Source organism: Marivita sp. (assembly GCF_022763305.1).
Lineage (GTDB): Bacteria > Pseudomonadota > Alphaproteobacteria > Rhodobacterales > Rhodobacteraceae > Marivita.
In genome coordinates this window covers 1-56,430 of sequence record NZ_JALEGT010000093.1, presented here as the reverse complement: position 1 = coordinate 56,430, position 56,430 = coordinate 1, and the positions used below count along the sequence as shown (strand labels likewise).

Below are 56,430 nucleotides of genomic sequence, written 5' to 3'. Positions count from 1 at the left end.
CAACTCTCTCTTCATGGCCCTCGGCATCGCCATCGGCAAGATCGCGATCTCGCTGCTCTCGGCCTTTGCGATCGTCTACTTCAAGTTTCCGGGGAAAAAGCTGTTCTTCTGGCTGATCTTCCTCACCCTCATGCTGCCCGTCGAAGTGCGCATCGTGCCGACCTACGAGGTGATCGCGAATTTCGGGATGCTCAACAGCTATCAGGGCCTGATCCTGCCACTGATCGCGTCTGCAACCGCGACGTTTCTGTTCCGTCAGTTCTTCATGACCGTGCCGGACGAGCTGGCCGAGGCGGCGCGGGTCGACGGGGCAGGGCCAATGCGGTTCTTCTTCGACATCCTGCTCCCGATGAGCCGCACCAATATCGCCGCACTCTTCGTCATCCTGTTTATCTACGGCTGGAACCAGTATCTCTGGCCGCTGCTGATCACCACCGATCCGTCGATGAACACCATCGTCATGGGCATCAAGCAGATGTTCCCCTCGGGGGACGACATTGCCGACTGGCCGGTGATCATGGCGACCTCGATCCTTGCAATGGTGCCGCCGGTGCTGGTGGTCGTGGGCATGCAGAAACTTTTCATTCGCGGGCTTGTGGAAAGCGAGAAATAAGAACATGGCAACGCTGACCCTCAACAACGTCAAGAAATCCTTCGGCAAGACCGATGTCATCCATGGTGTGTCCATCGACATCGAAGACGGCGAATTCATCGTCATCGTCGGCCCGTCCGGCTGCGGCAAATCCACCTTGCTGCGCATGGTGGCGGGGCTTGAAACCATCACCGATGGCGAGGTCCAGATCGGCGGGCGACGCGTCAACGAAGAGGAACCGATGGCGCGCGACATCGCCATGGTGTTCCAGAACTACGCGCTTTACCCGCATATGTCGGTCTTCGACAACATGGCCTACGGGCTCAAGATCGCCAAGGTGCCCCGGTCCGAGATCGAAACCCGCGTGGCACAGGCTGCCAAGCTGCTGCAGCTTGAACCCTACCTGACCCGCAAACCGCGCGAGCTGTCCGGCGGCCAGCGCCAGCGCGTTGCCATGGGCCGTGCCATCGTGCGCAAACCGGCGGTGTTCCTCTTTGACGAGCCGCTCTCGAACCTCGACGCGAAACTGCGCGTGCAGATGCGGCTCGAGATCCGCGCCCTGCAGCGCGAACTCGGCGTGACATCGCTCTACGTGACCCATGATCAGGTCGAGGCGATGACGATGGCCGACCGCATGATCGTGATGAATGGTGGGGTGGCCGACCAGATCGGCAAGCCGCTCGAGGTCTATGCCAACCCGGCCACCGAATTCGTCGCGGGCTTCATCGGATCACCGCCGACGAATTTCCTCTCCGGTGCGCTGCTAGGCCGCGCGTCGGGCATCAAACTGGGCGTGCGCCCCGAACACATGCGCCTCTTCGACACCGGCCCCCTGCGCGCCCGCACCACCTATTGCGAGGCGCTGGGCGCGGAAACGCTGGTCCACCTCACCTGCGCCGACGGCACGCAAGTCACCGTCCGCCAGGATGCCGCCGCGCCCTTCCCGCAAGAGGGGGCAGAGGTCGGTCTGGGCTGGAGTTCCGAACACGAGATGACGTTTGATGCATCCGGGCCCCGCATCTGATCCTGATCACCGCCAGCCGTTCCTTTTGTCGCGCGGCTGGCACAAAATGCGCCCGTGATCGGGGCTTACATTTGGTCGGCGCAGTATTTCGGTGGCAGACCAAGCAGACTTCCGGTTAACGTCCACGTCAAAGGACTGGACAATGGAAATATCGGCAGCACAGGGAACCTCTCCGGATATCGCAGAGGCAATCGCTGAAATTGCGTCACAGCTCGAGATCGACCGTCGCGGTGCGCCACATTTCGTGGCGCTGCATTTCGGCGTGGAGCGCGATGTCGCACAGGTGCACCGCGAGGCAATCTCGGTTCTGGGGGCACATGCCCTGCATGGCGGCTCATCCTGTCTCGGGGTGATGGGACCGTCGGGTGTCGATATTACGGGTAACGGTCTGGGGGCCTTTGCGATTTGGGATTCGGCGGGCAGCTATGGCACCTGTTCTGCCGATCTGGGTGAGGATGCCCGAACCGCTGCTCATGATGCCGTGATGATCGCGTTGGAGCGGGCTGGCCGACCCGGGGAAATCCCCGAACTGGTCTGGCTCACCGTGGCGCCCGGGCGCGAGGAAGACGTGCTGGCCGGTTTGCGGGATGCCGTCGGGTCTGAAACGCTGATCGTTGGTGGCAGTTCTGCGGACAATGATGTGTCGGGGCGCTGGTCTCAATTCAGCACGGAGGCGGTGCATGGGGATGGGCTTGTGGTGACGGTGCTGTTCCCGTCACGCCAGGTCGCGTCGTCGTATCAGAGCGGCTATGCCCCGACAGGCGCGAACGGCGTGGTCACGCGGGTCTCGGGGCGGCGTGTTTACGAGATTGACGATCGCAAGGCGGTCGAGGTGCTCAACGAATGGAGTTCCGGGGCGATTGCCATGGCCGGAGATGGGCCGCGATCCATTCTTGCCGAGGCCACGCTTTGGCCGCTGGGCCGTGTCACCCGGCAAGTGGCGGGCGTTCCGTTTCATCTCCTGGCGCATCCCGCCATCGCCCATCCCGATGGTGCGGTCGATCTGTTTGCAGCCGTCGCGGAAGGCGATCAGCTTTGGCAGATGCAGGGAACGGCGGACAGTCTGGTTGCACGGGCGGGCCGTGTCGCGGCGCGGGCCAAGACGGATGTGGGTGGTGCTGTCGCAGGCGCGCTCGTTGTCTATTGCGGTGGCTGCATGCTGGCGGTACGTGACCGCATGGACGAAGTGTCCGCGGGCATTCAGGCCGAGCTTGGGAATCTCCCCTGGCTTGGGCTCTTCAGTTTCGGAGAGCAGGGTGTGCCGGATGGCGACGGTCCGAAACATGGAAATCTGATGATCTCGTGCACGATGTTCAGTGCGGACGAGGTGTGATAGGCTAAGTTTGGGGCCCACAGTGAGCGGGTGGGTTTCCCGAAAGTGACATTCGAATCGTATCGCAGGTGCGGCCGGTTCGGGTGGTTCGAGTATCGTGGGGCAATTGTTTGAGAATGTACTGGAAGTGGTGGCAAGTGGACCCGACGAATGAATGGCGATACTCGAGACCTGATGATCTCACGGAGCCTGTATGAGCGTGAAAAACAGGCGCGGCTGGATGCCGAGGCGCAACTCGAAGCGAAAAACCGTGAAATCCAGGAGATAAACCGTCGGCTTCTTGCCGAAACGGAGGCCGTGCGCGCGGCGCTTGCAGACACCGAAACGATCCGTCTCCGTGAAGCCAAGGCGCTCAAGGAGCGGTTGATCCTGTCCGAAGCGTTGAAGGCGTTGACCGGCAAATCCGGCGCCGATGAAGCCATGCAGGCCCTGCTTGACGTGCTCAAGCGCGAAATCGGCGGACGCGACTGCTTTTTCGTTCAGGCCGAAGGGGATCATACGGTAGTGTCGGTCTGCGCCGACAAGACGCATCAGGGTCAGCGATTGCCGCTTCCGGCGGCCTTGATCACGCGGCCAAGACGCATTGCGAAATTGACGGGTCTGATCGAGGGTCTGCCTTGGCCGGGCGGGAGCAATGTGCCCGCGTCCGGCATGATCGTGCCGCTTGAAATGCCGGACGAGACCGCCGGCGCCTTTTTCATCGGCTGCAAGCTGGCCAAGCGATATACTGCGGGCGATCTGCGCAGCCTTGAACATGTCTCCCGACTGGCAACGCAGGCGTTGCTGGCGCTGCGCGAAGCACGTCGCAATGCCTTGCTGCTGGCGCTTGTCGAAGGCAAGCCGCTGGAACGGTCCGACGCGGTTCTGGATGCGCCGCTTGAAACGGTGCAGAATGCCTTTGCGCGCCTGACCGAAATGCAGGGGCACGTCATCGGCATTCTGGATGCCTTGCTGAGCGCGTCGCTGCAGGACACCGATGCTGCGATCGACACCGCCCTGGCGCGTATGGGCGAAGTGACCGGTATGGACCGCGTCTATGTGTTCCGTCTTCGCTCGGACGGCGCCTTTATCGACAACACGCACGAATGGTGCGCGCCGGGCATCACCCCTGTCCGCGACCTTCTACAGGGCATGCCCGCCGAGACGATTGACCATTGGCGCACGCAATTCGCGTCGGGTGAAGACGTCCTGATCCCGGATGTCGCGGCCTTGCCGGATGATGCGCCGGACAAGGACGGGCTGCTGGAGCAGGACATCCAATCGCTCCTGACCGTGCCGATGATGGAAAACGGGGCGTTTCGCGGGTTCGTGGGTTTTGACGCGGTCCGCGAGTTGCGCAATTTCCTGCCCGGCGAGGTGTATCTGATCCGCTCGGTGGCCAAGGTCATCATGTCGGTTCTGGCACGTCGCGACGCCGAAGAGCGGCTGGTGTCCGCCCATGCCGAGACCCTGTCGCAGCGCACCCGGCTCGAGGCGGTCTTGTCCGCAATGCCGGATCTCATCGTCGAGTTGGACCGGGAAGGACGGTTTACGTCCTGGCACTCGGGCACGATCGAAATCCCCGATGCGGTTTTTGATGCCTTCTTCAACCGCCTGCCCGAAGAAAAGCTCAACCCCGAGATGGTGCGGACGTTGCGTGCCAAGATGGCCGAACTGGACGCCGGAGCACCGGTCGTCCGACACACCTTCGAGATGACACTCCTGCCGCCTTTGTCCGGATGGTGGCAGTTGACGGGGTCTGCGATCGGCGATCAGGGCTATCTGATCGCGCTGCGGGACATCTCGGAGGCACGCAAGAAAGCGACGGAACTTGAACGGCTGTCGGAAATTGCCCGCCGCACCACCAACCTCGTCGTCATCACGGATGCAAAACGTCGTATCGAATGGGTCAACGACGCGTTCGAGCAGACAACCGGCTGGACGCTTGACGAGGTCAGGGGGCAGAACCCGGGCAAGCTTCTCCAGTCCGACAAGACGGATCCCGAAACCGTGGGCAAGATGCGCGACGCGCTTGACCGCGGTCAGGCGGTGCAGGTCGAATTGCTGAACAAGGCACGTAACGGCATCGAATACTGGCTCTCGATCGACATCCAGCCGATGCACAATGACGAAGGTGGTCTTGCGGGCTTTCTTGCCGTCGAGGTCGACATCACCGAACAACGCGCACAGGCGGAATCGCTGCGTCGCGCGGCCGGTGAGGCGGCCCTGGCGCGCGCCAATCTCGAGCAGGCCGTCGAGGCGCTGCAGGATGGTTTCGTGCTGTATGATGCAGAGGATCGGCTGGTGATCTGCAACAGCCGGTTCCGCCAAATCCATGCCCTGTCCGAACCGGCCATCGTCATCGGTGCCGAGTTCGAAAGCATCATGCGCTACGGCGTGCAGGTGGGCCAGTATCCCGAAGCGATTGGCCGCGAGGAAGAGTGGCTGGCCGAAAGACTGGCGCAGCATTCCGAGCCGGACCGGGAATTCGAAGAGATGCTGCCCGACGGGACGTGGCTGCGCGTTTTCGAAAAGGCCATGCCCGCAGGCGGCCGTGTTGAATTGCGCGTCGACATCACGGACCTCAAGCTTGCCGAGCAACGCGCCTTGGCCGATCGGGCCGCTGCGATGGAAGCAAGCCTTGACGGGATCGCCATCACCGACGCCGAAGGGCGCTTTGTCTATATGAACCGAGCGCATCTGGAGATGTTCGGATACACGCGTGAAGAGGAGGTTCTTGGCCAGTCCTATGCCATGCTCTATGGGCCCGAAGAGGTTGCATGGATCGAAAAGCACGTCTTCCCGGCGTTGATGCGGGATGGCGGCTGGTCAGGCGAGACAGTCGGCCTTGCGCGCGACGGCAGCCCCGTCGAACAGGATGTCTCTCTCACGGTGAACGCTGATGGTGGCCTGCTCTGCATCACGCGCGACATCTCCGTCCGCCGCCGCGAACGGGCCGAACGCGAACGCCTTCTCAATGAACTGCAACTGGCACAACGCCGCGAGATGATCGGCCAGATGGCGGCGGGGCTTGCCCATGATTTCAACAATCTGCTGGCGATCATTTCCGGCGGGGCGTCGCTGATCATGGAAACCGCCGACAAGGACGCATCGACCGCCTCGGGCGCGTCCCGCATTCTGGCGGCGTCGGATCAGGCGGCCGGATTGGTGAAACGTCTGCTCACGCTCGGAGCGCGAAAGTCGGCCCGTGTCAATCTCGACCTGCGGCAGCCGGTCAAGGAGGCGGCCGAGCTTGTGCGGTCCAGCCTGCGCGCGCCGACCCGCCTGTCCCTGACCCTGCCCGAAACCGCGGTCGAGGCCTTGGCCGACCCGACCGATGTTCTGCAGCTTTTGCTCAATCTCGCGATCAATGCGCGCGATGCGCTTGCCGGTGCGCCGGGAACGGTCACGATCCGACTGGCCGCGCCGCAGCAGGTTGGAGACATGGGGCCGATGTCTGTCGGGCGCGTTGATCCGGCGCGGCGATACGCCTGCCTGACCGTCGAAGACACAGGGCCGGGCATGTCCGAGGACGTCGCCTCGCAGATTCTCATGCCCTACTTCACCACGAAAGGTGATCTGGGCACCGGTCTGGGACTGGCCGTCGTGTCGTCGGTGATCGAGGACAATGGCGGTGCGCTGCGTCTGACGACTGCCCCCGGCGAAGGAGCACGGTTCGACGTGTTCTGGCCGGTGGACGCCGTTCAGTCGCTCCCGTCGGTTCCTGTTTCCACTGATGCCGCAACGGGCCGTCTCGATGGTCGGATGATCATCGTGGTTGATGACCATCCCGAAGTGCTGGATGTGATCACCGCCTATCTCGAAGCGGCCGGGGCCGAAGTCGCGTCCACAACCAATCCCGAGGACGTGATCGACGCACTCAGGGATGATCCCGGCAGCTGGGACCTCGTGGTCACGGATTTCGACATGCCGCACATGACCGGTGCGCAACTGGCCGATGAGGCGCGACGTCTCGTGCCCGGATTGCCGATGCTTCTTGTGACCGCCCTTGCCGGTGAAGCCGGTCGGACCGGTGTGCATTTTTCCGCCGTCCTGCCAAAGCCCATTGACCGACGATCACTGGTGCTTCAGGCGGAATTGGCCTTGCTGGCCGCAGCGGAACAGACTGGCTGAACCATGCGGGTATTGATTGCCGATGATCAGGAGATGTTGCGCGAACTCTTCGACGCGATGCTGTCGCGTCAAGAGATCGGTGTGACATTGGCCGAAGATCTGGACAGTGTCCTGCGCCAGGTCGCAGAGCATCCGCCGTTCGACCTGATCCTGCTGGATTACCACATGCCCGGTATGGACGGGCTCGACGGTCTGCGCCGCGCCCTGACCGAGGGCAGGGGAGCGCCGGTCGCGCTCATGTCCGGCAATCTCGCCCAGCATATCGTGGACGAGGCGTTACGCCTTGGCGCGGCGGGGTTTCTGCCCAAGAAGCTGCCGGCGAAAAGCTATGTTCAGGCCATCCGTGCCATGGCCGAGGGGCAGGTCGTCAACATGCTCGAAAGCGACGCCGAGCCTGCGCCGCAATCCCGCGTCGCCGATCTGACGACGCGCGAAGTGCAGGTTCTGACAGGCCTCGATCAGGGGCAATCCGTGCCCGAGATCGCTGCGGCGTTGGGTTTGAAAGAGGTGACGGTCGCATTCGTCGTCAAGACCCTCTGCCGAAAATTCGACGCGCTTGATACGAAAGGCGCCGTCGCCCGCGCCCGGCAATCTGGTCTGATCTGAGCGTTCTGCCCCCGATTCTTCCTGCAATCCCCCAGCTTCTCTGACGCAGGCACTTTCCCGTGTGCCCGTTTTTTGACCATTCGCCGCTGTGCCGGCGTAGGGAATGGGCAGCGTCGTCCAACGTGAAGACTGGACCGAGGCCGAACTTGCCCGGCAAGCGACAGTTCGCTTGGGTGAAGGTGCAGGATGTCTAGGGTTCCGCGTCGCACACACGGTCTGGTCCGAGAGATATCGCTGTCCGGTCAATCCCGGGCAGTACACGGCGGGGCAAAATCCCGGGAGGCTACTGCGCTGGTTTGACCCGCGCTCCGATGATGCCCTCCACGCGGTCATTCCATTGTGAAAACCTGATGGGGACCGAAGATGAAAAAGCTTGTAACCACCACCGCCCTTGCTCTTTGCCTTGCGACCGGCGCTGTCGCGCAAGAGAAGACCGAATTCCGTGTCGCCTGGTCGATCTATGTCGGCTGGATGCCCTGGGGCTATCTCGAAGACAGCGGCATCATGGACAAATGGGCCGAAAAATACGGCATCGATGTCGAGATCGTGCAGATCAACGATTATATCGAGTCGATCAACCAATACACCGCCGGTCAATTCGATGGTGTGTCCGCCACCAACATGGACACGCTTTCGATCCCCTCGGGTGGCGGTGTCGACACCACGGCGTTGATCGTGGGTGACTATTCCAACGGCAATGACGCGGTGATCCTCAAGGGCGAGGGCGATCTGACGAGTCTGGCGGGCAAGCCGGTGAACCTCGTGGAACTGTCGGTTTCGCACTATCTGCTGGCGCGGGGGCTCGACAGTGTGGGCCTGTCCGAGGCGGATTTGGGTGGGGTGATCAACACGTCGGACGCCGACATGATCGCGGCCTTTGCCACTGACGATGTCGAAGCGGTGGTCACATGGAACCCGCTGGTGTCCTCGATCCTCGAAACACCGGGGGCCAACAGCATTTTCGACAGCTCCGACATCCCCGGCGAAATCATCGACCTGATGGTGGTGAACACCGAAACGCTCGACGCGAACCCGGATTTCGGCAAGGCGCTGGTGGGGGCGTGGTACGAGGTGATGAGCCTGATGGCGGCAGGCGACGAAGACGTCCTGACCGCGATGGCCGACGCCTCGGGCACCGATCTGACCGGATACAAGGCCCAGCTTGCCTCGACCGAGATGTTCTACGATCCCGCCGCCGCGGTGGCCTTCACCGAAAGCGCAGAGCTGCCGCAGACGATGGTCAATGTTGCCGAATTCCTGTTCGACAAGGGCATTCTGGGTGAAGGTGCACCCTCGGCGGATTTCGTCGGTGTGGCCTATCCGGACGGCTCGATCACGGGTGATGCGAACAACGTCATGTTCCGCTTCGACACGACCTACATGCAGATGGCTGCCGACGGCAGCCTCTAAGGACCCGCCGTCACGCGTGCGCGTGGCGGCATCTTCCCGATGCGTCTGATCAACATAAAACCCGGCCCCGCGCTCGCGCTGTTTCTCGTGCTGCTGCCCTTTGCAGCGGTGATGATCGCCTATGCGATGGGGTCGGATATCCGGCTCACGGAAAACCCGTCGGACAAGCTGTTGCCCGCGCCTGGAACGATTGGCGATACGATGATGCGCCTGCTCACCGAAGGCGACAGACGCACGGGGCGCATCCTCTTTTGGCATGACACATGGGCCAGCCTGCAACGGCTGTGGCTGGGCATCGCCATCTCGGCCAGCGTCGGGCTGGTCTTCGGCCTGCTTATTGGTCTGTTCCCGCTTGTGCGCAACCTGCTGTCGCAATTCGTGGCCGTGCTGTCGATGATCCCACCACTGGCGCTGTTGCCGATCCTCTTCATCGTGTTCGGGCTGGGTGAGCTCTCCAAGGTGGTGCTGATCGTCGTCGGCACCTTGCCCTTCATCATCCGCGATCTGAGTCAGCGCACGCTCGAAATTCCGCAGGAACTTCTGGTCAAGGCGCAGACACTGGGCGCGTCAAGCTGGGTCATTGCGATCCGCGTGGCGCTGCCGCAGGTCATGCCGCGCCTCATACAGGCGGTGCGCCTGTCGCTTGGCCCCGCATGGCTTTTCCTGATCGCGGCCGAGGCCATCGCCGCGGATCTGGGCCTCGGCTACCGCATTTTCCTGGTGCGCCGCTATCTCGCGATGGACGTCATCCTGACCTACGTGATCTGGATCACCCTGCTTGCCTTCGCGATGGACTGGCTTCTGCGCTGGGCCTCGCGCCGTGTCTACCCGTGGGCGGAGGAGGGGCTATGAGCTTTGTCACCGTCCGCGACCTGTTCCAAACCTATGACAACCGCCCGATCATCGAACGCGTGAATTTGGACGTGGACGAGGGAGAGTTCATCTCCATCGTCGGAGCGTCCGGCTGTGGCAAGTCCACCTTCCTGCGGCTTCTGCTGGCTCAGGAGCGTCCGTCGCGTGGCGAGATCCGCATCGACGGGGCAGAGCCTGCGCGCGAACCGGGTTTGGACCGGGGCATCGTGTTTCAGCGCTATTCGGTCTTTCCGCATATGACGGTGCGGGACAACATCGTGGCTGGTGAAAGCTTCCGCAGCGGGTGGGGCCGATTTTTCGGAGAAAAATCAAGGGCCGCCCGCGAGCGCGCCGACCGGACGCTCGCGCGTATCGGCCTGGATCACGTCGCCGACAACTACCCGGCCACGCTGTCGGGCGGCATGCAGCAGCGCCTTGCCATCGCTCAGGCACTGGCCGCGAAACCGCGTGTCCTTCTGCTCGATGAACCCTTCGGCGCGCTCGATCCCGGAACGCGCGTGTCCATGCATGATTTCCTGCAGGACCTGCGCGCCGAAACCGGCATGACCGTGTTCATGGTCACCCATGACCTCGAAGAAGCGTTCAAGCTGGGTGACCGCGTTCTCGTCTTCGATAAGCCCCGTTGGGACCCGCACGACCCGTCCCGCTATGGCGCGACCATCACCTACGATTTCGATGCCCGCAATGGCGGCATCCCGTACCAGACCCTGAAGGAGGCTTCCCATGTTCCACAGCCCGCGTGACCGGACCCGGTCGCACCACCCTGCGGATCACCCCCGCACCGAGGCGCGCCATCACCATCCCGACCTGACCAAGCTGCGCGGCTGGAAGGCGATGCATGACGAGGCGGGCATCCCCGGCAGCGGCTGGGAGCAGGAGCGCAAATGGGCGCTGCGCATGGGCCTGACCGGGGCCGACAGCATCGAGGACAAGTCCATCCCCACCTTCGCCCGTGGGGAGCTGCCGCATTACGCCGGGATCAACACCTTTCTCAAGGCCCCCTATGCCGAGGACGTGACCGAGGTGGGGGACTATGACGCCACCGTTCTGGGCATTCCCTTTGACGGCGGCACGACCTATCGCGCAGGCACTCGGTTCGGCCCGCAGGGTGTGCGCAAGATCAGTGCGCTCTACACGCCCTACAATTACGAAATGGCCGTCGATCTGCGTGAACAGATGACGCTCTGTGATGCGGGCGACGTGTTCACGATCCCCGCCAATATCGAAAAGACCTTTGACCAGATCAGCCGCGCCGTCAGCCACGTGTTTTCCTCGGGCAGTTTGCCGATCATGATCGGCGGCGACCATTCCATCGGCTTTCCCTGTGTGCGCGGGATTGCGGAATGTACGTCCAAGAAGATCGGCATCGTGCATTTCGACCGCCACGCCGACATTCAGGAGAAGGATCTGGACGAGCGGATGCACACAACCCCGTGGTTCCATTCCACGAACCTGCCCAACGTGCCTGCCAAGAACCTGGTGCAGGTGGGCATCGGCGGCTGGCAGGTCCCCCGCGAGGCGGTGAAGGTCGCGCGCGAACGCGAAACCAACATCATCACCATGGGTGACATGGAAAAGATGGGTGTCGACAAGACCGCCGAGATGGCGCTCGAGATGGCGTGGGATGGGGTCGACATGGTTTACATGTCCTTCGACATCGACAGCATCGACTGCGGGTTTGTGCCCGGCACAGGCTGGCCCGAACCCGGTGGCTTCCTGCCGCGCGAGGCACTGGCCTTGGCCTCCAAGGTCGCAGCCGAAGGCATCTGCGGCATGGAGCTGGTCGAAGTGGCGCCGCCCTATGACCAGTCCGAAATCACCGCACTCATGGGCACCCGCGTGATCGTCGATGTGCTGGGCAGCCTTGTCGCCTCGGGCAATCTTGGCAAACACAAGCGCCATATCGATAAGCCCGTGACGATCCCGCATGGCGCGTTCGAAGGAAAGCGGTGGTCCAATGCCACATGATATCGTGAACGGCCATATCGGCCACAACCACAGCCATGGCGACCACCTGCACAGCCATATGCCTGACGCCGACAAGGCGGAAGAGCTGCAGGTGCTCACCGCGCAGTTCATCGACGGGTTTGTCGCGGCAAAGGACAAGATGTCTTACCTTCGGCTGGCGGGTGTGCCTTTGGAAATCGCGGCCCCCGATGGCGGACCCTCGATGAAACTGGTGGATGTGCAACTGACCACGGAATGGCAGGTCGGCACGGCCTCGCCCTCCTTCGGATCACAGGAACTGTCCTATCTGCCGTATCCCGGCGACATGGTGACGGAGCGGACGAATATGGGCTTTGTCTATGTCTCATTGCGCGCCAAACAGGTGACCGACCTGCGCGCCTTCCTCAAACTCCACCCCGCCGCGCGGGATGTGACATGAGGAGAGCGCTTGCGGTCTTGCTGGCGCTTGTCGCCACCCCGGCAGCGGCCCATCACGAGGTGGTCATGATCGCCTCTACGCTGCCCTTGCTGGGCGGCGTCGCCGCGATCGTTTCGGCCCTGATCCTCGCATGGCGAGGCGGACCCGGGTCGCGAAGGGCCAGGCGCCCGAAGGCGCGCATTGCAAAAACCTAGCCCTGTTGCGCCAACGCGGTGATCCCGGGGCGTCGGTCCATCTCCGTGCGCGGTTTGGCCTCGGGATCATCGTCCAGCACCGCGTGCATCCGCTCCATCACGCGGAAGAACGTTGCCAGATCGTCCGGGCTGACGGCCTCCATCATGCTGCGTTCGATCCGCGTAGCAGCAGGGATGATGTCCGTCAGCACGTCGCGTCCCGCTTCGGTCAGCGAGATGGCGACCAGTCGCCCATCGCCTTCACCTTGCGTTTTCTGCACCAGCCCCTCCGCTTCGAGCCGTGACACGGCCCGGCTGACGCGCGGTTTTTCCAGATTGACGCAATTGTGGATGTCCCGGACCGACACAGCCCCGCACCGCAGCAGATGCACCAGCACACGCCATTCCGCGACGACCAGACCGTGCGTCCGCCCGTATTCCACCGACAGCCGCCGACTGACCCGTTCGGACAGCACGGCAAGGCGGTAGGGCAGGAAAGACGACAGGTGAAAGGTGTCGGGCGTCATGGCGGTTCCAAACTCGTTGCAAATGAAATGATATTGACTTTTGTTGCTTTTGCAACGACCAAGGTCGCGCAGGAGACTGCACCAAACCAATCAGGGAGAGACATGCAACAATGGCCTTTGCATCGCAGGGTGACACCGCAGAAAAGCAGATTTCCTTCACCGAGATTGGTGATGGCCTCTATGCCTTCACCGCCGAGGGAGACCCGAATTCCGGCGTGATCATCGGCGATGACAGTGTGATGATCGTCGAGGCGCAGGCCACACCCCGTCTGGCGCAGAAGGTCATCGACTGTGTGCGCAGCGTGACCGACAAGCCGATTTCCCACGTGGTGCTGACCCATTACCACGCGGTGCGGGTGCTCGGGGCGAGCGCCTTCAACGCCGACCAGATCATCATGTCCGACGCCGCGCGCGGCATGGTGGTCGAACGCGGGCAAGAAGACTGGGACAGCGAATTCCAGCGCTTTCCGCGCCTTTTCGAAGGCCACGAAAGCATCCCCGGCCTGACATGGCCCACCACCACCTTCAGCGACAGCATGACGGTCTATCTGGGCAAGCGGAAGGTCGAGATCAAACAGATCGGGCGCGCGCATACCGCCGGGGACAGCGTGATCTGCGTGCCTGACAGTCAGACCATGTTCACGGGGGACATCGTGGAGTACCACTCGGCCTGCTATTGTGGCGACGGCCATTTCGAGGAGTGGGGCGCGACACTGGATGCGGTCAAAGCCTATGATCCGCAGAGCATCGCGCCCGGTCGCGGTGACGCTCTTGTGGGGCGCGATATGGTGGATGCCGCCCTCGCGAACACGCGGGACTTTGTGGACAGCACCTATAACGCGGTCAAACCGATTGCCGCGAAGGGCGGAAGCCTCAAGGATGCGTGGGATGCGGTACGGGATGCCTGCGATCCCAAGTTCAAGGATTACGCGATCTACGAACACTGCCTGCCGTTCAACGTCGCCCGCGCCTATGACGAGGCGCGCGGGATTGTGCATCCGCGCGTCTGGACGGCGGAACGTGACCTCGAGATGTGGGAACAATTGCAAGGCTAAGGCTGACTGAGGGGGGAGGAGACCCATCATGCCGCTCGATGACCGTTATCAGCTGGCGTTCAAGCTGTACCCCTACGCGCGCAGCACCGATCAGGATGCGGCAGCCCCCGTGCGCCATCCGGTGGTCGTGCTGGGGGGCGGGCCAATTGGTGTGGCCACGGCATTGGACCTGGGCTTGCAAGGCATTCCGGTGGTCCTGCTCGATGATCACGAGGGCGTCGGGCAGGGGTCCCGCGCCATCTGCTTTGCGAAACGGACGCTTGAGATCGCCCATCGGTACGGGTGCGCGCAACCGATGCTGGACAAGGGGGTGGTCTGGAACCTTGGCAAGGTGTTCCATGACGACCGGCAGGTTTACGAGTTCAACCTGCTCCCCGAAGAGGGCCACCGCTTCCCCGCCTTCATCAACCTGCAACAGCCCTATTTCGAACGCTTCCTTGTCGAACGCGTCCGCGAGGCACAGGCGGCGGGCGCGCCGATTGACCTGCGCGGCAAGAACCGAGTGGATGCGGTGGAGGTGCAGGACGATCACGTCATCCTCGACATCACCACGCCGGATGGCCCGTATCGGATCGAAGCGGACTGGCTGATCGGCTGTGACGGTGCCTCCAGCCCACTCCGCAAGATGATGGGGCTCGATTTCGAGGGCCGGGTGTTCGAGGACAATTTCCTGATCGCCGACATCACGATGAAAGCGGATTTCCCGACCGAACGCTGGTTCTGGTTCGAGCCGCATTTCAAATCGGGCGACTCTGCGCTTCTGCACAAGCAGCCCGATGGTGTCTGGCGGATCGACTTCCAACTGGGCTGGGATATCGACCGGAAGGAAGAACTGAAGGAAGAAAACATCCGCCGCCGTCTGGATGCGATGCTTGGGCCTGATGTGGAGTATGAGCTGGTCTGGACCTCGATCTACACCTTCCAGTGCCGCCGGATGAAAAAGTTCCGCCACGGTCGGGTGATCTTTGCCGGGGATGCCGCGCATCAGGTCTCGCCTTTCGGTGCGCGCGGCGCCAATTCCGGCATTCAGGATGTGGACAATCTGGGGTGGAAGCTTGGGCTTGTTCTGAACGAAAAAGCGCCCGAGAGCCTGCTGGACAGCTACGATCTTGAACGTCGATACGGGGCGGACGAGAACATCCTCAACTCCTCGCGCTCGACCGATTTCATCACGCCGAAGTCGAAGATCAGCCATGTGTTCCGCAACGCGGTGCTTGATCTTGCCGAACATCACGCCTTTGCCCGCCCGTTGGTCAATTCCGGTCGGTTGTCGGTGCCTTGTGTCTATGACGGCTTGCCGCTGAACACAGCCGATGCGCTGACGGATGGCCCGGCCCGCACGCGCCCCGGTGCCCCATGCCCGGATGCGCCATTGGGGCAGGGGTTTCTGTTGGATCACCTTGGCGGACACTTTGTACTGCTCGGCATCGGGGGTGATGTGCCCGACACGCTGGAGGTCGAAGGGCTGACCGTCCGTTGTCTGTCCGTGCCTGCCGAGGGGGAGATCAAAGACCGGTATCTGGGCGATGCGCCCGCTGCCGTCTACCTGATCCGCCCCGACCAACACGTCGCGGCCCGCTGGCCTGCCTATGACGAAGCGATTGTCCGCGCCGCCCTGCGCCGCGCCATAGGAAAGGACTGACGCGATGGCTTTGAACACCGCTCCCAACGTCCCTGATCCCGATGGCTTCTACGCCGAATTGCTGGCCACCCATGAGGGGCTGAGCGACGATGACAGTATCGCGCTGAATGCCCGTCTGATCCTGATCCTCGCCAACCATATCGGCGACCGCGCGGTGCTGACCGAAGCGCTGGCCGCTGCATCGAAAGGAGACAAGTCATGAATGCTCCGCACACATCCGGCCTCATTCAGGCCAAAGGCACCCTGACCGAGCCGGGATACATGCCCGGCTGGGCCAACGACTTCGAGACCGAAGCGCTGCCCGACGCCCTGCCGCGCGGCATGAACAGCCCACAGAAGTGCAACTACGGCCTTTATGGTGAACAGCTTTCCGGCACCGCCTTCACCGCCAACCCGCCCGAACGCACTTGGTCCTACCGCATCCGCCCCTCCGTCAAGCACTCGGCGCGGTATACGCGGGTTGACCTGCCATACTGGAAAAGCGCGCCCAATGTGGTTGAGGACGTGACCTCCCTCGGCCAATACCGTTGGGATCCGGTGCCGCACAGCGATGCGCCGCTCACCTGGCTGACGGGCATGCGCACCATGACCACGGCCGGGGATGTGAACACGCAGGTCGGCATGGCAAGCCACATCTACCTTGTCACCGAAAGCATGAAGGACGCCTATTTCTTCAGTGCGGACAGCGAGTTGCTTGTCGTTCCTCAGGAAGGACGCCTGCGCTTTGCGACCGAGCTTGGCATCATCGACATCGAACCCAAGGAGATCGCGATCATCCCGCGCGGGCTGGTTTACCGGGTCGAGGTTCTCGACGGTCCGTGCCGGGGTTTCGTCTGCGAAAACTACGGCCAGAAATTCGAACTTCCGGGGCGTGGCCCCATCGGGGCGAACTGTCTCGCCAACCCGCGCGATTTCAAAGCACCGGTCGCAGCCTTCGAGGACCGCGAGGTTCCGTCGACCCTGACCGTCAAATGGTGCGGGCAGTTCCACGAGACAAAAATCGGCCAAAGCCCGCTCGACGTGGTGGCGTGGCATGGCAACTACGCGCCCTACAAGTATGATTTACGGAACTATTGTCCGGTCGGCGCGATCCTCTTCGACCATCCCGACCCGTCAATCTTCACTGTTCTGACGGCACCCTCCGTGGTTCCCGGAACCGCGAATATCGACTTCGTTCTCTTCCGTGAACGTTGGATGGTGGCGGAGAACACCTTCCGCCCGCCGTGGTATCATAAGAACATCATGTCCGAGCTCATGGGCAACATCTACGGCCAGTACGACGCCAAACCGCAGGGCTTTGTCCCCGGCGGCATGAGCCTGCACAACATGATGCTCCCCCACGGTCCGGATCGGGAGGCATTCGAAAAAGCGTCGAATGCCAACCTTGGCCCTGACAAGCTCGACCGCACCATGTCCTTCATGTTCGAGACGAGGTTTCCGCAGCATCTTACTGAATTTGCTGGAAAAGAGGCGCCCTTGCAGGACGATTACATCGATTGCTGGGACAGCCTGGAGAAAAAGTTCGACGGCACGCCGGGGAAGAAATAGCAGATGGGTTTGCGCAGGTCCTGGCTGGAAAGCGCCAACGCGCCTGAGGGCGAATTCCCGCTGAACAATCTGCCCTATGGCGTATTCTCGGTGGGTGATGGTGATCTACGCTGCGGTGTGGCGATCGGTGACCGGATCGTCGATGCGACCGGGTTGGAAGCAGCAGGGCTTCTGCGCGCCGATCCCGATGCGGACGTGCTGGACGCGCCGTATTGGAACGATTTCATGGAGTTGGGGCGCGCGGCGTGGTCCCGCTACCGCGCCGAACTGACCGCCATGCTGGCCGAAGACGCCGATGAGACGGTGCAGGACCAGATCATCACGCATTCCGTCCCGATGGCCGAGGCGGTGCTGCACATGCCGTTCCGCGTGAGTGAATACACCGATTTCTACTCGAGCCTTCACCACGCGACCAATGTCGGCACCATGTTCCGGGGGGCGGAACACGCGCTGCCGCCGAACTGGCTGCACATCCCCATCGGCTACAATGGCCGCGCGTCCTCGGTTGTGGTCTCCGGCACGCCGGTCACGCGGCCCCATGGTCAGATAAAGGGACCGGACGACGCCATACCGCGCTTTGCGCCCTCCGCCCGGTTCGACATCGAGCTTGAAATGGGCGCAATCGTGGGGCAGGCGTCAGACGGCCCGATCACCGTGGCCGAGGCGTTTGACAACATCTTCGGATACGTGATCCTGAACGACTGGTCGGCGCGGGACATTCAGGCGTGGGAATACCAGCCGCTCGGACCCTTTCAGTCCAAGGCCACCGCCACGACCATCAGCCCGTGGATCGTGACCGCCGAGGCCTTGGCGCCCTTCCGCACCAGCACACCTGCGCGGGAAAAACCGCTGCTGGACTATCTGTTGGAACCCGGTCCGATGCTCTACGACATCGCGCTCGAGGTCGGGCTGACACCGGAAGCGGGAACAGAAACCGTGATCGCGCGCACCAACTACCGTGAAATGTACTATTCCGCCGCCCAGCAACTGGCCCATCACACCAGTTCCGGCTGTCCGATGCGGGTGGGCGATCTGCTTGGGTCAGGCACGATCTCGGGGCCGGAGAGGCACAGTCGCGGCGCATTGCTGGAGCTGAGCTGGGGCGGAAAAAAGCCGATCACGCTGGACACGGGCGAAACGCGGACTTTTGTCGAGGATGGCGATACGCTTTCGCTGCGCGGTCATGCGCAAGGCGACGGCTACCGCATCGGGTTCGGGTCCTGTGTCGGCAAGGTGCTGCCCGCGCGAGGCTGAGACCCGTCAGCCCAGATGCGCGGTGGCCTCGATCTCGACCTTGGCCTCGTCTTCGATCAGCGCGCTGACAACCACCATCGACATCGCAGGGAAGTGCTTTCCGAACACCTCGCGATAGGCGGCACCGACTTCAGCCTGATGCGCCAGATATTCGGCCTTGTCCGTCACGTACCATGTCAGGCGGGTGACATCCTCCACCGTACCGCCCGCCGCCTCGACAATCGCACGGATGTTGGACAGGGCCTGCCGCATCTGGCCGATGAAATCCGAAGCCACAAATACCTTGTCGGCATCCCAGCCGATCTGCCCGCCGATATGCAGCACCCCGTCCTTGGTCAGCATCCCGTTGGCATAGCCCTTGGCGGGCAACCAGCCCTCGGGTTGGATGGTCTTATGCGTCATCTGGGACCTCTTTGCTTTTGAGAAGGGGGACGAGCACCTCGGGCCACGGGCTTGGCCGGCCTGTGTTGTCGACATGCACCAGCGTCGCGCGGGTCTCGAAGCGGACCTCGCCGCCACAGGTTGCTGTCATGCGGTAGGTCAGGGACGCATTGCCCAGCCGCAGCACCCAAAGCGACAGCCGGAGGTGGTCGCCGTGATGGCTGGGCCGCACGAACCGCGTTTCGATCTGGGCTGTGGGGATGCCCTCGGTCTTGAGGATTTGCTCGAACGGGTAGTCGAGAGCTTCGTCGAAGAAGGCTTCGACGAGATCGTTCATCATCTCGAAATAGCGCGGGAAAAAGACGATCCCCGCCGGGTCGCAATGGCGAAAGAGAACCTTCTGGTCCTTGGCAAAGACGGGCTCTGTCATTGGTCTTTCAATCTGAAACGCTGGATCTTGCCGGTTGCGGTCTTGGGCAGGCTGTCGGTGAACACGACTGAGCGTGGGTACTTGTACGGCGCGATGGTTGCCTTCACATGGTCCTGCAAGGCTTTGACCATATCGCCATCCCCGCTGTGGCCGTCCGCCAAGACCACATGGGCCTGAACGATATGTCCGCGTTCCTCGTCCGGTGCGCCGATCACCGCACATTCGGCCACGGCAGGGTGGGCCAGCAAGGCCGCTTCGACCTCGGGTCCGGCGATGTTGTAGCCGGAACTCACGATCATGTCGTCATTGCGCGCGGCGAAGTGGAAATAGCCGTCTTCGTCCCGCCAGAAGCTGTCGCCGGTGATGTTCCAGCCGTCCTGCACATAGGCGCTCTGACGATCCCCCTTGAGATAGCGACACCCGGTCGGACCACGCACCGCCAGCCGCCCGACCTCACCATCCGGCACCACCTCACCCGCGTCATTGATGACCTTGGCCTCGTAGCCTGTCACAGGTTTGCCGGTGCAGGCGGGCTTGTGATCGTCGAAACGGTTGGAAATGAAGATGTGCAGGAGTTCCGTCGCGCCGATCCCGTCGAGCATGGCTTTGCCTGTCTTGGCGATCCACTCGTCATAGACCGGTCCGGGCAGGGTTTCGCCCGCCGAAACGGCAGCCCGCAGGGACGACAGGTCGGCCCCGTCCTCCATCGCGCGCAGCATCACGCGGTACGCGGTGGGGGCGGTGAAACAGACCGTGGCTTTGTATTTCTCGATGATCTCGATCATGTTCGGCGGCGTCGCCTGTTCGAGCAGCGTGGCTGCCGCGCCGAACCGCAGCGGAAAGATCGCCAGCCCGCCCAGCCCGAAGGTGAAGGCCAGCGGGGGCGAGCCGACGAATACGTCGTCCGGTGTGACGCCCAAGACCTCGCGCGCATAGCCATCGGCGATGATCATCAGGTCCCGGTGGAAGTGCATCGTCGCCTTAGGCACCCCGGTTGACCCCGAGGTGAACCCCAGCAGCGCCACGTCGTCCCGCCCCGTGGGCACGCAAGTGAAGCGCACAGGCTTTTCCAGCGCCAACCGGTCCAGTTCTGCGTCGTGGTTGGAGGTGCCATCGAAGCCGACCACCGATGTCAACGTTGCGCTGTCCTTGGCGCAGGCCACCATCTCATCCATCAGCCGTGTGTCGCACAGCGCATGGGTGATCTCGGCCAGTTCCACATAGGTCCGCAACTCGGCCGCGCGCAGCATCGGCATCGTGTTGACCACCACCGCACCCACCTTGGTCGCTGCCAGCCAACAGGCCACCATCGCCGGGTTGTTGGCGGACCGGATCAGCACGCGGTTGCCCGGTTTCACGCCCAGATCCTCGACCAGCACATGCGCCAGCCGGTTGGTCCAGTCGCTCAGCTCCTTGTAGGTGCGCAGCCGCCCGTTGCCGATCAGCGCGGTGTGGTCGCCAAAACCCTTCTCGACCATGCCGTCGGTCAATTCCCACCCGGCGTTCAGCCGTTCGGGATAATCGAACCCCGCCAGATTGAACTCGGGCCAAAGGTCAGGCGGCGGAAGGTTGTCGCGGGCGAATGTGTCGACATGGGCAGAGGGTCCGAGCATCACGTTCCTCCTTCGAAGGCGGCAAGGGTCTGACGGGCGATGATGACTTTCTGAACATCCGACGCGCCTTCGTAGATGCGCAGCGCGCGGATCTCGCGGTAGAGCGTTTCGACAGCCGTGCCCGACCGCACGCCGTCACCGCCGAAAAGCTGAACTGCGGTGTCGATGACCTGTTGCGCCTGATCGGTGGCAAACAGCTTGGCCATCGCTGCCTCGCGGGTGATGCGTGGCGCACCGCTGTCACGGGTCCATGCGGCCCGGTAGACAAGCAGGGCGCTGGCATCGACATCGACGGCCATCTCCGCGATATGGCCTTGGACCATCTGCAAGTCGGCCAGAGGCGATCCGGCGATCTGCCGTGTCGTGACCCGCGCCAAAGCTTCGTCCATGGCGCGGCGGGCAAAGCCAAGTGCAGCGGCCGCTACAGTGGCGCGGAAGACGTCCAGCACCGACATGGCGACCTTGAACCCCTGACCGGTTTCACCCAGCAACGCGCTGGCCGGGATGCGGCAGTCGGTAAAGCGCAACGTGGCCAGCGGATGCGGCGCGATGGTGTCGAGCCGTTCGGCAATCTCGAACCCCGGCAGGCCGGGGGTGATGATGAACGCCGACAGGCCCTTGGCCCCCGGAGCCTCTCCGGTGCGGGCAAAGAGCGTGTAGAGATCCGCGATGCCGCCATTTGAAATCCACGTCTTTTCGCCATTCAGCACGTAGCTGTCGCCATCGCGCGTGGCCGTCATGGTGGAGTTGGCCACATCCGATCCCGACCCCGGTTCGGTCAGCGCAAAGGCGGCAATCGCCTCACCCGCGCGGGTTTTCGGCAGCCAAGTGGCTTTCTGCGCCTCGGTGCCAAACAGCGTAATCGCCCCGGTGCCCAGCCCTTGCATGGCAAAGGCAAAATCGGCCAGCCCGTCGTGCCGCGCCAGAGTTTCCCGCGCGAGGCAGAGCGTGCGCAGGTCGAACCGTCCGTCGTTGCTTGAGGTAGGTTGCAAAAGACCCGCCGCACCCAATTGAGCGACAAGCGCCCGGCACGCCGCATCCGTGTCGCCGTGGTCAATCTCCAACCCCTGCGCCACCTCGTCGACACGCGCCGCCCAATCCCGGTGCGCAGGGTCGAAAAACGGCCAGTGGAGGTAGCTTTGATCTGCCATCAATTGCCCTCGAACACCGGTTTTTCCTTGGCGACGAACGCCTCGTAGGCGCGGCGGAAGTCGTTGCCCTGCATGCAGATCGCCTGCGCCTGAGCCTCGGCTTCGATGGCCTGCTCAAGGCTCATCGACCATTCCTGCGCCAGCATCGTCTTGGTCATGGAATTGGCGAAGGTCGGACCTGCCACGATGCGTTCGGCCAGCTTGATCGCCTCGGCCTCCAATGCGTCAGCCTCCACCACGCGGTTGAAGAACCCCCAGGCCTCACCCTCGGCGGCGCTCATCGCGCGCCCGGTATAAAGCAGGTCCGCCGCGCGGCCCTGTCCGATGATCCGGGGCAGGATGGCGCAGGCACCCATGTCGCAGCCCGCAAGCCCCACACGATTGAACAGGAACGCGGTCTTGGCCTCGGGCGCGGCCAGCCGCAGGTCCGAGGCCATCGCCATGATCGCCCCGGCGCCCGCGCATACGCCATCGACAGCCGCAATCACCGGCTTGCCGCAGCCGATCATCGCCTTGACCAGATCGCCGGTCATCCGCGTGAAGGTCAGCAGGTCTTTCATGCTCATGCGCGTCAGGGGCCCGATGATGTCATGCACATCGCCGCCCGAGGAAAAGTTGCGACCATTGGGCAGGATCACCACGGCATGAATGTCATCGGAATAGACCAGCGCCCGGAACCAGTCGCGCAATTCGGCGTAACTCTCGAAGGTAAAGGGATTTTTCCGCTCGGGCCGGTCATGCGCGATGCGTGCGATACCGCCTGCGATTTCGCAGCGGAAATGCTGCGGCTTACTCAGATCCATTTCTGGCCTCCTGCGTCATGGCCTTTTTGAGCAGGCCCATCAGTGTCTGGGTGTCGGTGTCCGAAAGCGGTGCGAGCAACTCGTCAATCCACGCCTCGTGCTGTGCGGCGAGGTCGGCAAACGCAGCCTCGCCCTTGGGGGTCAACCGGGCCAGATTGGCACGGCGGTCGCCGGGCACGGCCACACGCAGCGCCAGCCCTTCTTCGACCAGACGGTCGACGATGCCTGTCACATTCCCATTCGACACTTTGAGGTAGCGGGACAGGTCGCTCATCTTCAGCCCGTCTTTGTGGCGTGCAAGGGCGGCCATCACGTCGAACCGGGGCAGGGTGGTGTCATGCCTGTCGCGCAACCGGCGGCGCAATTCGCCTTCGATGCCCGAGGACAGTTTCAGAAGTTGCAACCACAGGCGCAGGCGCGCCTTAGACATCGGTTCGGCCTGTACGTTATGTTCGGGTTTCATACCTCGCCCCCTGAAACTGACAAAGCATGTCCGTTGATCCCCGCAGCGGCAGGCGAGGCGAGGAAAAGCGCCGTTCCCGCAATCTCGGACGGGGTGATCAACCGTCCCTGCGGATTGCCTGCGGCGACCTTTGCGGTCGCGGCCTCCCGGTCCAAATCGAACCGCTGCATCAGCCCGCTGATGGCCCCTTCCGCCAGATCGGTATCGGTGAAGCCCGGACAGATCGCGTTGCAGGTGCCGCCGGATTTCGCCACGTCCAGCGCGATAGAGCGCACGAGCCCCAGCACCCCGTGCTTGGCCGCGGAGTAGGCCGGGACAGAGGCGTTGCCCTGCAAGGACGCGGTTGAGGCGATGGCAATCAGGCGCGCATCCGCCGGTCCCGTCCGCAATGCCTCGCGGAAGGTTAGGAACGTGCCGGTGAGGTTGACGGCAAGCGTGGCGTTCCAGTCGTCCAGCGACAGCTTCGCCACCTTGCCGGACGCCCCCCAGCCCGCATTTGCGATGACCACGTCGAACGGTGTGTCGAACAGGGCCGCGATGTCCGCCTCAGAGGTCACGTCTGCCTGACGGCAGGTGATATCGCGCCCCTCGGCGGTCTTTTGCAATGGCTCCATCCGGCGGCTCGCGATGGTCACTGCATCGCCATGGTCGGCAAAGGCATGTGCAATCGCCCGACCTATCCCCGTTCCGCCACCGGTGACCAGAACCCGCCTCATGCCCGCACCGCCTCGGCCTCGCGCTCGGCCAGCCGCCACGCCTGATCGCGCCCGGCGAGATAGGGCAAAGGCCAGTCCTGAGCCGCGCGGTCGCCAAGCTTGGTTGCTTCGTGCAGGGTCCAATAGGGATCGGCCAGATGCGGACGCCCCACCGCCACCAGATCGGCGCGCCCGGCCATCAGGATCGAATTGGCATGATCGGCTTCGTAGATATTCCCCACCGCCATGGTGCACAGCCCCGCCTCGTTGCGGATGCGGTCCGAGAACGGGGTCTGGAACATCCTTCCATAGACCGGCTTGGCCTTGGTCGAGGTTTGGCCTGCGGAAACGTCGATCAAATCGGCCCCGGCATCGGCAAAGGCCTTGGCGATCAGCACAGCCTCGTCCGGCGTCACGCCATCCTCGTCCAGCCAGTCGGTCGCCGAAATACGCACCGACATCGGTTTGCCTTCCGGCCAGACCGCGCGCATCGCGGCGAACACCTCAAGCGGGTAACGTAGACGGTTCTCAAGACTGCCGCCGTACTCATCTGTACGGATATTCGAGGCGGGCGAGATGAAAGACGACAGAAGGTACCCGTGTGCCGCGTGCAGTTCGATCATGTCGAACCCGGCCCGGTCCGCCATTTCGGCCGCCGCCGCGAATTGCGCGGTGATCTCATCCATCTCTGCCCGTCTGATTTCGCGCGGGGTGGCGTTGTCGTCCGACCACGGCATGGCCGAGGCGCTGACCAAGTCCCAGTTGTCAGTGGGCAGCGGGGCGTCCATCCGTTCCCATCCCAGTTGGGTCGATCCTTTGCGTCCGGAATGGCCGATCTGGCAGCAGATCTTCGCATCCGTAACGCCGTGTACTAATTTGGTCAGCCGCGCCCAGGCTGCCTCGTGTTCGGGTGCGTAAAGCCCCGGACAGCCGGGGGTGATCCGCCCCTCGGGCGACACGCAGGTCATTTCGGTGAAGACCAGCCCCGCGCCCCCTTTGGCACGTTCGCCGTAATGGACAAGGTGCCAGTCCGTCGGGCAGCCATCCTCTGCCATGTACTGCGCCATGGGCGAGACCACGATGCGGTTCTTCAGCGTCATGTCTCGTAGCCGAAAAGGCGTAAACATCGGCGCCCGCAAAGGTGCTGTCTCGGGCAAACCGGCTTGCGTCATGAACCAGCGTTCCGCACCTTCAAGCCACGCCTTGTCGCGCGCGCGAAGGTTTTCGTGACTGATGCGCTGGCTGCGGGTGAGCATCGAGTAATTGAGCTGCACCGGATCGAGGCCGAGATACCGCTCGACCGTTTCGAACCACTCCATCGAATTGCGCGCCGCCGATTGCAGGCGCAGCACTTCGAGGCGACGTTCGTCTTCGTAGCGCTGGAAGGCTCGGCCCAAATCCGGCTCAGTGTGCAGGTACTCGGCCAATGCAATCGCGGATTCCAGCGCCAGTTTGGTGCCCGACCCGATCGAGAAATGCGCGGTCGCGGCGGCATCGCCCAGCAGGACGACGTTCTCATGGCTCCAGGTTTCGCACAGCACGCGGGGGAAGCGGATCCAGGCCGATCCCCTTATGTGTCGCGCATTGGTCATCAGGGTGTGGCCGCCAAGGTGGTCCTTGAAGATCTCCTCGCAGGTCGCGATGCTTTCGTCCTGGGTCATGTCGGCGAACCCGAAGGCGTCAAAGGTCTCTTGCGTGCATTCCACGATGAAGGTCGCGGTGTTGTCGTCGAACTGGTAGGCATGCGCCCAGACCCAGCCCTTGTCGGTTTCCTCGAAAATGAAGGTAAACGCGTCGTCGAACCGCTGATGAGTACCCAACCAGACAAACTGGCAATGGCGCAGGTCGATGTCCGGTTTGAAACTGTCGGCATAAAGCGTGCGGGTCTTGGAATTGAGACCATCGCTCGCCACCACAAGGTCGTAGTCCTTACGGTAATCGTCAGCGCTGGCGATTTCGGTCTCGAACCGCAGGTCGACACCCAGTTCCCGCGCCCGCGCCTGCAGAAGGATCAAGAGTTGCTTGCGCCCGATGCCGCAGAACCCGTGACCGGAGGACACAAGCCGTTCGCCGCGATAGTGCAGGGCGATGTCGTCCCAGTACGCGAAGTGGGCGCGGATCGCCTCGGCGCTTTTGGGGTCATTGGCGGCGAGATTGTCGAGCGTTTCGTCCGACAGCACGACGCCCCAGCCAAACGTATCATCGGGCTTGTTGCGTTCGATCACGGTGATCTCGTGCGACGGATCGCGCAGCTTCATCGAGATCGCGAAGTAAAGCCCCGCCGGACCGCCCCCCAGACATGCAACCCGCATCTCGACCTCTTTCTGTAGCAGCTTGAGGGGAAGGCTGCCCGAGTCGCCCATTTATTTCAAGTTTGAAATTTTAAACTTGAAATAAATGCGATGCCGCGATCCGATGGCAGGAGACACTTGCCATTCCGCACCCGCGCCCCGACAAATGCGCCAACTCTCCAAGACCAAAGAGGCCAAGAGCGATGACCGTTTCGATAGCCAAACAAGGCCGCGTGGCGGTCGTCACCATCGACAATCCCCCGGTCAATGCGTCGTCACAGGCGGTGCGAGCGGGGTTATTGCAGGCCGTGGCGGAGACCGAGGCTGACCCAAGCGTTGACGCGGTTGTTCTCGCCTGCGCCGGGCGTACCTTTGTCGCCGGGGCCGACGTGCGCGAGTTCGACCTGCCGCCGGTCGAGCCGCATCTGCCGGACGTCATCTCCGCCATCGAGGCAGCCTCAAAACCCTGGGTCGCGGCGATCCACGGCACCGCTTTGGGCGGCGGGTTGGAACTGGCGATGGGGTGTCATGCGCGGATTGCGGACGCCACGGCGCGCATGGGGTTGCCCGAAGTGACCCTTGGTCTTGTGCCGGGTGCGGGGGGCACGGTCCGGTTGCCGCGTCTGGTGGAGGCGGAACTGGCGCTGACGATGATCGCGGGGGGCAAGCCGATCTCGGCCGAGGCGGCGCTGGAAGCCGGTCTCATCGACGCGATTGCCACAGGCGATCTGTTGGAAAAGGCCGTGGCCTTGGCCGCGAAACTGGGCGCGCCTCGTCGCACACTTGAAAAGACGGTTATTGGAGCGGCCAACGCGGAGGCGTTCGCCAAGTCGGCGTCGGACCTGCGGCGCAAAGCACGTGGGCAGGTGTCGATTGGCGCGGCCATCGACGCGGTGGAGCGCGGCCTGCGCTTGCCCGCAGACGCGGCATTGGCCGAAGAACGCGCAACCTTCCTCGCCTTGAAATCCAGCGATCAGGCCCGTGCCTTGCGGCACATCTTCTTTGCCGAACGCGCCACCCTGGCCGACCCGAGAGCGAAACAGACCCCGCGCCCGGTCACCCGGATCGGTGTGATCGGGGGCGGCACAATGGGGGCGGGCATTGCGTCGGCCTGCCTGATGCGCGGGTTCCATGTGACGCTGATCGAACGCGACGAGACCAGCCTTGAGGCTGGGGCCAACCGTGTTCGCGGAACACTTGACAGCAGCGCCAAGCGGGGCCTTCTGCCTGATCTGGACGCCGTCGTCGCGCGGTTCGAGACCGCAACCGATTACGCCGCGCTGGCCAATGCGGATCTGGTGATCGAAGCGGTTTTCGAGGACATGGACGTCAAGAAACAGGTCTTTGTGCAACTGGATGCAGTCACCAGACCGGATGCGATTCTGGCGACCAACACCTCCTATCTCGACGTGAACGCCATCGCAGCGGTCCTCTCCGACCCGTCGCGTGCCATCGGTCTGCATTTCTTTTCCCCGGCGCATATCATGAAGCTCTTGGAGATCGTTCTGCCCGACGCGGTGTCAGAGGATGTGATTGCCACGGCGGCGAAGTTGTCCAAATCGCTGGCCAAGATCGGAGTCCTGTCCGGTGTCTGCGACGGCTTCATCGGCAACCGCATCATGTCGGCCTACAGGGCCGAGGCGGATCGGCTCTTGATCGACGGGGCCACGCCTTCACAGGTGGATGCGGCCATGCGGGATTATGGCTTTCCGATCGGCGTGTTCGAGATGCAGGACATGGCGGGCCTCGACATCGCGTGGGCCATGCGCAAGCGGCGGCTGGCCGAGGGCAAGATCACTGGGGCCTATATCAGGATTGCCGACCGACTGTGCGAGATGGGGCGGTTCGGGCGCAAGACGGGAGCCGGATGGTACGATTATTCCGATGCGGGCGCTCAGCCGTCTAAGGTGGTGCTGTCCATCATTGCCGAGGAGCGTCAGGCGCTGGGGGCGGCGGGTGGCGACTTTGCCGATGCAGATGTGATGCCCCGTATTCTGGGCGCGATGACACGCGAAGCGGAGGCAGTGCTAGCTGAAGGCATCGCCCGATCCGCCGATGACATCGACGTGGTCATGGTCAACGGCTACAGCTTCCCGCGCTGGAAAGGCGGGCCGATGTTTGCGGCGAGGGACTGACGCGGTCAGGCGTCCTCGGGCACCCGGATCGCGGCGCAGCCCTGATAGGCCATGTAGCCGCGCTGGATAGCGATCTGGTCGGCGATGAACTTGGCGTCGTGCCAGACCCCCCAGATGAAGGACGAGCCGCGCCGCGTCTGCCAGGGCAGGCCGACGAAATAGAGCCCCGGTTCGCGGGACACACCGCGCTGATGCAGGGGACGGCCCTTGTCGTCGAACGTGTCGGCCTTGATCCAGCCGAAATCGAACTGATAGCCGGTGGCCCAGAGGATTGTGCCGATCCCCGCCTCGGCCAGATCGATCTCGCGGATCGGATCGGTCACGCAGGTGGGATCGTCCGGGATGGTCCGCGCTTCGGGTTCAAGCGGCAGATCGAGCCCGTGCTTGGCGATATAGGCGTCCGCCTCGTCCAGCACCGACAGGTAATTCGCGTCCCCGGCCTGAAGGTTGGTTTTCAGATCGTCGGCAAATCGCACCACGCCGTCGCTGTACCCCTCGGTCATCCCCATAAGCGTCATGCCCCGATGCGCCAGCGCGCGGAAATCGATGGTCTTGCCGCCATGCGCGCCGCTGACGGCAATGGTCACATGCTCGGTTCCGGGGCCGGGGCTGTCGGCGTTCCACTTGCCCAGGACCCCCAGCCACCAGACATTGTCGCGCCCCCGGTAGCGGCGGGGCGGGCGGTCATGGGGACCTATGGAGAGGTAGACCTCGCGTCCCGCCTCCATCAGCTCTTCGGCAATCTGCACCCCGGACGAGCCACCGCCCACGACCAGCACCGCCCCTTGGGGAAGCTGTGCGGGGTTGCGATAGGCGTTGGAATGAAGTTGCAGCGGCCCCGCGTCGGCGGGCACCACCGGCGGGATCGCCGGTTTCTGGAAGGGGCCTGTCGCGGCCACCACATGCCGTGCGCGGATCGTGCCTTTGGATGTCTGGACCACGAAGCCACCATCCTTGGGCGTCACCGCCGTCACATCGACGCCGGTGCGGATCGGCGCGTTGAACCGCTTGGCGTAGGCTTCGAAATAGGCGGCCACGCTTTCCTTGTCGGGGAAGGCATCGTCGTCACACCCAAAGGCCATGTTCGGAAAGCGATCATGCCAGGCGGGGCCATTTGCGACAAGCGAATCCCAGCGTTCGGTCCGCCAGCGTTCGGCGATCCGGGCGCGTTCGAGAACCACATGGGGAATGTCGAGGTGGGTCAGGTGTTCGCTCATCGCGACCCCGGCCTGTCCTGCGCCGACAACAACCGTATCGATTTCTTCCATGGGTGCCTCCTTGACGATGGGGCCGAGCATAGGCAGCGGTCCGGCGCGGGGCACACAACGGATTCCGAAAGCCTTGCTTGGGTTCACGCTAATCAAACTTAGGCTTGGGCTAACCACAGATGAGGGAAAGGGTCGTTCCGCCCTTCGACGCCGAAAGGGTAGACCGATCCTCAAGCTCCAAGAGGACACCCGGCATGGCCCATACCCGCATCCGTACCTTCAACACGTCCGACACATATCCCGAACAGAACCTCGACAACGACCTTTGTCAGGCGGTCGTCACCCAAGGTGGGCGGATCGTCTGGCTGCGGGGGCAGTGCCCGCAGAACCTTGATGATGCCAGGAACATCGACAGCCATGACCCGGTCGAACAGACCCACAAGGTGATGCAGAACATCCGTCAGTTGATCGAAGAGGCCGGAGGCGAGATGGCGCATCTGGTCAAGGTGGTGGTCTACATCACCGATGTGCGCCACCGCGAGGCGGTCTATCGCACGATGGGCGAGTACATCAAAGGCGTGCATCCCGTGTCCACGGGCCTTGTCGTCAGCGCACTTGCGCGGCCGGAATGGCTGGTCGAGATCGACGGCACCGCCGTGATCCCGGACGGGTATCAGCGATGACGTTCTCACTGGTAGCCCGATGCGCCGACACGGGGATGTTCGGCGTGGCGATTTCCTCGTCATCCCCGGCAGTTGCGGCGCGGTGTTCCTACGCGCGGGCAGGTGTCGGTGCGGTGGCGAGCCAGAACGTGACCGACCCGACGCTTGGGCCGTTTGCGCTCGACCTCATGCAGGGCGGCATGTCGGCGTCTGAGGCGATTGCGGGCGTGCGTGATCAGGGATGGCACATCGCCTACCGTCAGGTGCTGGCAATTGACCGGCAGGGACGGACGGCGATCCATTCGGGGCCGAAATCGCTGGGGATCTGGACACAGGCCGAAGGGGTGAATGTCGCCTCGGGCGGCAATCTTCTGGCCAATGACGGCGTGCCAGGGGACATCGTTGCGGCCTTTGAGGCGGCGCAGGGTCATCTGGGCGACAGGCTCATTGCCGCCTTGCGTGCGGGGCTGGCGGCTGGCGGCGAGGCCGGGCCGGTGCATTCCGCAGGTATGATGCTGGTCGACAAAGTGAACTGGCCCGTAGCCGACCTGCGCTGCGACTGGACCGAGGATTGCCCGATCGAAGCGGTGGCCACCGCGTGGGAGGTCTACAAACCGCAGCTTGAGGCCTATGTGCAGCGCGCGCTCGATCCGACGCAGGCGCCGTCCTACGGTGTGCCGGGCGACGAATGACGCGCTTTGGCATCAGACAGCCTTGAAGACACTGGGCAACCCGTCCAAGGTTTGAAGGAACCGCTTGGTCAGGGGGCATGGATGCTGCGCTACACGTTGCGGCAATTGGAGTATTTCGTCGCCGTCGGCGAAACCGGAAGCATTGCGCGTGCGTCCGAGCGGATCAACGTGTCCTCGCCGTCCATCTCCTCGGCCATCTCGCAGCTTGAGGCGGAATTCGGCCTGCCCCTGTTTGTGCGGCAGCACGCGCAGGGCCTGTCGCTGACACAGGCCGGGCGGCAGATGCTGGAGCAGGCGAAGATCGTGCTACGCGAAGCGGGCGCGATGATGGACATCGCGGGCGACATTTCCGGCTCCGTCCGGGGGCCGCTCAGCATTGGCTGCCTGTTGACCTTTGCGCAGCTTGTCCTGCCGACCCTGCGCCGGGGGTTCGAAGCCGAATTCCCCGAAGTGCGGCTGCGTCAGCATGAACTGAACCAGGTGGAGTTGTTCAGTGCCTTGCGCCGGTCCGAGATCGACGTGGCGCTGACCTATGACCTTGATGTGCCTGCCGATTTGCAATTCACCGCACTGGTGCGCCTTCCACCCATCGCGCTCATGGGGATCGCACACCCGCTGGCGGAGCGCGATGTCGTGACGGTCGAAGACCTCAGCGCGCATCCCATGGTGTTGCTCGACCTGCCGCTGAGCGCGGATTACTTCCTGTCGCTGTTCGATCAGGCGGGCGGCAAGCCGGTGATCGCCGAACGGACCCGCGACATGGCGGTGATGCGGTCGATGGTGGGCAATGATTTCGGTTATTCCATAGCCAATGTCCGCCCTCTGAGCGACACCTCGCCCGATGGCAACCCTGTGCGGGTGATCCCCATCGGCGGCAAGGTGCGGGCCTTGCGCATGGGCCTGTTGACAGCGCAGGATGCGAACCGGTCGAACGCGGTGCGGGCGTTCATCGAATACGCTGCGTCGCTTGTCCGCTCCGGGCGGTTGGACCGAATTGGCGGAGAGCCGTTGGTCTGACTTAGCGACAGCCTAAGCAACGCTTCCGTGGCCAAGACTTTTGCACTGCAGCACAGATTGTAATCTGTCCGAAACCCGACAGGAGAGGCTTGATGCTCGACGGACGCGATCCCCGGTATGACGTGCTATTCGACCCGCTGACCATCGGTCCGGTCACCGCCAAGAACCGCTTTTACCAGGTGCCGCATTGCAACGGCGGCGGCTATCGCGACCCGTCCGCGGCGGCGGCCATGCGCGGGATCAAGTCCGAAGGTGGCTGGGGGGTGATCTTTACCGAACAATGCGAGATGCACCACACGTCTGAGATCACGCCGTTCATCGAACTGCGCCTGTGGGAGGACAAGGACATTCCCATGCTCGCCAAGATGGCGGGCAAGATGAAGGAGCATGGCGCGCTGGCGGGCATCCAACTGGCCTATTCCGGCATCAACGGGCCGAACATGTACACCAAGGAGGTGCCGCTGGCGGTCTCGGCGGGACCGATCCGCACCTTCACCAATGACCCCGTTCAGGCGCGCGCCCTGTCGAAGGACGAGATCAAGGATCTGCGCCGCTGGTTCGTGAACGCGGCCAAGCGCGCCAGGATCGCGGGCTTCGACCTGATCTGCCTCTACGGCGCGCATGGGTTCGGCATCTTCCAGCACTTCCTCAGCCGCGCCACCAACATGCGTGATGACGAATATGGCGGCAGCCTGGAAAACCGGTCCCGGTTCGCGCGCGAGGTGATTTCCGACATGCGCGACGCGGTGGGGGACAGCATGGGCCTCACCCTGCGGGTCTCGCTGGACGAGAGCATCGGTGATCTGGGCTTTTCCAATGCCGAGGTGCGCGAGTTCATCGACATGAACAAGGACCTGCCGGACCTCTGGGATTTGGCGCATGGCACGTGGGAAGACTGCTCCGGCCCGTCCCGCTTCAAGGAAGAGGGCGCACAAGAGGCGCTGGTGCGTGGCATCCGCGAGCTGTCGTCGAAACCTGTCGTTGGAGTGGGAAGGTTCACCTCGCCCGACGTGATGGCCAGAATGGTGCGCAGTGGCGTGCTCGACGCCATCGGCTGCGCCCGCCCGTCGATCGCCGATCCCTTCCTGCCCAGGAAGATCGAGGAAGGCCGGATCGAGGACATCCGCGAGTGTATCGGCTGCAACATCTGCATCACCGGTGACATGACCATGTCGATCAGCCGCTGCACGCAGAACCCCACCTTCATGGAGGAATGGCGCAAGGGCTGGCACCCGGAACGCATGAATCCCAAGGGCCGCAGCGAAAACGTACTGGTCGTGGGCGCTGGTCCGGCGGGGTTGGAGGCGACGCGGGCCTTGGCCGAACGCGGCTATGACGTGGCACTGGCCGAGGCCGGCCGTGTGCTGGGTGGGCGCGTCGCGCGGGAACGGCTGTTGCCGGGCCTGTCGGCCTGGGGGCGGGTTGCAGATTACCGCACTTATCAGATCAGCCAGAAACCCAATGTGGAGACCTATTTCGACAGTGCTCTGGATGCCGAGGCAATCCTGGAATTCGGCTTCCAGAACATCTGCATCGCCACCGGGGCCACATGGCGCAGGGACGGGGTGAGCCGTCAGCATGTGGTGCCGTTCCCGATGGATGCTGCAATGCCGGTGTTCACGCCCGATGACATCATGGACGGCCAGCGCCCCTCGGGCCATGTGGTGATCTATGACGACGATCACTACTACATGGGCGGCGTGCTGGCGGAACTGCTGCGCAACGCGGGCTGCGCGGTGACGATCGTCACGCCATCGGCTTATCTTTCGGATTGGACGGTGAACACGCTGGAACAGCACACGATCCACCGCCGACTGGCCGAGATGGGCGTCGAGATCGTTCTCAATCGCGGTGTGACCGAGATTGGAGCGGGCCATGTCGTGTCGAACTGCACCTATACCGATCAGACCCGCCAGATCGACTGCGACGCGGTTGTGGTGGTGGCGTCGAAGTTGGAGAACAACCAGCTTTACCATGACCTCAAGGCGCGCGAGGCGGATTGGGCGGATGCGGGGATCAACTCGGTGCGGATCATCGGCGATGCCGAAGCGCCGGGGCCGATTGCCTGGGCGACCTATGCAGGCCATCGCTACGCGCGCGAACTCGATGGTGAGGATATTGGCGATGCGCTGCCCTTCCGTCGCGAGATCACGGAGCTCGCAGTCGATTGAGCCACGATCCCTTTCCCTTCGCGCAAGACGACACGCGCCGCATACTGGATTGGGTCGAAGGCCATGTCGCCGCTGGTCCCGACCCAAGGAACGGGGCCCGACCCGCTGTCGCGTTGGAGGCCGAGATGGGCGGTGCGATCACGCCCGACGGTCTTGGCGCCGAAGCGGCGTTTGCGCTTTTCACTGACGTCATACAACCCGCGACGCGCCCGTTCGGCCATCCGACATCTCTGTCCTTCGTCGCCGCAGCGCCCACGCGCGCTGCGCTGAGTTTCGACGCGGCCTTGGGCGCGGCGGGCATCTTTGCCGGCAACTGGGATGGCGGGGCAGGGGCGATCCATGCCGAAAATCAGGCGCTGCGCTGGCTCTCCGATCTGGCGGGCTGGCCGTCATCTGCAGGCGGTGTCTTTGTGGCAGGCGGAACTTTGGGCAACCTTTCCGCCCTGCACGCCGCCCGGCACTGGCACCGGGGGCGCACTGACACGAACGGGCGCGGTGCGATCCTCTGTTCGTCCGAGGCGCATTCCTCGATTGCCGCCGTTGCGCGCGTGATGGATGCGGATTTGATCGTCGTCCCCTCGGACCCGTCAGGTCGGATGACAGCCACAGCCGCCGCCGCGCATGTGACGCCTGAAACCTTTGCCTTTGTGGCCAATGGCGGGGCCACCAATTGCGGGGCGGTGGATGACATTGCCGGGCTGACCGACCTGGCCGAAGCAAAGGGCGTCTGGGTGCATGTCGATGGGGCCTATGGCGGGGCCGCAATGGCCGATCCGGCGATGCGCCCGGCGTTTGACGGGATCGAGCGGGCGCACTCATTGATCATCGACCCGCACAAATGGGTCTTTGCCCCCTATGACAGTTGCGCCTTGCTCTACCGGGATGCGGCCCATGGGGCTGCCGCACATGGGCAGCGTGCGGTCTATCTTGACACGGTCGACAAGAGCGAATGGAATCCCTCCGATTACGCGCTTCACCTGACGCGCCGGGCACGGGGGCTGCCGCTGTGGTATTCGCTGGTGACGCATGGCACCAAGGCCTATGCGCAGGCGATTGCCCACACCCGCGCGATTGCCGAAGACCTTGCGGATCGGATCGCTGCCGCGCGATGGCTCGACCTGTTGCTCGGACCGAACCTGACGGTGATCCTGTTCCGGCCCAAGGGCAAGACGGAGGACGAGATGATCCGCTGGGCCGAAGAACACCGCCGCTCCGGCGCGTTGCTCTGCCTGCCCACCCGCTGGCGTGGCGAGATGGTGTTCCGCCTCTGCATCGTCAATCCGCAGACAGACGCGGATCATGTCATGTCCGTTCTGGACACGCTGCAATGACCACCCGGACCGAAGACATCCTCGCGCGGCTGATCGCCTTCGACACGGTCAGCGCCAAATCGAACCTTGCGCTGATCGACCATGTCGAGGACCACCTGACCCAGCGTGGCTTCCGCGTCAAGCGCATCGACGATCCGGACGCGCCCAAAGCCGGGCTCTATGCCGAGATTGGTCCCGAGGGCACCGGGGGCGTGCTGCTGTCAGCCCATACCGACGTTGTGCCGGTCGAAGGGCAGGATTGGACCCGCGATCCCTTTGCTCTGACCCAGGCGGATGGCCGTCTTTACGGACGCGGCACCACAGACATGAAGGGCTTTGTCGCTGCCATGCTCCGCGCGGCCGATGCGGCAAGCCATCTTGCGCTGAGCGAGCCGCTGAAACTGGTTCTGTCCTATGACGAGGAAGTGGGCTGTCTGGGCATCGCGCGCATGCTCGACCGCCTGACACCTCTGATCGGCGCACCACGCCTCGCGATTGTCGGAGAGCCGACCGACATGCGCGTCGCCATCGGCCACAAGGGCAAACGGTCCTACCGCGCCACTCTCCGAGGCGAGGCCGGCCATTCGGCCATGGCCCCGAATTTCGTCAACGCGCTGAACGTGGCGGCGGATTTCGTGAAGGCGCTGCAGGACATGCAGACCAACCTCGCCCGGAACGGCGCTCAGGATGCGGCCTTTGACGTGCCCTACAGCACCGTCCATGTGGGTCTTCTGTCCGGTGGGAGGGCGCTCAACATCGTGCCGGACCATGCCGAGATGACATTTGAAATCAGGCACTTGGCTCAGGACGATCCGGATAAGCTGGAGCAACAGATCACAGACGCGGCCACACGCGTCGCCATGGCCTATGGCCCGGGTGCCGGGATCGTAGTGGATCGGCTGTGGTCCTATCCGGGTCTTGATACCCCACAAGACGCGCCGGTGGTGGCAGAGGTCCAACGCCTTGCCGGGAACGGCACCACCAAGGTTGCCTTCGGCACCGAAGCGGGGTTCTTCGACGCGCTGGGCATCCCGACCGTGGTCTGTGGTCCGGGTTCGATGAGCGGGCAGGGGCACAAGGCGGATGAATACCTGTTGCAGTCGGAGTTGCAGGCCTGCGACGCCATGCTCGACCGGCTGCTGCATGCAATGACGAACTGAGGGGCGAAAGATGAGACAGGTCACGGTTGCCGCGACACAGATGGCCTGTGGTGCGGGTGAGCCAGAGAATATCGACCGGGCAGAGGCTTTGGTTCGGCAGGCCGCCGCTCAGGGCGCGCAGATCATCCTGCTGCAGGAATTGTTCGAAAGCCGCTATTTCTGTCAGGACGAAGACCCCGAAGACCTGTTCCGCGCCCGGCCCGCTGCTGACCATCCCACGCTCGAGCGGTTTGCCAGGCTGGCCTCGGACCTGAAGGTCGTGCTGCCGGTGTCGTTTTACGAACTCGCGGGGCAGGCGCGGTTCAATTCGGTTGCCGTGATCGACGCAAACGGCGCGCGATTGGGTGTCTACCGCAAGACGCATATTCCGCATGGCGCGGGCTATCAGGAGAAGTACCATTTCTCGCCGGGCGACACCGGGTTTCGGGTGTGGGAGACCGCCTATGGCCGGATCGGCGTGGGCATCTGCTGGGATCAATGGTTTCCCGAAAGCGCACGTGCCATGGCGTTGCAGGGCGCGGAGCTATTGTTCTACCCCACTGCCATCGGGTCGGAGATCGGTGCCGAAGAGTGGGACAGCGCCCCGCATTGGCAACGTGTCCAGCAGGGCCATGCGGGGGCCAACCTTGTGCCGCTGATCGCCTCGAACCGCATCGGTACGGAACCGGGGCGGCATGGCACCGAAATAACCTTCTACGGATCATCCTTCATTGCCGACGAATTCGGCGCCAAGGTGGCCGAAGCGGATCGGACCACCGAGACCGTGCTGCTCCATACCTTCGATCTGGACGCGACGGCCCGCAACCGAGCATATTGGGGTGTCTTCCGCGACCGTCGGCCCGAACACTACGGCCTTCTGGGCACGCTGGATGGGATGTCTGGATAGGAAGAACCTAACACGCAATGCCCAAAAAACGGGCGATTTGCGAAAAGAAATTAGGCAAAGGCTAACAAGTGCTGAGGGACACAAGTCTTCTGCGCAGGCCACTTCGTTTCTACGCTCGGTCCCAGAGACTTCACCGGTTGGGGACACCGATTTGCCGCAAGACAGGGACATCGCCATTGACGTGCAGGGCGCGGTCAAGCGGTATGGCACCTTCACGGCGTTGAAGACGATTTCCCTGTCGATCCGGGACAACGAGTTTTTCACCCTTCTGGGCCCCTCGGGCTGTGGCAAGACCACACTCCTGCGGATGATCGCCGGGTTCGAGGATGTGACCGAAGGTGCGATCTATCTGTATGGCGACGAGATCGACACCCTACCGCCGCACAAGCGCCCGGTGAACACGGTGTTCCAGAACTACGCTCTTTTTCCGCATATGACCGTTCTCGACAATGTGGGGTTCGGCCTTGAAATGCTGGGCAAGTCCAAGGCCGAGGCCCGCACACGGGCGGGCGAGGTGCTCGAGATGGTGCAGTTGTCGCAATTCGCGGCGCGCAAGCCGTCGCAACTGTCCGGGGGGCAACAGCAACGCGTGGCCTTGGCCCGCGCACTGGCACCCCGGCCCAAGGTGCTGTTGCTGGACGAACCGCTGTCTGCGTTGGACCTCAAGCTGCGCAAGGCGATGCAGGTGGAACTCAAGCACCTGCAGCGCGAAACCGGCATCACCTTCATCTTTGTCACCCATGACCAGGAAGAGGCGCTGACCATGTCCGACCGGATCGCGGTCATGTCGGCGGGCGAATTGCAGCAACTGGGCGAAGCGCGCGAGATCTATGAACGTCCACGCAACGTCTTTGTCGCAGACTTTATTGGCGATACGAACCTGATGGAAGTCACGGTGGACGTAGTTTCGAATGGGCGCGCGCAGTGCCATCTGGGCGGCGGGCACAGGTTGACCTGCGATGCCGTGGACGGGATCGGACCGGGGGCCAAGGTGCATATGTCGCTACGCCCGGAACGCTTGTTCCTGTCGGCAGACCCGGTTGCGGACGAAAGCCTCAAGGGGCGGGTGCGCGAGATGATCTATATCGGCACCGACATCGCCACCATCGTAGATCTGGACGGCGGCCCGCAATTCACCGTGCGCTCGTCCAATTCCTCGCGCGGAAACGCGCGCATCTTCGAGCCGGGCACCGAAGTTGCCGTCAACATGGAGCCGGGGGCCGCACGGCTCCTGATCGACTGATGGCAGGGGGCGGCGCGACAGGTGGCACGGTCCAGAGCGAAACCTATCGCGAGGCGCGCACGCTGCTGTTGCTGCCCGCCTGGGTGACGCTGGGTCTGCTGACGCTCGCACCGTTGATGATCATGCTGGTCTATTCCTTCCTGACCAAGGAATTCCGGGGCGGCGTGATCTGGGAGTTCAGCCTCGACGCCTATGACCAGTTCTTCTTTGACCGGGGCCTTTTCGGGGACGAGCCACCGAAAATCGAATGGACCTATATCGGCATCTTCTGGCGCTCGATCTGGCAGGCGGGCGCGGCCACGTTCCTCAGCCTGCTGATCGGCTTTCCGACCGCGTATTTCATCGCCACGCGCCCCGAAGGGCAACGCGCGTTCTGGGTGTTTCTGGTGACGATCCCCTATTGGGTGAACCTGCTCATCCGCACCGTGTCGATGAAGTTCCTGCTGCGCGACGAAGGGCCGTTGAATGACGGGCTGATCGGGCTGGGCATCATTTCCGAGCCCTTGGGTCTCGTGAACACCAACCTCGCCGTGCAGTTGGGGCTGTTCTACTCCTACCTGCCCTTCATGGTGCTGCCGATCTATGCCGCCGTCGAGCGCTACAACTTCGCCCTGTCCGAGGCGGCGTCCGATCTTTACGCCCCGCGCTGGGCGGTGCTGCGCAGGATCGTGATCCCGTCGGTCAAGCCGGGCATCATCGCGGGATGCATCCTTGTCTTCGTACCCTCGCTCGGGTCGTTCCTCGCACCGGACCTTCTGGGCGGGGCGCGGACCTTCATGATCGGGTCGCTGATCGAGGAACAGTTCAAGGGCAACGCAGGCAACTGGCCTTTCGGCGCAGCCGCGTCGATGATCCTTCTGACGATGGTGCTGATCCTGCTGATGGTCTTTGCCCGTCAAAGCCGGAAGGAGGCGGCGTGATGGCCAAACCCTATGACCTGCGCCGCTATCCGGGCTTTTTCGCCATCACGCTGCTCTGTCTCGTGATCCTCTACGCGCCGCTGGTGGTGGTCGCGGTCTACAGCTTCAACGACTCCCCCTCGATCACGATCTGGGAAGGATTCTCGCTGCGCTGGTATGTGGACGTGTTCACCGGCCCCGAAAGCGGCAAGTTCAAAGAGGCGGCGTGGAACAGTTTCATCATCGCGATCACCGCCGCCACGACGGCCACCATCATCGCAACACTTGCCGCCACCGCCGTCCTGCGCGCCGGTACGTTCCGGTTGCGCACGGTCTCCATCGGCCTGATCTCTTTGCCGCTCATGGTGCCCGAGATCGTCACGGCCGTTGCCACCCTGATCTTCTTCAACGCCATCGCGATCGAACGCGGGCTGATGACCATCCTGCTGGCGCACATCGCCTTCTGCATTCCCTTCGCCTATATGCCGATTTCCGCGCGGATGCAGGGGATCGAAGCCACGTACGAGCAGGCCGCGATGGACCTTTACGCCACCAAGCGGCAGGCGTTTACTCGTATCCTCTTGCCGCTGATGATGCCGGGGATCGTGTCAGGGTTCATCCTTGCCTTCATCATCTCGCTCGATGACTTCATCATCACCAATTTCGTCAAAGGCGCGGGGGTCGAGACCCTTCCCACCGCGATCTTTGGCGCGGTCAAACAGGGCATCAAGCCCAACATCATGGCCATGCAACGCTTCTGCTGGCGGTGTCCATCGTCATGGTCGCGTTGTCCTGGCTGATCGGACGCCGGGATCCGGCAGAGGGACGCTGATGGAAACGATCTACTCCGAAGACCACAAACTGCGCGACGCCCAGACGGAGCTATATGGCGGGCAACTGGTCTACCCGTTCGAACGCCCGTCGCGGCTGGACTATATCCATGAGCGGCTGACCGAGGTGGGTCTTGGGCCGATCACGGCGCCCGACAGCTTTGGCATGAAGCCGATCCTGGCGGTGCACGATGCCGACTACGTCGACTTCCTGCACTCCGCATGGGACCGCTGGCAGGCCGCCGGGTTCAAGGGCGAGGCGATTGCAGGCACATGGCCCGCGCGCCGGATGGTGCAGACGCGCCCCTCGGGCATCGACGGGCAGTTGGGCTATTATGCGCTTGCTGCCGAGACCAGCATCACGCAAGGCACATGGCAGGCCGCGCTTTCAAGTGTCCATGTCGCCCTGACCGGGGCGGAGCGTCTGCGCACCGGCGCGCGCGGCTGTTTCGCACTCTGCCGCCCGCCGGGGCACCATGCGGCAAAGGACCTTTACGGCGGCTATTGCTTCTTCAACAACGCCGCCATCGCGGCCCAGCATCTGCGCGACACAGGCATGGCGCGCGTCGCCATCCTCGACGTGGACTTCCACCATGGCAACGGCACGCAGGACATCTTCTACGATAGGGATGATGTTCTGTTCATCTCGCTGCATGGTACTCCGGAGGAGGCGTTTCCCTACTTTCTCGGCTATGCCAACGAAACCGGTTCGGGCGCGGGCGAAGGCTTTACGCTCAACCTGCCGATGCCGCGCGGAACCGGCTTTAACGTATGGCGCACCGCGCTCGCCACAGCCTTGGAGCGGATCGCGGATTATGCACCGGACGCCCTGATCGTGTCGCTTGGGGTCGATACGTTCGCGACCGATCCGATCAGCTTTTTCAAACTCACCTCACCGGATTTCATCACGATGGGCGCGGACATCGCGGCTGCAGGCCTGCCGACGCTCTTTGTGATGGAGGGCGGCTACGACATCGCGGAAATCGGGATCAACACCGTGAACGTGCTGGAAGGATTCCAAGGCCACTGAGCGTGGCGCAACCAACTCGGCCCACACGGGCATCAACCAACAGGGGACTGACCATGAAGACATTTCTCAAGACCACCGTCGCAGCAAGCGCGCTGGCGCTGACAGCCGGGGCCGCAGCGGCCGAGGGCAAACTGGTGATCTACCACTGGTTCGAGTACATCCCGCAGGAATTGCTGGACAGATTCAGCGAAGACTACGGCGTCGAGGTGGTCATGGACACCTATGACAGCAACGAAGCATTGCTCGCATCGCTCAAGGCCGGGGCCATCGGCACCTATGACGTGGCGGTGCCGGGCGACTACATGGTGCAGATCATGGCGGGCGAGGGTCTGCTTGATACGATTGCCGACGGAGAGCTGTCCAACAAGGGCAATATCGCGCCGGAATGGGCCGATCCGTCCTTCGATCCGGGTCGGCAGCACTCGATCCCGTATCAGTGGGGGTCGACCTCCTTTGCCGTGAACCGTGACGTCTTTACAGGCGACATCGGCACCACGGACATCCTGTTCAATCCTCCGGCCGAGCTGTCGGGCAAGATCAACATGCTCGACAGTCAGGGCGAAGTGCTGGCAATGGCGGCGCTGCACATGGGCATCCCGCAATGTTCCACCGACCGCGATCAGCTCAAGGCGCTGAACGACATGCTGCAAGAGGCCAAGACCCATTGGGCGTCCTTCAACTCGGACACCGCGAAAGAGGTGCTGGTGTCGGGTGATGCCGCGGTCGGCCAGATCTATGATGGCTTTGCCGCCAAGGGCCGCGAAGAGGGCGCCAATATCGAATACGCCTTCCCGTCGCAGGGCTACATCGTCTGGATGGACAACGTCGTCTTGCTCAAGGATGCGCCGAACCGCGACAACGCGATCAAATTCATGGACTTCCTTCTGGAACCCGAGAACATCGCCGCCGTCACCAACTACGCGCGCTATAACGCGGGTGTCACGGGTGTGGGCGACTTCCTTGATCCGACGCTGGCCACCCAGCCCGAAAGCAACCCGCCCGCAAGCGCCGGGGCCGGCGTGTTCATCGAGGTCTGCGATCAAGCCACGCAAGAGGTCTACGACCAGATCTGGACCAACCTGAAGAAGTGAAAAAGCACCCCCGATGTGCCATGACGCGTCGGGGGACCTTTCGACATCGGCACAGGACCATGGAACAGGTGATCGACGGACGACACGACTTGGCGTAAAGCCTGTCTGGAGCACATCTGGAAAGGCCCGACATGCACCCCCAAACCGTTCCCGACGCCCTTTTTCACACTCGTGTGCGCAACGCGCGCTGGACGGTCCCAACCCGTTCGAATGGAAGCAGGTGACCACAGACGACGTGTTCGCGGGCAAGCGGATTGTTTTGTTCGGCGTGCCCGGTGCCTTCACACCGGCCTGTTCCGAAAATCACCTTCCCGGTTTTGAGGCCCAGTATGACAGCTTCCGCGCGCTGGGCATCGACGAGGTGATCTGCCTGTCGGTCAACGATGCCTTCGTGATGCACCAATGGGCGCTGTCCCGGAACATCGAAAAGGTCCGCATGCTGCCGGACGGCAATGGCGAATTCACCCGCAAGATGGGCATGCTGGTCGAACGGACCAGCAACGGCATGGGCCTGCGCAGCTGGCGCTACGCGATGTATGTCGAGGATTGCCGGATCGAACAGATGTTCAGCGAACCGGGGTTCAAGGACAATCCTCCGGGCGTTCCGCTTGACCGCTCCGGGGCCGAGACCATGCTGAACTACCTATCAAACCGATGGGCGACCTGTTTCGACAAGGATCACGCTTGCGGCGGGCGCAGGGCGGCAAAGGCGTCGTAGACAGCTCCGGCCTGCGTGATCCAGATGTCGTCGCGGTGTGCGCAGATATGCGTCAATGCGCGGCGCAGGTGACGCAGGCGGTAAGGCTGGCCGACCAGATAGGGGTGCAGGGCAATACCCATCACCAAAGACTGTGCTTTGGACTGTTCCAGCATCTCGTCGAAAGTGTCGATCAGGATGTCGGCAAACGCTGCAGCGCCATCCTTGCGTGCCACGATGGACGGGATGTCGTTCGCTTCCTGCGGATAGGGGATCGACAGAAGCGGGCCATGTTCGGTGCGCATCCACACGGGCTGGTCATCCATGCACCAGTTGAGCGTGTAGGTGTAGCCCACCTTCTTCAGCAGGTCCGGCGTCACCCGGCTTTCCGCGATCCAGGGCGACAGCCAGCCTTTTGGCGATTTGCTTTCTGCTTTGGTCAGGACATCCGTGGCTTCAATGATCAGGGCTTCTTCTTCCGCAGGGGACAGCAAGCTTTGCCGTTCCGAATTGGTCCGCCCGTGGCCCACGATCTCGTCTCCGCGCGCGCTGTAGGCGGCCATCAGATCGGGCGCGTAGTCATACATCACCGAATTGGCCAGCACGCTTACGGGCAGATCCAGCGCGTTGAACAGATCGAGCATCCGCCACGCGCCGACACGGTTGCCATAGTCGCGCCACGCGTAGTTGAGCACGTCAGGCTGCGGACCGCCGGGGGCCAGTTCCGCGCCCAACCCCTCGCCAAAGGCGAAATGTTCAAGGTTCAGCCCGATATAGACCGCCAGCCGTTTCCCGTTCGGCCATGTGAAGTCCGGGCGGTCCGTGATGGCGCTGTAGTCGTACCGGTCGTGGGTCGGCAGTTGGATCATAAAGGGGCCTCGGCCAAGCCTGCCTTGTCCAGCAGGATTTCTGCGCTGTCATTCCAGACATGGGTGCTGACGATCTGACCGTTGCGAACAACGAAGCTGTCCATGTAGCGGTTGGTCTCGAACGTCGTTCCATCATGCCATTCGCCGTAAAGATAGCCCGTGTTGTACACATGGACATCCCCCGTCGCCGGATCGTAGGCCGCATCGGTGCGCAGGAATTTCTTTTTCACCCATTTGTAGCGTTTGGCGTTGAAGGCGGAGGTTTCGTGCGGTCCGGTGAACTTGCGCCCGCCGGTGAAGGTGATGTCGAAATCGTCGGACACATAGGCCCGCGCGCCCTCGGGATCGGGCACCATCGAGCGTTCGAGATAGGCCTCGACGATGGCCTTTGCGGCGGTGGCGGGATCGGTTTTCTGGTCCATGTGGTCCTCCTTCATGGGGTCAGTGGGCAGCACAGTTGCGCAGGCAGAAGCCTTTGACGACTGCGGCGGCAGCGGCGTTCATCACGCGGGCCTCGGCATTGGCGTGGGTGATCCGTTCGGCGGCGGCAAGGGCGCGGCTGCGCAGGGCGGTCTCGTCCAGCGTCAGGATGCGATCCCCGGCGAAAACCATCCGGCCCGCGATCATCACCTCGCGCACGGCGGCGCCGGTTTCGGCGAACACGATCTGGTCGAGCAGGGCGCGTCGGGGCGTGTAGTGGCAATAGCCCGCGTCAAGGAAAACAAGGTCAGCGAGCCAGCCTTCGGCGATCTGCCCAAGCCTGTCGAACCCCAACAGCCGTGCGCTGCCGGTCGTCGCCATGTCGAACGCCTCGCGCGTGCGGACCCACTCGGTGCTGTCGATGCTCTGGGCGCGGCTGAGGGTGGCAGCAAGGCGGGTCGCCTCGAACATGTTCTGCCCGTCCGAGGTGTTGCTGGCATCGGTGCCGATGCCCATGGTCACGCCCGCATCTGCCATACGGCGCACGGGTGCGATACCTGACCCGATCCGCAGATTGCTCATCGGATTGTGCGAGATGCCAGCCTCAGCTTCGGCGAGGAGCTCCATCTCCACATCAGACAGCCAGACACCATGCGCGCCGCTGAAGCGGGGCGACAGCACGCCAAGCTCAGACAGGTGTTCTGCCAGCGAGGTGCCGTATTTGCGCTGCGCCATGATCTGCTGCATGCGCGTTTCGGCCAGATGGGTCTGAAGCGGCACACCGATGTCGTCCGAGAGGCGCGCACAGGCCTGCAGGAACGGATCCGAGCAATGCAGCGGAATGGTCGGCCCGATCCCCGGCCGCACCCGATCCATGGGCACCGGCCAGTCGCGCAGCGCCTCGGAACAGACGGCCATCGTGCTGTCCCAATCCGGCAGGCTCAGCGCCGCCACCGCGTCTTTCAGCGGGCCGTCGAAGGCGTCGAGCAGCCCCGGCAGCGCCTGATAAATCGTCTGGTCCGCGATCATCGGCGCAACGACCGCGCGCAAGCCCACCTCGTGATAGGCATGGGCCACGGTATGGGTGCCATCGACCGTCGGACCGGGCAATTCGATGAAGAGGTCGAAACAGGCGGTGCAGCCCTTGCGGATCAGCTCGACCGCCGACAGCTGCGCGCAAAGTGACAGATCGTCATGGCTGCGGTTGGCGTTCAACCATGCGGACCCGGACAGAAATGTCTCAAGAGTGGCATCATCCGGCACACCGCCGCGCGACAGTGCGCCATGCGAATGGGTGTGTCCGTTGACAAGGCCGGGGATGATCAGGCGACCGCTGGCATCCAGTGCCTTGGCGTCCGTAACGGTTTCACCCTTGGGCAGGATCGCCGCGATCCGGTCGCCGTCGATCATAAGCGACACCTCGGCAAACTGGTCGTTCCCGACAAGCACCTCGGCGCCATGGATCAGGGTTTTCGTCATATGTCCGCGATCCCCAGACAGACAACATGCGCCAAAGCAGGGCCTTGGCGCATGTCTGTTGCGTGGCTCAGTTCAGCGTCACTTCGAAGGTGCGCGTTTCCATCGGCGGCAGGAAAGAGCGGTTGAAGATTTCCGACGCTTCGGGCAGGCGGTCGAGGCCATAGCCCTTGGCGACGATCTCGATGGAACGGGTCAGACGCTCGTCCACCAGATCGCCCATGCCGATCTCGGTCACTTCGGGCGCGTTCATCAGGTTGGTCAGCGCGAATTCCAGACGGGCGCGTTCCAGTTCCGGGTCGACCAGGTTGTCGAAGGCAAGGATCGCCTCGACCGAGCTGTCCTGATTGGCCGCGACTTCCATGGTGGCCTTGTTCACCGCGCGGACGAGACCTGCCACCGCTTCGGGGTTCTCGGCCAGCAACTGGCGCGATACCATCAGACCGTTGGAATAGAGGTCCATCCCGTAGTCTTCGAAGTTGAACCAGTTGTAGTCGTTTGCCGGGTCCTGACGGTTGGCGATCAGGTTGAACCAGCTGGTCGAGGTGAAGACAAACGCGCCGTCGATGTCGCCGCGGATCATCATCGGCTCCTGCAGGTTCGGCGCCATGTTCTCTTGCTTGACCGCATCAAGGTTGATGCCGTTCAGCTCGGCGAAGACCGGGAAAAGGCGGGTGGTCGGCGTGCCTTGCGCGCCGCCCAGCGTCTTGCCTTCGAAATCGGCGGGTGTTTCGATCCCGGCGGTCTTGGGCGTCACGATGGCAAAGGGCGGGCGGTTCCAAAGCTGGTAGACCATGACCGGCGCTTCGCCCGGACGGGCGGCCGCGTTCTGGATGATGGCGTTGATGTCCCCGAAACCTGCGTCATAGGCCCCGCCCATGATGCGCGTCACGGTTGCGGCCGATCCTTCGCCCTGGTCGATGGTGACGTTCAGGCCTTCTTCCTCGAAATAGCCTTTGTGCAGTGCGAGCAGGAAGGGCGCGTCCGACCCTTGGGTTTTCCAGCCGAGTGTGAAGCGGATGTCGGTCATTTCGGCAAAGGCGGGGGCAGCTCCGGCCAGAAGGGCGAGGGCGGCACCGAACAGAGAGTGTTTCATGAGGTCGTCCTTTTCGATTGGAGAGAGGGAAGTTTCGGATCAGGTGACGGCGATGTCGTTGCCGCGTGTGGCCCAGCCGGTGACCCGGCGTTCGAGGAACGAGAAGACCGCGTAAAGCGCGACCCCCATCAGGGCGAGGATGATCAGCCCGGCAAAGACCAGCGAGACCTGGAAGTTTGAGGAGGCGGTCATCATCACGTTGCCGATGCCCATGTTGGACGCCACGGTCTCCGACAGGACCGCGCCCACAAAGGAGAGCGTGATCGCCACTTTGAGCGAGGCAAAGAAATAGGGCATCGCGCGGGGCAGACCGACATTCCACAGGATCTCTGTCTTTGAGGCCCCCAGCGTCTTGAGCACGTCTTCAAGTTCTGGCTCGGTCGTGGCAAGGCCCGTGGCGATGTTGACGACGATCGGGAACACGCAGATCACCATCGCCGTCAGCACGGCGGGCGTGGTGCCCGACCCGAACCACAAAACGAAAATAGGCACCACCGCGACCTTGGGGATCGACGAAAATCCGACCAGCAAGGGGTACGCCACGGCATAGGCGATCTTCGAGGTTCCCACGATCACGCCCAAAGCGACCCCGATGATCACGCCCAGCGAAAAGCCGAACAAAGTGGAATAGAGCGTCTGCAGGATATGCGGCCAGAGCACCGGGAACCGCGTCCACATCGTCACCAAAATCTCGGACGGGCGCGGCAGGATCAGGTCAGACACGTTCAGGATTATGCAGAGCACCTCCCATGTCAGGAAGAACCCGATGATCAGCGAGCTGGACAGCACTCGGATGCGTTGAGAGTCGGTCATTGCAAAATCCTCACGCGCTGCGGACTTGCGCGATCAACTCACGCAGGCCTTGGGTCATTTCGACGAATTCGGGGCTATAGATCATGCCGATGTCGCGCGGTTGCGGGATGTTCACCGGCTCGTCCGAGATGATCCGCCCCGGACGTGCGCTCATCACGCAGATGCGGTTGGCCAGGTATCCCGCTTCGCGCAGGTCATGCGTGACCAGAAGAACCGTGGGTTTGCGATCCAGATACAGCGTCTGCATGATCTGCCACAGCTCTTCGCGGGTGAACTGGTCGAGCGCGCCAAAGGGTTCATCCAGCAGCAGCAGGTCCGGTTCATGCACCAGCGCCCGGCAGAGATTGGACCGCTGCAACATGCCGCCCGACAACTGCCAGGGATAATGGTTGGCGAAATCCTTCAACCCCACCTGTGCCAGCAGCGCATGCACGCGGTCGCGGAACGCGCCCTTCTTGTCCTGCCGATAGGTGTGCTTGAACGGTGCCACGATCTTGAGCGGCATCAGGATGTTCTGCTCGATGGTGAGCCAGGGCAGCATCGTCGGGTTCTGGAACGCCATGCCGATGCGCAGTTCCTTGGCCTTCGCCTCTTTCCCGCCCACCAGCACAAGACCCGAGCTGGGCTGGATCAGGTTGCTGACGAGCTTGAGGATCGTGGACTTTCCGCAGCCTGATGGGCCGACAAGCGCAAGGAAATCCCCGCGCTCCATCTTGAGGTTTGTGGGCGACAGAGCCGTGACTGCGGTGTCTCCGCTGCCAAAGACAACGGACGCGTCCTGCAGTTCCAACGCCGGTCGGGAATGAACGCCTGCAGGTTTGGCCTGCTGCGCGGTGGGAGCGGGGATGTTGGCTGACATGTTCATGCCGCCGACCCAACAGCAGCGCGTCGTGAAACCGGAAGTGGTTAAGTAAATGAAAATTGAATTATCTTCGCGCTGCCTCTTTTGCAGGCGTTATTTTCGCCGTCTGAGCAAGAAATCTGCATATGCGGAGGTATACAATGTCGCACCCTTGGCGCGGGTCAGGCCTTCGATTCGCGCTGACGGACGGCGGCCTGCACCATCTCGATCACATGCTGTCGCCGGTCCTGCCGCCACGCCTCGGTGGACAAGTCCCGCCCGAAGGTGGCCGACAGAGTGTGGCTGGCATTGATGTGATGTGCGCTTAGCGCAACGATGCTGACATAGAGTTGCAACGCGTCGATCCCGTCGCGGAAAACACCAGCCTCATGCCCGCGTTTCAGAACATCGGCGATCTTGTCGAGAAACGGTTGCGACATCTTCTGGATCTCGGGTTCCTGGCTGATGAACCGCCCGCCCAGAAGGTTCTCGCTGCGCGTGATCGACAGGAAAACCGAGTTGTTTCCGAAGAAATCGAAGGTGGTTTCCGTCAGACGGCGGATCGCCTGTTCCGGCGGCAGCGTATCGAGGTGCAAATCCTCTTCGCGCGCGCGGATCTCTGAATAAATGCGACGCAGGGCAGCGATGTAGAGCCGCTCCTTGCTGTCGAAGTAATGATAGATCAGCCGTGCATTGCAGCCCGCGCTTTCGGCAATCGCATGCACCTTTGCACCATCGAAGCCATGCGCCGCGAATTCGGTCAGCGCCGCTTCGAGGATCTGCGCCCGGGTGCGCTCCGGGTCTCGGGTGCGCACGGGCGCAACGTGGGTGTCTGTCTTCCGCATGCCAAAGCGCTAACAGCGGTCGACCGGGTGTCAACCCTCGGGGATGTCCGGATGGCGCGGTCGTGGGCCCATTGCGGGGGCGGGCCGCTGCTTTCATAATGGCGCAAAACACGGAGCGACGCCGATGGCGCATCTGCGCGGACTTCACCATGCCGCCATCATCTGTTCGGACTATGACAGGTCCAGGGCGTTCTATATCGATACGCTGGGTCTGACCGTTCTCGCCGAGAATTTCCGCGAAGAGCGGGGGTCGTGGAAGCTGGATCTCGGCTTGCCCGACGGATCGCAGGTGGAGCTGTTTTCCTTTCCCGATCCACCCGCCCGCGCGTCGCGCCCCGAAGCGCGCGGCCTGCGGCATCTGGCCTTTGCCGTTTCCGATGTCGCCGACATGAAGACCAGGCTCGAGGCACGGGGCATCGCGGTCGAAAACATTCGGATCGACCCTTACACCGGGTGCCGTTTCACCTTTTTCCGCGATCCGGACGACCTGCCGCTCGAACTTTATGAGGTTGCGCGCTGATCCTCCGAGGGCAAGGTCAACAGATGCGGGGCAATTGCTCTCCGACCAATGTGTCCACCAGCCGTTGCCCGCCGAACAGGGTCTTCATCGTGACCCGTCCCGGATGACCGGCTTTGGCCGTGCCGATGGCGGTGGCATTGCGTCCCGCCTCGACGCTTTTCATCGCGGCGAGCGCAGCGTCGGCCTCGTCGGCGGGAACGAAAAGCACCAGAGTGCCTTCATTGGCAAGGTATAGCGGGTCGAGCCCCAGCACCTCGCAGACGCCTTTGACCTCGGGGCGCAGGGGCAGGGTGGTCTCGTCGATTTCGATCTGCACGCCGGCGGCGTCTGCCATCTCGTTCAGCGCCGACGCAACCCCACCGCGCGTTGCATCCCGGGCGGCGCGGGTGTTGGGTGCGGCTTCCAGCACCGCCTCGATCAGCGCGTTGAGACTTTGGCAATCGGACTGGATGTCGGTGCTCAGCGCCATGTCGCCGCGCGCCGCAAGGATTGTCGCGCCGTGATCGCCGAGCACGCCATTGACCAGTGCCACATCGCCGGGGCGGATGTTGTCCGCCCGCATGTCACGCCCCGCTGGAATGACCCCGACGCCCGAGGTGGTGACAAAGACCTTGTCCGCCGCCCCCCGTTCCACAACCTTGGTATCGCCGGTGACAATCCGCACACCGGCCTTGTCGGCCTCGGCCTGCATCGACGTCACGATGCGGCGCAGAAGGGCGAATTCGCAGCCTTCCTCGATGATGAACGCAGCAGACAGCCAAAGCGGTTTCGCCCCGCCGACCGCCAGATCGTTCACCGTGCCGCAGACCGCGATCTTGCCGATGTCACCGCCGGGAAATTCAGGGGGCGACACGACAAAGCTGTCGGTGGTGAAGGCCAGTTGTGCACCCGGTTCACGCAGCGCATCCGAGGTCAGCCGCGCCTGATCCTCTGATCCCGGGGGCAGGAACACGTCGGTAAAGATCTCTTCGATAAGATCGCGCATCGCCTTGCCACCGCCGCCATGCGCCATGGTCACGCGGTCGCCCCGCAGGCGGGCGGGTTTGATCGGAGTGGTCATGTTCATTCCGCCGCCTCCAGCGTGTCATCGGTCGCGCCGTATTGGTAATAGGCGGCGCAGGCCCCTTCGGAACTGACCATCAGCGCGCCCAGCGGCATCTCGGGCGTGCAGCCGGTGCCGTATTGCGGGCAGCCCGTGGGCTTGATCCGCCCTGTCATCACCTGACCACAGGCGCAGCCTTCGGGTTCCGCCACGATGCGCGGTCCGGCCCCGTAGCCGACAGCGAATTTCTCCTCGGCATCGAAGGCCGCGTATTTGCCCCGGATGCGCAACCCGCTCGCGTCGATCTCGCCCAGCCCGCGCCACTCGAAGGTCGGGCGCGGCTCATAGACATCGGCGATCGCGGCAAGCGAGACCGGGTTGCCATGTTCCGGCACCACCCGCGCGTACTGGTTCTCGACCTCGGCGCGCCTATCGCGGATCTGGCGCAGCACCATCAAGACGGATTGCAACAGGTCCAGCGGTTCAAAGCCAGCGACGACGATGGGCTTGCCGTAGGTTTCAGCGATGAAATCGTACGGATGGGTGCCGATCACCATCGACACATGGCCGGGGCCGACAAACCCATCCAGCACCATATGCGGATCATCCAGCAGCGCCTTGATCGGCGGGGGCACTGTAATGTGGTTGCAGAACACGCTGAAATTGCTCAGGCTTTCCCGCGCCGCTTGCTGGATCGACAGCGCGGTCGATGGCGTGGTTGTCTCGAACCCAAGACCAAAGAACACCACCTCCCGCTCCGGGTTGCGCCGCGCAATTTCCAGCGCGTCGAGCGGCGAATAGACCATGCGGATGTCAGCACCATCGGCCTTGGCCTGCAACAGAGATTTCTGCGTTCCCGGCACACGCATCGCGTCGCCGAAGGTGCAGAAGATCACCTCGGGCCGTTCGGCGATTTCGACACATTCGTCGATGCGGCTCATCGGCAGCACACAGACCGGGCAGCCGGGACCGTGGATGAACTCGATGCCTTTCGGCGTCAACCGGTCCAGCCCGTAGCGGAAAATCGCATGGGTGTGTCCACCACAAATTTCCATGATATGTACGGGATTTTCGGCAGTTGCACCGATTTCTTCAACCAATGTCTCAATTGCGGACAGCACGGCTTTTGCAGCAATCGGATCGCGGAATTCTTCGACATATCTCATTGCGTGCCCTCAAGTGCTGCGGTCCCTTCGGCCATCGCCTCCAGCGTTTCCTGCGCCTCTCCAAGACCGCGCAACGCCTCCAGCGTCTTTGCTGCCTCGTCCGCGTCGATCACGCTCATGGCAAAGCCCACATGGATCAGCGCCCATTCGCCCAGAAGATCATTCAGATCAGGGGTGGCCACGCAGGCCACTGACACCTCACGGCGCACGCCGGAAATGTCTGCCATCGCCATCAATCGGTCGGCATCGGTGATCTCGACGATCTGTCCCGGTATTCCCAGACACATGGCTCAATCCTCCTCTTCAGGGGCGGTGGTCTTGCCCGGTTGATGCACGCCGTAGCGGTCGAGTTTGGAGCGCAAGCCGACGCGGCTCAGCCCCAGCTCATCCGCCGCACGGCTCTTGTTCCATTTCAGTCGGGTCAGCGTTTCGCGCAGGATGCGCGCCTCGATGGCTTCGACCCTGTCCTTGAGCGTGCCTTCCGACACCAGCAGATCGGTCGCGCGCGGGTCGGGGCGGGCCGACACCGATGGGTCGGCCTGCAGGATGTGGCGCGAGATCAGTTCCGGCCCAAGCCGCGGCTCTTGGCTCAGGATCAGCATCCGGGTCAGTTCGTTGGTCAACTCGGGCAGGTTGCCGGGCCAGTCGTAATTGCCCAGAAATTCCAGCGCGAGTTTCGACAGCCCTTCGACGGGCTTTGAATGTTCGCTTGCCAGATCGCCAAGGATGTGGCGCGACAGTATGTCGAGATCCTCCATCCGCGCCCGCAGGGGCGGCAGAGACAGTTCGGTTGTGGAAATCGCATAGTAAAGGTCCGACCGGAACTCACCCTCGGCCACGGCGACAGACAGATCGCTGTGACTTCCGGTGATCAGCCGTGTGTTCGTGGTCAGGGTTTCCATCCCGCCGATCGGTTCGAAACTGCCTTCAGTCGCAACACGCAGCAGAACCAACTGCATCTGCGGGCTGAGCGTATCGACACCGTTCAGGAACAGGGTTCCCCGTGCGGCCTTCTGCAAGAGGCCGATCTTCGTATTGGGCTGGCCGGGCAGGGCGCCTTTCTTGGCGCCCAGCAATTCCAGTTTGAGCACGTCATCCGGCAGACCGGCGCAGTTCAACTCGTAGAACGACTGGTCCGACCGTAACGAGGCATAGTGCATCGCGCGCGCCATGATGTCCTTGCCGGTGCCCGCCTCACCGGTGATGAGGACCGGCACATCAAAGCTCGCCACCTGCCGCGCCAGTTCAACCGTCGCGTTCATCGGAGAATTGGGCGCACGCAGGATGCGCTCGAACCCGAAGCCTTCCCGCAAGGTCCGACGGCGCGCTTCGACCTTGGTTTCGGCTGTCTTGCCCATGAAGCGCATCTCGAGCGACATGCGATCATGATCGCGCGCAAGCTGGAACAACTGCGCCGCGTTCTTGGCCGCCATGACAAGCTGATCGGGATGCCAGGGCTTGGTCAGGAACTGGTAGATCCCGGCCTCATTGATCGCCGCGATCATGTCGTTCGTTTCGGTATAACCGGTGATGATGATCCGCACCGTGTCCGGCCAGCGTTCGCGCACATCCGCAAGAAACTCGACACCTGTCTTGCCGGGCATGCGCTGGTCGCAAAAGATCGCCTGAACGAAGTTCTCCTCCATCAGCCGCATCGCATCATCGGCATTGGTGGCCGCCAGACAGTCGAAATCGTCCTCCAGCGCCATCCGCATGGCGGCCAGCGAATGCTCTTCGTCATCCACCAGCAGAAGAGTGGGCAGGCTGGTCATTGCGCCGCCTCTTGGATCGCTTTCTCGGCCAGATGGGTCCGCAGCCACGCCAGCCACTCCGCCATGCCTTCGCCGGTGCGTGCCGACAGGTGCAGGATCTCGATCCCCGGATTCACCCGCCGCAGGTTGGCCTCGTAGAGGTCGAGGTCCACATCGCAATGGGGCGCAAGGTCGATCTTGTTCAGGATCGCCAGCCGAGCAGCGGTGAACATATCTGGGTATTTCAACGGCTTGTCTTCGCCTTCGGTCACCGACAGGATCGCCACCTTGGCATCTTCGCCCAAATCAAAGGCGGCGGGGCAGACCAGATTGCCGACGTTCTCGATAAAGAGGATCGACCCGGGGTCCAGCGCCAGATGCTCCATCGCGTGGCCCACCATGTGACCATCCAGATGGCAGCCCTTGCCGGTGTTCACCTGCACCGCCCGCGCACCGGTCGCGCGGATACGGTCGGCGTCGTTCTGGGTCTGCTGGTCCCCTTCGATCACCGCCAGCGGCTGATCCCCAAGGGCTTCGATGGTCTTGCAAAGGAGCGTCGTCTTGCCCGATCCGGGCGAGGAAACGAGGTTCAGCGCCAGAATGCCGCGCTGGGTCAGAACCGCCCGGTTGGCCTGCGCATAGCGGTCGTTCTTCGACAGGATGTCGGTCTCGATCTCGATCAGCCGCTCCTGCGACATGCCCGGCACTTCGGTGCCCGCAGGGCCGTGGCCGTAATGGTGGTGATCGTGGTGATGATGGTGGTGGTGACCGTGGTCATGGTCGTGATGGTGGTGATCATGGCTGTGCCCATGCACCTTGGTTTCGCCGTCCGAACATCCGCAAACATTACACATTACGCCACCTCCAAATCCTTGATCCGCATTTCGTCGCCGCCCTGCGGCATCAGTTTTCCGCCGCCACATAAGGGGCAGGGGTCGAGGCGGGCTTCGATCTCCACCTCTTTCATACAGTCGTAGCACAGCGCCCGTCCGGGCAGGTCGAGCGTGACCAGTTCGGCACCCTCGGCCACCGACCCGCGCATCACCACGTCGAAGGCAAAGTGCAGCGCCTTGGTCTCGACCCCGGCAAAGCGCCCGATCTCGACCCGCACGCGGGTGATGCGCGCGACATTGTGCTGGCGGGCCTGATCTTCGATCACGCTGCGCATGCCTTCGCAAAGCGACATCTCATGCATGCTCCGGCTCCCTTTGTTGGGCAGGTTCCACGGAAACTGGATAACACGGATCGAGAATTGACAAGAGCAGCGGCGCCAACCCCCGCGCACGCTCGGCGGGCAGGCTGGCCAGTGACTGGTCCAGCGCGCCGCCATGGGCCGTCAGGTGATCGGTCGGCGTGATGCGGGTAAAGGCGGTGACGCGGCCGTCCTCGACTTTAGCCGTGATCCCGTAAAGGCCACGTGCGGCTTCGACAACAGCGCCGTTGGCAAGCCGCCAAAGCTGCGGGGGCTCTCCCGTCAGCAGGGCATCCAGTTCATACGCTACAGCCAGTGCCGACCACAGCGGTCCGTGCCCGTGAGTGATGGCAATCTGCTGCAGGACCGGGTGGTCGGCACGGCGGGCGGCAACCGAGTTTTCCTGAACATCGACGTGGAAAACGGCGTTCGTCGTGGCATGGGGCAGGATCGCCCGGCATCCCTCTCCGGGTTGAAAGAGCTCCGAGATCGCGCGCAGGATCGGCGCAATTCCGGTGTCTTGCGCGAGAAATTCGCGCAGATCCTCGAAATGATGCGGCATTCCTGCAGGGTCGCCAAACAGCGCCTGACGTGCCGCGCCCGACCCCGTCATCCAATCCCGCGGCAAAGCCACCGCAGGGCGGGACATCAGTGCAGGCCATTTCAGGCAAAGCTTCGCCACATGCTCCCGCAGGATTTCCTGCCGCAGCGCTTCTTGCCAGCCATCCGCAAGCTCCAGCCCCAGTGCCGCCCGGACTGCCACCCCCTGCGCCACGCGGCACAGGTTGAAAAGGCGCGGCAGCAACGCCGCGACCTCGTGCACCGGCTTGCCCAGTACCATCCGTGCCACGGGCAGGGCGGGCACCGGCTTGGCGCGCAGGGGATATGCGAGCGGCTGGTTCATGGCCTAGTACTACAGTTGCACTTTGAGTCGAGATTTATGATGCGCGATGGCGGCGTTGATTTGATGTTCGCGTCGCCATCGTGACCAGTCCCAAATGGCGT

General features: G+C 63.0%; 54 protein-coding genes, 1 pseudogene and 1 riboswitch (1 of these 56 only partly in view). Of the genes and pseudogenes, 31 read left to right on the top strand and 24 right to left on the bottom strand.

Going from position 1 to position 56,430, the window contains the following annotated elements; translation table 11 throughout:
• The 11 genes from ugpE to MRY75_RS16775 all read left to right on the top strand — a co-directional run.
• On the top strand, positions 1-613 hold the 3' portion of the coding sequence (gene ugpE, locus MRY75_RS16825) for a sn-glycerol-3-phosphate ABC transporter permease UgpE (RefSeq protein ID WP_292309175.1). 224 nt of this gene lie to the left of the window's left edge; 613 of the gene's 837 nt are visible here — the last part of the coding sequence; the start codon falls outside the window, past its left edge; the stop codon is at positions 611-613.
• A 4-nt stretch (positions 614-617) separates the two neighbouring features.
• Positions 618-1,616 (top strand): sn-glycerol-3-phosphate ABC transporter ATP-binding protein UgpC, encoded by a 999-nt coding sequence (gene ugpC / locus MRY75_RS16820; protein WP_292309158.1) that lies wholly within the window; start codon positions 618-620, stop codon positions 1,614-1,616.
• 142 nt (positions 1,617-1,758) lie between these two features.
• Positions 1,759-2,949, top strand: coding sequence for an FIST N-terminal domain-containing protein (locus MRY75_RS16815; protein WP_292309157.1), 1,191 nt, complete (start codon positions 1,759-1,761; stop codon positions 2,947-2,949).
• Positions 2,950-3,123: 174 nt separating this feature from the next.
• On the top strand, positions 3,124-7,062 hold the full coding sequence (locus tag MRY75_RS16810) for a PAS domain-containing protein (protein ID WP_292309156.1): 3,939 nt from the start codon (positions 3,124-3,126) through the stop codon (positions 7,060-7,062).
• A gap of 3 nt (positions 7,063-7,065) precedes the next feature.
• A complete protein-coding gene (locus MRY75_RS16805; protein ID WP_292309155.1) occupies positions 7,066-7,668 on the top strand; it encodes a response regulator transcription factor in 603 nt (200 codons plus the stop codon).
• Positions 7,669-7,847: 179 nt separating this feature from the next.
• Positions 7,848-7,952: riboswitch (guanidine-I (ykkC/yxkD leader) on the top strand.
• A 79-nt stretch (positions 7,953-8,031) separates the two neighbouring features.
• The gene (locus MRY75_RS16800; protein WP_292309154.1) at positions 8,032-9,078 is read left to right on the top strand and encodes a putative urea ABC transporter substrate-binding protein; all 1,047 of its coding nucleotides are present in this window, start codon (positions 8,032-8,034) and stop codon (positions 9,076-9,078) included.
• 39 nt (positions 9,079-9,117) lie between these two features.
• The gene (locus MRY75_RS16795) at positions 9,118-9,930 is read left to right on the top strand and encodes an ABC transporter permease (RefSeq protein ID WP_292309153.1); all 813 of its coding nucleotides are present in this window, start codon (positions 9,118-9,120) and stop codon (positions 9,928-9,930) included.
• Positions 9,927-10,694 carry an ABC transporter ATP-binding protein gene (locus tag MRY75_RS16790; RefSeq protein WP_292309152.1) on the top strand — a complete coding sequence of 256 codons (768 nt, stop codon included), beginning with the start codon at positions 9,927-9,929 and terminating at the stop codon, positions 10,692-10,694. Before MRY75_RS16795 ends, MRY75_RS16790 begins: the two co-directional genes overlap by 4 nt.
• The gene (locus MRY75_RS16785) at positions 10,675-11,919 is read left to right on the top strand and encodes an agmatinase family protein (protein WP_292309151.1); all 1,245 of its coding nucleotides are present in this window, start codon (positions 10,675-10,677) and stop codon (positions 11,917-11,919) included. Before MRY75_RS16790 ends, MRY75_RS16785 begins: the two co-directional genes overlap by 20 nt.
• A complete protein-coding gene (locus MRY75_RS16780; RefSeq protein WP_292309150.1) occupies positions 11,909-12,337 on the top strand; it encodes a hypothetical protein in 429 nt (142 codons plus the stop codon). Before MRY75_RS16785 ends, MRY75_RS16780 begins: the two co-directional genes overlap by 11 nt.
• Complete coding sequence (locus MRY75_RS16775; RefSeq protein ID WP_292309149.1) at positions 12,334-12,531, top strand: hypothetical protein; 198 nt, start codon at positions 12,334-12,336, stop codon at positions 12,529-12,531. The genes MRY75_RS16780 and MRY75_RS16775 overlap by 4 nt, the downstream gene beginning before the upstream one ends.
• On the opposite strand, the gene MRY75_RS16770 is transcribed toward MRY75_RS16775, so the two are convergent.
• A complete protein-coding gene (locus MRY75_RS16770) occupies positions 12,528-13,037 on the bottom strand; it encodes a MarR family winged helix-turn-helix transcriptional regulator (RefSeq protein ID WP_292309148.1) in 510 nt (169 codons plus the stop codon). The two genes, MRY75_RS16775 and MRY75_RS16770, sit on opposite strands and share 4 nt — an antisense overlap.
• Before the next feature lie 110 nt (positions 13,038-13,147).
• Between MRY75_RS16770 and MRY75_RS16765 the strand changes: the two genes are divergently transcribed.
• The 5 genes from MRY75_RS16765 to fahA are packed head-to-tail and all read left to right on the top strand — an operon-like array spanning position 13,148 to position 18,536.
• Positions 13,148-14,092 carry an MBL fold metallo-hydrolase gene (locus tag MRY75_RS16765; RefSeq protein WP_292309147.1) on the top strand — a complete coding sequence of 315 codons (945 nt, stop codon included), beginning with the start codon at positions 13,148-13,150 and terminating at the stop codon, positions 14,090-14,092.
• A 28-nt stretch (positions 14,093-14,120) separates the two neighbouring features.
• Positions 14,121-15,734, top strand: coding sequence for an FAD-dependent oxidoreductase (locus MRY75_RS16760; RefSeq protein WP_292309146.1), 1,614 nt, complete (start codon positions 14,121-14,123; stop codon positions 15,732-15,734).
• 4 nt (positions 15,735-15,738) lie between these two features.
• Positions 15,739-15,936 carry a DUF2783 domain-containing protein gene (locus MRY75_RS16755; RefSeq protein ID WP_292309145.1) on the top strand — a complete coding sequence of 66 codons (198 nt, stop codon included), beginning with the start codon at positions 15,739-15,741 and terminating at the stop codon, positions 15,934-15,936.
• Positions 15,933-17,282, top strand: coding sequence for a homogentisate 1,2-dioxygenase (gene hmgA / locus MRY75_RS16750; RefSeq protein WP_292309144.1), 1,350 nt, complete (start codon positions 15,933-15,935; stop codon positions 17,280-17,282). Before MRY75_RS16755 ends, hmgA begins: the two co-directional genes overlap by 4 nt.
• A gap of 3 nt (positions 17,283-17,285) precedes the next feature.
• Positions 17,286-18,536 (top strand): fumarylacetoacetase, encoded by a 1,251-nt coding sequence (fahA, locus tag MRY75_RS16745; RefSeq protein WP_292309143.1) that lies wholly within the window; start codon positions 17,286-17,288, stop codon positions 18,534-18,536.
• Between the two features lie 6 nt (positions 18,537-18,542).
• On the opposite strand, the gene MRY75_RS16740 is transcribed toward fahA, so the two are convergent.
• Genes MRY75_RS16740 through MRY75_RS16705 form a run of 8 tightly spaced genes read right to left on the bottom strand, consistent with a single transcriptional unit; the run spans position 18,543 to position 26,384 of the window.
• On the bottom strand, positions 18,543-18,938 hold the full coding sequence (locus MRY75_RS16740; RefSeq protein ID WP_292309142.1) for a RidA family protein: 396 nt from the start codon (positions 18,936-18,938) through the stop codon (positions 18,543-18,545).
• Complete coding sequence (locus tag MRY75_RS16735) at positions 18,928-19,347, bottom strand: thioesterase family protein (RefSeq protein WP_292309141.1); 420 nt, start codon at positions 19,345-19,347, stop codon at positions 18,928-18,930. Before MRY75_RS16735 ends, MRY75_RS16740 begins: the two co-directional genes overlap by 11 nt.
• Positions 19,344-20,960 (bottom strand): AMP-binding protein, encoded by a 1,617-nt coding sequence (locus MRY75_RS16730; RefSeq protein ID WP_292309140.1) that lies wholly within the window; start codon positions 20,958-20,960, stop codon positions 19,344-19,346. The genes MRY75_RS16735 and MRY75_RS16730 overlap by 4 nt, the downstream gene beginning before the upstream one ends.
• On the bottom strand, positions 20,960-22,111 hold the full coding sequence (locus MRY75_RS16725) for an acyl-CoA dehydrogenase family protein (protein WP_292309139.1): 1,152 nt from the start codon (positions 22,109-22,111) through the stop codon (positions 20,960-20,962). The genes MRY75_RS16730 and MRY75_RS16725 overlap by 1 nt, the downstream gene beginning before the upstream one ends.
• Complete coding sequence (locus tag MRY75_RS16720) at positions 22,111-22,914, bottom strand: enoyl-CoA hydratase family protein (protein WP_292309138.1); 804 nt, start codon at positions 22,912-22,914, stop codon at positions 22,111-22,113. Before MRY75_RS16720 ends, MRY75_RS16725 begins: the two co-directional genes overlap by 1 nt.
• Positions 22,901-23,377, bottom strand: coding sequence for a MarR family transcriptional regulator (locus MRY75_RS16715; protein WP_292309137.1), 477 nt, complete (start codon positions 23,375-23,377; stop codon positions 22,901-22,903). The genes MRY75_RS16720 and MRY75_RS16715 overlap by 14 nt, the downstream gene beginning before the upstream one ends.
• A complete protein-coding gene (locus tag MRY75_RS16710; RefSeq protein WP_292309136.1) occupies positions 23,374-24,093 on the bottom strand; it encodes an SDR family NAD(P)-dependent oxidoreductase in 720 nt (239 codons plus the stop codon). Before MRY75_RS16710 ends, MRY75_RS16715 begins: the two co-directional genes overlap by 4 nt.
• Entirely contained in the window at positions 24,090-26,384 is a 2,295-nt protein-coding gene (locus tag MRY75_RS16705; RefSeq protein WP_292309174.1) for a bifunctional salicylyl-CoA 5-hydroxylase/oxidoreductase, read from the bottom strand. Before MRY75_RS16705 ends, MRY75_RS16710 begins: the two co-directional genes overlap by 4 nt.
• Positions 26,385-26,566: 182 nt before the next feature.
• Here MRY75_RS16705 and MRY75_RS16700 point away from each other — a divergent pair, with 182 nt between their 5' ends.
• Entirely contained in the window at positions 26,567-28,498 is a 1,932-nt protein-coding gene (locus MRY75_RS16700; protein WP_292309135.1) for a 3-hydroxyacyl-CoA dehydrogenase NAD-binding domain-containing protein, read from the top strand.
• A 5-nt stretch (positions 28,499-28,503) separates the two neighbouring features.
• Here MRY75_RS16700 and MRY75_RS16695 read toward each other — a convergent pair whose 3' ends face one another.
• On the bottom strand, positions 28,504-29,766 hold the full coding sequence (locus MRY75_RS16695; protein ID WP_292309134.1) for an NAD(P)/FAD-dependent oxidoreductase: 1,263 nt from the start codon (positions 29,764-29,766) through the stop codon (positions 28,504-28,506).
• 194 nt (positions 29,767-29,960) lie between these two features.
• Here MRY75_RS16695 and MRY75_RS16690 point away from each other — a divergent pair, with 194 nt between their 5' ends.
• The 13 genes and pseudogenes from MRY75_RS16690 (at position 29,961) to MRY75_RS16630 (ending at position 43,415) form a co-directional block, all read left to right on the top strand.
• Complete coding sequence (locus MRY75_RS16690; protein WP_292309133.1) at positions 29,961-30,389, top strand: RidA family protein; 429 nt, start codon at positions 29,961-29,963, stop codon at positions 30,387-30,389.
• Positions 30,386-31,060: a DUF1028 domain-containing protein gene (locus MRY75_RS16685; protein WP_292309132.1), complete on the top strand. Its 675-nt coding sequence runs from the start codon at positions 30,386-30,388 to the stop codon at positions 31,058-31,060. Before MRY75_RS16690 ends, MRY75_RS16685 begins: the two co-directional genes overlap by 4 nt.
• A 51-nt stretch (positions 31,061-31,111) precedes the next feature.
• Positions 31,112-32,077, top strand: coding sequence for a LysR substrate-binding domain-containing protein (locus tag MRY75_RS16680; protein ID WP_366934944.1), 966 nt, complete (start codon positions 31,112-31,114; stop codon positions 32,075-32,077).
• Between the two features lie 92 nt (positions 32,078-32,169).
• On the top strand, positions 32,170-34,248 hold the full coding sequence (locus MRY75_RS16675; protein WP_292309131.1) for an FAD-dependent oxidoreductase: 2,079 nt from the start codon (positions 32,170-32,172) through the stop codon (positions 34,246-34,248).
• Positions 34,245-35,579, top strand: coding sequence for an aminotransferase class V-fold PLP-dependent enzyme (locus tag MRY75_RS16670; RefSeq protein ID WP_292309130.1), 1,335 nt, complete (start codon positions 34,245-34,247; stop codon positions 35,577-35,579). The genes MRY75_RS16675 and MRY75_RS16670 overlap by 4 nt, the downstream gene beginning before the upstream one ends.
• Positions 35,576-36,718: an acetylornithine deacetylase gene (argE, locus tag MRY75_RS16665; protein WP_292309129.1), complete on the top strand. Its 1,143-nt coding sequence runs from the start codon at positions 35,576-35,578 to the stop codon at positions 36,716-36,718. The genes MRY75_RS16670 and argE overlap by 4 nt, the downstream gene beginning before the upstream one ends.
• A gap of 10 nt (positions 36,719-36,728) precedes the next feature.
• Entirely contained in the window at positions 36,729-37,604 is an 876-nt protein-coding gene (aguB, locus tag MRY75_RS16660; protein WP_292309128.1) for an N-carbamoylputrescine amidase, read from the top strand.
• 151 nt (positions 37,605-37,755) lie between these two features.
• Positions 37,756-38,847 carry an ABC transporter ATP-binding protein gene (locus MRY75_RS16655; protein WP_292309127.1) on the top strand — a complete coding sequence of 364 codons (1,092 nt, stop codon included), beginning with the start codon at positions 37,756-37,758 and terminating at the stop codon, positions 38,845-38,847.
• Positions 38,847-39,767, top strand: a complete 921-nt coding sequence (locus tag MRY75_RS16650) for an ABC transporter permease (RefSeq protein WP_292309126.1) — start codon at positions 38,847-38,849, stop codon at positions 39,765-39,767. Before MRY75_RS16655 ends, MRY75_RS16650 begins: the two co-directional genes overlap by 1 nt.
• A pseudogene (locus MRY75_RS16645) lies at positions 39,767-40,578 on the top strand (ABC transporter permease). The gene MRY75_RS16650 and the pseudogene MRY75_RS16645 overlap by 1 nt, the downstream one beginning before the upstream one ends.
• Positions 40,578-41,606, top strand: coding sequence for a histone deacetylase family protein (locus MRY75_RS16640; protein WP_292309125.1), 1,029 nt, complete (start codon positions 40,578-40,580; stop codon positions 41,604-41,606). Before MRY75_RS16645 ends, MRY75_RS16640 begins: the two are co-directional and overlap by 1 nt.
• A 53-nt stretch (positions 41,607-41,659) precedes the next feature.
• The gene (locus MRY75_RS16635) at positions 41,660-42,697 is read left to right on the top strand and encodes an extracellular solute-binding protein (protein ID WP_292309124.1); all 1,038 of its coding nucleotides are present in this window, start codon (positions 41,660-41,662) and stop codon (positions 42,695-42,697) included.
• 220 nt (positions 42,698-42,917) lie between these two features.
• Complete coding sequence (locus tag MRY75_RS16630; protein ID WP_292309123.1) at positions 42,918-43,415, top strand: peroxiredoxin; 498 nt, start codon at positions 42,918-42,920, stop codon at positions 43,413-43,415.
• Here MRY75_RS16630 and MRY75_RS16625 read toward each other — a convergent pair.
• The 7 genes from MRY75_RS16625 to MRY75_RS16595 form a co-directional block, all read right to left on the bottom strand.
• Positions 43,376-44,263 carry a polysaccharide deacetylase family protein gene (locus MRY75_RS16625; RefSeq protein ID WP_292309122.1) on the bottom strand — a complete coding sequence of 296 codons (888 nt, stop codon included), beginning with the start codon at positions 44,261-44,263 and terminating at the stop codon, positions 43,376-43,378. The genes MRY75_RS16630 and MRY75_RS16625 overlap by 40 nt on opposite strands.
• Complete coding sequence (locus tag MRY75_RS16620; RefSeq protein WP_292309121.1) at positions 44,260-44,685, bottom strand: nuclear transport factor 2 family protein; 426 nt, start codon at positions 44,683-44,685, stop codon at positions 44,260-44,262. Before MRY75_RS16620 ends, MRY75_RS16625 begins: the two co-directional genes overlap by 4 nt.
• 19 nt (positions 44,686-44,704) lie before the next feature.
• Complete coding sequence (locus MRY75_RS16615; RefSeq protein WP_292309120.1) at positions 44,705-46,162, bottom strand: amidohydrolase family protein; 1,458 nt, start codon at positions 46,160-46,162, stop codon at positions 44,705-44,707.
• A 67-nt stretch (positions 46,163-46,229) separates the two neighbouring features.
• On the bottom strand, positions 46,230-47,255 hold the full coding sequence (locus MRY75_RS16610) for an ABC transporter substrate-binding protein (RefSeq protein ID WP_292309119.1): 1,026 nt from the start codon (positions 47,253-47,255) through the stop codon (positions 46,230-46,232).
• 39 nt (positions 47,256-47,294) lie between these two features.
• Entirely contained in the window at positions 47,295-48,068 is a 774-nt protein-coding gene (locus MRY75_RS16605) for an ABC transporter permease (protein ID WP_292309118.1), read from the bottom strand.
• Positions 48,069-48,078: 10 nt separating this feature from the next.
• Positions 48,079-48,933, bottom strand: coding sequence for an ABC transporter ATP-binding protein (locus tag MRY75_RS16600; protein ID WP_292309117.1), 855 nt, complete (start codon positions 48,931-48,933; stop codon positions 48,079-48,081).
• 158 nt (positions 48,934-49,091) lie between these two features.
• Complete coding sequence (locus tag MRY75_RS16595) at positions 49,092-49,754, bottom strand: TetR/AcrR family transcriptional regulator (protein WP_292309116.1); 663 nt, start codon at positions 49,752-49,754, stop codon at positions 49,092-49,094.
• 124 nt (positions 49,755-49,878) lie between these two features.
• Here MRY75_RS16595 and MRY75_RS16590 point away from each other — a divergent pair, with 124 nt between their 5' ends.
• Positions 49,879-50,274, top strand: coding sequence for a VOC family protein (locus MRY75_RS16590; protein ID WP_292309115.1), 396 nt, complete (start codon positions 49,879-49,881; stop codon positions 50,272-50,274).
• Positions 50,275-50,290: 16 nt separating this feature from the next.
• Here the strand turns inward: MRY75_RS16590 and hypE are convergent, their stop codons facing one another.
• Genes hypE through MRY75_RS16555 form a run of 7 tightly spaced genes read right to left on the bottom strand, consistent with a single transcriptional unit; the run spans position 50,291 to position 56,329 of the window.
• The gene (gene hypE, locus MRY75_RS16585; RefSeq protein ID WP_292309172.1) at positions 50,291-51,334 is read right to left on the bottom strand and encodes a hydrogenase expression/formation protein HypE; all 1,044 of its coding nucleotides are present in this window, start codon (positions 51,332-51,334) and stop codon (positions 50,291-50,293) included.
• A 2-nt stretch (positions 51,335-51,336) separates the two neighbouring features.
• Positions 51,337-52,482, bottom strand: coding sequence for a hydrogenase formation protein HypD (hypD, locus tag MRY75_RS16580; RefSeq protein ID WP_292309114.1), 1,146 nt, complete (start codon positions 52,480-52,482; stop codon positions 51,337-51,339).
• The gene (gene hypC / locus MRY75_RS16575) at positions 52,479-52,769 is read right to left on the bottom strand and encodes a HypC/HybG/HupF family hydrogenase formation chaperone (protein ID WP_292309113.1); all 291 of its coding nucleotides are present in this window, start codon (positions 52,767-52,769) and stop codon (positions 52,479-52,481) included. The genes hypD and hypC overlap by 4 nt, the downstream gene beginning before the upstream one ends.
• 3 nt (positions 52,770-52,772) lie before the next feature.
• Positions 52,773-54,254: a sigma-54 dependent transcriptional regulator gene (locus MRY75_RS16570; RefSeq protein ID WP_292309112.1), complete on the bottom strand. Its 1,482-nt coding sequence runs from the start codon at positions 54,252-54,254 to the stop codon at positions 52,773-52,775.
• Complete coding sequence (gene hypB, locus MRY75_RS16565) at positions 54,251-55,087, bottom strand: hydrogenase nickel incorporation protein HypB (protein ID WP_292309111.1); 837 nt, start codon at positions 55,085-55,087, stop codon at positions 54,251-54,253. Before hypB ends, MRY75_RS16570 begins: the two co-directional genes overlap by 4 nt.
• On the bottom strand, positions 55,087-55,428 hold the full coding sequence (hypA, locus tag MRY75_RS16560) for a hydrogenase maturation nickel metallochaperone HypA (protein ID WP_292309110.1): 342 nt from the start codon (positions 55,426-55,428) through the stop codon (positions 55,087-55,089). The genes hypB and hypA overlap by 1 nt, the downstream gene beginning before the upstream one ends.
• Positions 55,421-56,329 carry a hydrogenase expression/formation protein HupK gene (locus MRY75_RS16555; RefSeq protein WP_292309109.1) on the bottom strand — a complete coding sequence of 303 codons (909 nt, stop codon included), beginning with the start codon at positions 56,327-56,329 and terminating at the stop codon, positions 55,421-55,423. Before MRY75_RS16555 ends, hypA begins: the two co-directional genes overlap by 8 nt.
• Positions 56,330-56,430: the final 101 nt, after the last annotated feature.

Excerpts from the sequence above, each read along its gene's own strand:
- ugpC (WP_292309158.1), top strand. The coding sequence starts at position 618 with ATGGCAACGCTGACCCTCAACAACGTCAAGAAATCCTTCGGCAAGACC.
- MRY75_RS16815 (WP_292309157.1), top strand. The coding sequence starts at position 1,759 with ATGGAAATATCGGCAGCACAGGGAACCTCTCCGGATATCGCAGAGGCA.
- MRY75_RS16810 (WP_292309156.1), top strand. The coding sequence starts at position 3,124 with ATGATCTCACGGAGCCTGTATGAGCGTGAAAAACAGGCGCGGCTGGAT.
- MRY75_RS16805 (WP_292309155.1), top strand. The coding sequence starts at position 7,066 with ATGCGGGTATTGATTGCCGATGATCAGGAGATGTTGCGCGAACTCTTC.
- MRY75_RS16800 (WP_292309154.1), top strand. The coding sequence starts at position 8,032 with ATGAAAAAGCTTGTAACCACCACCGCCCTTGCTCTTTGCCTTGCGACC.
- MRY75_RS16795 (WP_292309153.1), top strand. The coding sequence starts at position 9,118 with ATGCGTCTGATCAACATAAAACCCGGCCCCGCGCTCGCGCTGTTTCTC.
- MRY75_RS16790 (WP_292309152.1), top strand. The coding sequence starts at position 9,927 with ATGAGCTTTGTCACCGTCCGCGACCTGTTCCAAACCTATGACAACCGC.
- MRY75_RS16785 (WP_292309151.1), top strand. The coding sequence starts at position 10,675 with ATGTTCCACAGCCCGCGTGACCGGACCCGGTCGCACCACCCTGCGGAT.
- MRY75_RS16780 (WP_292309150.1), top strand. The coding sequence starts at position 11,909 with ATGCCACATGATATCGTGAACGGCCATATCGGCCACAACCACAGCCAT.
- MRY75_RS16775 (WP_292309149.1), top strand. The coding sequence starts at position 12,334 with ATGAGGAGAGCGCTTGCGGTCTTGCTGGCGCTTGTCGCCACCCCGGCA.
- MRY75_RS16770 (WP_292309148.1), bottom strand. The coding sequence starts at position 13,037 with ATGACGCCCGACACCTTTCACCTGTCGTCTTTCCTGCCCTACCGCCTT.
- MRY75_RS16765 (WP_292309147.1), top strand. The coding sequence starts at position 13,148 with ATGGCCTTTGCATCGCAGGGTGACACCGCAGAAAAGCAGATTTCCTTC.
- MRY75_RS16760 (WP_292309146.1), top strand. The coding sequence starts at position 14,121 with ATGCCGCTCGATGACCGTTATCAGCTGGCGTTCAAGCTGTACCCCTAC.
- MRY75_RS16755 (WP_292309145.1), top strand. The coding sequence starts at position 15,739 with ATGGCTTTGAACACCGCTCCCAACGTCCCTGATCCCGATGGCTTCTAC.
- hmgA (WP_292309144.1), top strand. The coding sequence starts at position 15,933 with ATGAATGCTCCGCACACATCCGGCCTCATTCAGGCCAAAGGCACCCTG.
- fahA (WP_292309143.1), top strand. The coding sequence starts at position 17,286 with ATGGGTTTGCGCAGGTCCTGGCTGGAAAGCGCCAACGCGCCTGAGGGC.
- MRY75_RS16740 (WP_292309142.1), bottom strand. The coding sequence starts at position 18,938 with ATGACGCATAAGACCATCCAACCCGAGGGCTGGTTGCCCGCCAAGGGC.
- MRY75_RS16735 (WP_292309141.1), bottom strand. The coding sequence starts at position 19,347 with ATGACAGAGCCCGTCTTTGCCAAGGACCAGAAGGTTCTCTTTCGCCAT.
- MRY75_RS16730 (WP_292309140.1), bottom strand. The coding sequence starts at position 20,960 with ATGCTCGGACCCTCTGCCCATGTCGACACATTCGCCCGCGACAACCTT.
- MRY75_RS16725 (WP_292309139.1), bottom strand. The coding sequence starts at position 22,111 with ATGGCAGATCAAAGCTACCTCCACTGGCCGTTTTTCGACCCTGCGCAC.
- MRY75_RS16720 (WP_292309138.1), bottom strand. The coding sequence starts at position 22,914 with ATGGATCTGAGTAAGCCGCAGCATTTCCGCTGCGAAATCGCAGGCGGT.
- MRY75_RS16715 (WP_292309137.1), bottom strand. The coding sequence starts at position 23,377 with ATGAAACCCGAACATAACGTACAGGCCGAACCGATGTCTAAGGCGCGC.
- MRY75_RS16710 (WP_292309136.1), bottom strand. The coding sequence starts at position 24,093 with ATGAGGCGGGTTCTGGTCACCGGTGGCGGAACGGGGATAGGTCGGGCG.
- MRY75_RS16705 (WP_292309174.1), bottom strand. The coding sequence starts at position 26,384 with ATGCGGGTTGCATGTCTGGGGGGCGGTCCGGCGGGGCTTTACTTCGCG.
- MRY75_RS16700 (WP_292309135.1), top strand. The coding sequence starts at position 26,567 with ATGACCGTTTCGATAGCCAAACAAGGCCGCGTGGCGGTCGTCACCATC.
- MRY75_RS16695 (WP_292309134.1), bottom strand. The coding sequence starts at position 29,766 with ATGGAAGAAATCGATACGGTTGTTGTCGGCGCAGGACAGGCCGGGGTC.
- MRY75_RS16690 (WP_292309133.1), top strand. The coding sequence starts at position 29,961 with ATGGCCCATACCCGCATCCGTACCTTCAACACGTCCGACACATATCCC.
- MRY75_RS16685 (WP_292309132.1), top strand. The coding sequence starts at position 30,386 with ATGACGTTCTCACTGGTAGCCCGATGCGCCGACACGGGGATGTTCGGC.
- MRY75_RS16675 (WP_292309131.1), top strand. The coding sequence starts at position 32,170 with ATGCTCGACGGACGCGATCCCCGGTATGACGTGCTATTCGACCCGCTG.
- argE (WP_292309129.1), top strand. The coding sequence starts at position 35,576 with ATGACCACCCGGACCGAAGACATCCTCGCGCGGCTGATCGCCTTCGAC.
- aguB (WP_292309128.1), top strand. The coding sequence starts at position 36,729 with ATGAGACAGGTCACGGTTGCCGCGACACAGATGGCCTGTGGTGCGGGT.
- MRY75_RS16650 (WP_292309126.1), top strand. The coding sequence starts at position 38,847 with ATGGCAGGGGGCGGCGCGACAGGTGGCACGGTCCAGAGCGAAACCTAT.
- MRY75_RS16640 (WP_292309125.1), top strand. The coding sequence starts at position 40,578 with ATGGAAACGATCTACTCCGAAGACCACAAACTGCGCGACGCCCAGACG.
- MRY75_RS16635 (WP_292309124.1), top strand. The coding sequence starts at position 41,660 with ATGAAGACATTTCTCAAGACCACCGTCGCAGCAAGCGCGCTGGCGCTG.
- MRY75_RS16625 (WP_292309122.1), bottom strand. The coding sequence starts at position 44,263 with ATGATCCAACTGCCGACCCACGACCGGTACGACTACAGCGCCATCACG.
- MRY75_RS16620 (WP_292309121.1), bottom strand. The coding sequence starts at position 44,685 with ATGGACCAGAAAACCGATCCCGCCACCGCCGCAAAGGCCATCGTCGAG.
- MRY75_RS16615 (WP_292309120.1), bottom strand. The coding sequence starts at position 46,162 with ATGACGAAAACCCTGATCCATGGCGCCGAGGTGCTTGTCGGGAACGAC.
- MRY75_RS16610 (WP_292309119.1), bottom strand. The coding sequence starts at position 47,255 with ATGAAACACTCTCTGTTCGGTGCCGCCCTCGCCCTTCTGGCCGGAGCT.
- MRY75_RS16605 (WP_292309118.1), bottom strand. The coding sequence starts at position 48,068 with ATGACCGACTCTCAACGCATCCGAGTGCTGTCCAGCTCGCTGATCATC.
- MRY75_RS16600 (WP_292309117.1), bottom strand. The coding sequence starts at position 48,933 with ATGAACATGTCAGCCAACATCCCCGCTCCCACCGCGCAGCAGGCCAAA.
- MRY75_RS16595 (WP_292309116.1), bottom strand. The coding sequence starts at position 49,754 with ATGCGGAAGACAGACACCCACGTTGCGCCCGTGCGCACCCGAGACCCG.
- MRY75_RS16590 (WP_292309115.1), top strand. The coding sequence starts at position 49,879 with ATGGCGCATCTGCGCGGACTTCACCATGCCGCCATCATCTGTTCGGAC.
- hypE (WP_292309172.1), bottom strand. The coding sequence starts at position 51,334 with ATGACCACTCCGATCAAACCCGCCCGCCTGCGGGGCGACCGCGTGACC.
- hypD (WP_292309114.1), bottom strand. The coding sequence starts at position 52,482 with ATGAGATATGTCGAAGAATTCCGCGATCCGATTGCTGCAAAAGCCGTG.
- hypC (WP_292309113.1), bottom strand. The coding sequence starts at position 52,769 with ATGTGTCTGGGAATACCGGGACAGATCGTCGAGATCACCGATGCCGAC.
- MRY75_RS16570 (WP_292309112.1), bottom strand. The coding sequence starts at position 54,254 with ATGACCAGCCTGCCCACTCTTCTGCTGGTGGATGACGAAGAGCATTCG.
- hypB (WP_292309111.1), bottom strand. The coding sequence starts at position 55,087 with ATGTGTAATGTTTGCGGATGTTCGGACGGCGAAACCAAGGTGCATGGG.
- hypA (WP_292309110.1), bottom strand. The coding sequence starts at position 55,428 with ATGCATGAGATGTCGCTTTGCGAAGGCATGCGCAGCGTGATCGAAGAT.
- MRY75_RS16555 (WP_292309109.1), bottom strand. The coding sequence starts at position 56,329 with ATGAACCAGCCGCTCGCATATCCCCTGCGCGCCAAGCCGGTGCCCGCC.